Annotated in this window: 54 protein-coding genes and 1 tRNA gene (1 of these 55 only partly in view); 33 read left to right on the forward strand and 22 right to left on the reverse strand. The window is 70.9% G+C overall.

The genetic code is table 11. The annotated features are described in order from the left end of the window. Positions 1-690, reverse strand: a 690-nt coding sequence (locus JSX79_RS09915; protein ID WP_229086002.1) for a LacI family DNA-binding transcriptional regulator, incomplete at its 3' end; no start/stop codon positions are given. A gap of 165 nt (positions 691-855) precedes the next feature. On the opposite strand from JSX79_RS09915, the gene JSX79_RS09920 reads away from it, so the two are divergent. Genes JSX79_RS09920 through JSX79_RS09935 form a run of 4 tightly spaced genes read left to right on the forward strand, consistent with a single transcriptional unit; the run spans position 856 to position 6095 of the window. Next, entirely contained in the window at positions 856-2832 is a 1977-nt protein-coding gene (locus JSX79_RS09920) for a glycoside hydrolase family 127 protein (RefSeq protein WP_229086003.1), read from the forward strand. 4 nt (positions 2833-2836) lie between these two features. Further along, entirely contained in the window at positions 2837-4144 is a 1308-nt protein-coding gene (locus JSX79_RS09925; protein WP_229086004.1) for a sugar ABC transporter substrate-binding protein, read from the forward strand. Positions 4145-4187: 43 nt separating this feature from the next. After that, positions 4188-5138, forward strand: a complete 951-nt coding sequence (locus JSX79_RS09930) for a carbohydrate ABC transporter permease (protein ID WP_229086005.1) — start codon at positions 4188-4190, stop codon at positions 5136-5138. 3 nt (positions 5139-5141) lie between these two features. After that, positions 5142-6095, forward strand: a complete 954-nt coding sequence (locus tag JSX79_RS09935; RefSeq protein ID WP_229086007.1) for a carbohydrate ABC transporter permease — start codon at positions 5142-5144, stop codon at positions 6093-6095. A gap of 192 nt (positions 6096-6287) precedes the next feature. Here JSX79_RS09935 and JSX79_RS09940 read toward each other — a convergent pair whose 3' ends face one another. Continuing rightward, positions 6288-7337 (reverse strand): substrate-binding domain-containing protein, encoded by a 1050-nt coding sequence (locus tag JSX79_RS09940; protein WP_070418196.1) that lies wholly within the window; start codon positions 7335-7337, stop codon positions 6288-6290. Between the two features lie 179 nt (positions 7338-7516). Here JSX79_RS09940 and chvE point away from each other — a divergent pair, with 179 nt between their 5' ends. From chvE to mmsB, 3 genes are all read left to right on the forward strand, one after another. Continuing rightward, positions 7517-8647 carry a multiple monosaccharide ABC transporter substrate-binding protein gene (gene chvE, locus JSX79_RS09945; RefSeq protein WP_083295236.1) on the forward strand — a complete coding sequence of 377 codons (1131 nt, stop codon included), beginning with the start codon at positions 7517-7519 and terminating at the stop codon, positions 8645-8647. Positions 8648-8753: 106 nt separating this feature from the next. Continuing rightward, the gene (gene mmsA, locus JSX79_RS09950; protein WP_070418195.1) at positions 8754-10307 is read left to right on the forward strand and encodes a multiple monosaccharide ABC transporter ATP-binding protein; all 1554 of its coding nucleotides are present in this window, start codon (positions 8754-8756) and stop codon (positions 10305-10307) included. Next, positions 10294-11475 carry a multiple monosaccharide ABC transporter permease gene (mmsB, locus tag JSX79_RS09955; RefSeq protein ID WP_229086009.1) on the forward strand — a complete coding sequence of 394 codons (1182 nt, stop codon included), beginning with the start codon at positions 10294-10296 and terminating at the stop codon, positions 11473-11475. Before mmsA ends, mmsB begins: the two co-directional genes overlap by 14 nt. Positions 11476-11554: 79 nt before the next feature. On the opposite strand, the gene JSX79_RS09960 is transcribed toward mmsB, so the two are convergent. After that, positions 11555-12895, reverse strand: coding sequence for an alpha-amylase family glycosyl hydrolase (locus JSX79_RS09960; RefSeq protein WP_229086011.1), 1341 nt, complete (start codon positions 12893-12895; stop codon positions 11555-11557). Between the two features lie 66 nt (positions 12896-12961). On the opposite strand from JSX79_RS09960, the gene JSX79_RS09965 reads away from it, so the two are divergent. The 3 genes from JSX79_RS09965 to JSX79_RS09975 all read left to right on the forward strand — a co-directional run bounded on the left by JSX79_RS09965 (position 12962) and on the right by JSX79_RS09975 (position 14806). Continuing rightward, the gene (locus JSX79_RS09965; protein ID WP_229086013.1) at positions 12962-13360 is read left to right on the forward strand and encodes a DUF3253 domain-containing protein; all 399 of its coding nucleotides are present in this window, start codon (positions 12962-12964) and stop codon (positions 13358-13360) included. A 37-nt stretch (positions 13361-13397) separates the two neighbouring features. Then, positions 13398-14498 carry an SDR family oxidoreductase gene (locus JSX79_RS09970; protein WP_229086015.1) on the forward strand — a complete coding sequence of 367 codons (1101 nt, stop codon included), beginning with the start codon at positions 13398-13400 and terminating at the stop codon, positions 14496-14498. A 131-nt stretch (positions 14499-14629) separates the two neighbouring features. Then, on the forward strand, positions 14630-14806 hold the full coding sequence (locus JSX79_RS09975) for a CsbD family protein (RefSeq protein WP_229086017.1): 177 nt from the start codon (positions 14630-14632) through the stop codon (positions 14804-14806). A 51-nt stretch (positions 14807-14857) separates the two neighbouring features. On the opposite strand, the gene JSX79_RS09980 is transcribed toward JSX79_RS09975, so the two are convergent. Then, positions 14858-15925 (reverse strand): spore photoproduct lyase family protein, encoded by a 1068-nt coding sequence (locus tag JSX79_RS09980; RefSeq protein WP_229086018.1) that lies wholly within the window; start codon positions 15923-15925, stop codon positions 14858-14860. 140 nt (positions 15926-16065) lie between these two features. Here JSX79_RS09980 and JSX79_RS09985 point away from each other — a divergent pair, with 140 nt between their 5' ends. Continuing rightward, on the forward strand, positions 16066-16401 hold the full coding sequence (locus JSX79_RS09985) for a biopolymer transporter Tol (RefSeq protein WP_071302763.1): 336 nt from the start codon (positions 16066-16068) through the stop codon (positions 16399-16401). Further along, positions 16398-16850, forward strand: coding sequence for a hypothetical protein (locus JSX79_RS09990; protein ID WP_071302764.1), 453 nt, complete (start codon positions 16398-16400; stop codon positions 16848-16850). The genes JSX79_RS09985 and JSX79_RS09990 overlap by 4 nt, the downstream gene beginning before the upstream one ends. Before the next feature lie 12 nt (positions 16851-16862). Here JSX79_RS09990 and JSX79_RS09995 read toward each other — a convergent pair whose 3' ends face one another. From JSX79_RS09995 to JSX79_RS10015, 5 genes are all read right to left on the reverse strand, one after another. Beyond that, on the reverse strand, positions 16863-17015 hold the full coding sequence (locus JSX79_RS09995) for a hypothetical protein (RefSeq protein ID WP_229086020.1): 153 nt from the start codon (positions 17013-17015) through the stop codon (positions 16863-16865). A 44-nt stretch (positions 17016-17059) separates the two neighbouring features. Further along, positions 17060-18913: a beta-galactosidase family protein gene (locus tag JSX79_RS10000; RefSeq protein WP_229086022.1), complete on the reverse strand. Its 1854-nt coding sequence runs from the start codon at positions 18911-18913 to the stop codon at positions 17060-17062. A 71-nt stretch (positions 18914-18984) separates the two neighbouring features. Then, a complete protein-coding gene (locus JSX79_RS10005; protein ID WP_175496037.1) occupies positions 18985-20319 on the reverse strand; it encodes a sugar ABC transporter substrate-binding protein in 1335 nt (444 codons plus the stop codon). 99 nt (positions 20320-20418) lie between these two features. Continuing rightward, entirely contained in the window at positions 20419-21408 is a 990-nt protein-coding gene (locus JSX79_RS10010) for a carbohydrate ABC transporter permease (protein ID WP_175473685.1), read from the reverse strand. After that, positions 21405-22340 carry a carbohydrate ABC transporter permease gene (locus tag JSX79_RS10015; protein ID WP_070418185.1) on the reverse strand — a complete coding sequence of 312 codons (936 nt, stop codon included), beginning with the start codon at positions 22338-22340 and terminating at the stop codon, positions 21405-21407. Before JSX79_RS10015 ends, JSX79_RS10010 begins: the two co-directional genes overlap by 4 nt. A gap of 185 nt (positions 22341-22525) precedes the next feature. On the opposite strand from JSX79_RS10015, the gene JSX79_RS10020 reads away from it, so the two are divergent. Further along, positions 22526-23512 (forward strand): LacI family DNA-binding transcriptional regulator, encoded by a 987-nt coding sequence (locus JSX79_RS10020; RefSeq protein ID WP_267484295.1) that lies wholly within the window; start codon positions 22526-22528, stop codon positions 23510-23512. A 163-nt stretch (positions 23513-23675) separates the two neighbouring features. Continuing rightward, positions 23676-23969 (forward strand): hypothetical protein, encoded by a 294-nt coding sequence (locus JSX79_RS10025; protein WP_070418183.1) that lies wholly within the window; start codon positions 23676-23678, stop codon positions 23967-23969. Positions 23970-24395: 426 nt separating this feature from the next. Here JSX79_RS10025 and JSX79_RS10030 read toward each other — a convergent pair whose 3' ends face one another. After that, entirely contained in the window at positions 24396-25898 is a 1503-nt protein-coding gene (locus tag JSX79_RS10030; RefSeq protein ID WP_070418182.1) for an alpha-N-arabinofuranosidase, read from the reverse strand. 226 nt (positions 25899-26124) lie between these two features. Here JSX79_RS10030 and JSX79_RS10035 point away from each other — a divergent pair, with 226 nt between their 5' ends. The 4 genes from JSX79_RS10035 to JSX79_RS10050 all read left to right on the forward strand — a co-directional run bounded on the left by JSX79_RS10035 (position 26125) and on the right by JSX79_RS10050 (position 30034). Then, a complete protein-coding gene (locus JSX79_RS10035; protein WP_070418181.1) occupies positions 26125-27492 on the forward strand; it encodes an extracellular solute-binding protein in 1368 nt (455 codons plus the stop codon). 23 nt (positions 27493-27515) lie between these two features. Beyond that, positions 27516-28487, forward strand: coding sequence for a carbohydrate ABC transporter permease (locus JSX79_RS10040; RefSeq protein ID WP_070418180.1), 972 nt, complete (start codon positions 27516-27518; stop codon positions 28485-28487). A 1-nt stretch (position 28488) separates the two neighbouring features. Further along, positions 28489-29403 (forward strand): carbohydrate ABC transporter permease, encoded by a 915-nt coding sequence (locus JSX79_RS10045; RefSeq protein WP_083413944.1) that lies wholly within the window; start codon positions 28489-28491, stop codon positions 29401-29403. Between the two features lie 118 nt (positions 29404-29521). Beyond that, on the forward strand, positions 29522-30034 hold the full coding sequence (locus JSX79_RS10050) for a hypothetical protein (RefSeq protein ID WP_229086026.1): 513 nt from the start codon (positions 29522-29524) through the stop codon (positions 30032-30034). 16 nt (positions 30035-30050) lie between these two features. Here JSX79_RS10050 and JSX79_RS10055 read toward each other — a convergent pair whose 3' ends face one another. Continuing rightward, a complete protein-coding gene (locus JSX79_RS10055; protein ID WP_229086027.1) occupies positions 30051-30890 on the reverse strand; it encodes a siderophore-interacting protein in 840 nt (279 codons plus the stop codon). A 28-nt stretch (positions 30891-30918) separates the two neighbouring features. Between JSX79_RS10055 and JSX79_RS10060 the strand changes: the two genes are divergently transcribed. Genes JSX79_RS10060 through JSX79_RS10075 form a run of 4 tightly spaced genes read left to right on the forward strand, consistent with a single transcriptional unit; the run spans position 30919 to position 35010 of the window. Continuing rightward, on the forward strand, positions 30919-31998 hold the full coding sequence (locus JSX79_RS10060; RefSeq protein WP_229086028.1) for an iron ABC transporter permease: 1080 nt from the start codon (positions 30919-30921) through the stop codon (positions 31996-31998). Beyond that, the gene (locus JSX79_RS10065; protein ID WP_229086029.1) at positions 31995-33113 is read left to right on the forward strand and encodes an iron chelate uptake ABC transporter family permease subunit; all 1119 of its coding nucleotides are present in this window, start codon (positions 31995-31997) and stop codon (positions 33111-33113) included. Before JSX79_RS10060 ends, JSX79_RS10065 begins: the two co-directional genes overlap by 4 nt. Then, a complete protein-coding gene (locus JSX79_RS10070) occupies positions 33110-33976 on the forward strand; it encodes an ABC transporter ATP-binding protein (RefSeq protein ID WP_070418178.1) in 867 nt (288 codons plus the stop codon). Before JSX79_RS10065 ends, JSX79_RS10070 begins: the two co-directional genes overlap by 4 nt. Positions 33977-33987: 11 nt before the next feature. Then, positions 33988-35010, forward strand: a complete 1023-nt coding sequence (locus JSX79_RS10075; RefSeq protein ID WP_071296003.1) for an ABC transporter substrate-binding protein — start codon at positions 33988-33990, stop codon at positions 35008-35010. 72 nt (positions 35011-35082) lie between these two features. Here the strand turns inward: JSX79_RS10075 and JSX79_RS10080 are convergent, their stop codons facing one another. From JSX79_RS10080 to JSX79_RS10100, 5 genes are all read right to left on the reverse strand, one after another. After that, positions 35083-37134 (reverse strand): transglycosylase domain-containing protein, encoded by a 2052-nt coding sequence (locus JSX79_RS10080; RefSeq protein ID WP_229086031.1) that lies wholly within the window; start codon positions 37132-37134, stop codon positions 35083-35085. A gap of 136 nt (positions 37135-37270) precedes the next feature. After that, positions 37271-37918, reverse strand: coding sequence for a response regulator transcription factor (locus tag JSX79_RS10085; RefSeq protein WP_070418175.1), 648 nt, complete (start codon positions 37916-37918; stop codon positions 37271-37273). Then, positions 37919-39178, reverse strand: a complete 1260-nt coding sequence (locus JSX79_RS10090) for a sensor histidine kinase (protein WP_229086089.1) — start codon at positions 39176-39178, stop codon at positions 37919-37921. A 2-nt stretch (positions 39179-39180) separates the two neighbouring features. Further along, a complete protein-coding gene (locus tag JSX79_RS10095) occupies positions 39181-40044 on the reverse strand; it encodes an ABC transporter permease subunit (protein ID WP_229086034.1) in 864 nt (287 codons plus the stop codon). Beyond that, on the reverse strand, positions 40041-40952 hold the full coding sequence (locus tag JSX79_RS10100) for an ABC transporter ATP-binding protein (RefSeq protein ID WP_229086035.1): 912 nt from the start codon (positions 40950-40952) through the stop codon (positions 40041-40043). Before JSX79_RS10100 ends, JSX79_RS10095 begins: the two co-directional genes overlap by 4 nt. Positions 40953-41065: 113 nt before the next feature. Between JSX79_RS10100 and JSX79_RS10105 the strand changes: the two genes are divergently transcribed. Then, complete coding sequence (locus JSX79_RS10105) at positions 41066-42058, forward strand: alpha/beta hydrolase (RefSeq protein ID WP_229086037.1); 993 nt, start codon at positions 41066-41068, stop codon at positions 42056-42058. A 39-nt stretch (positions 42059-42097) separates the two neighbouring features. Beyond that, the gene (locus JSX79_RS10110; protein WP_229086039.1) at positions 42098-42649 is read left to right on the forward strand and encodes a GNAT family N-acetyltransferase; all 552 of its coding nucleotides are present in this window, start codon (positions 42098-42100) and stop codon (positions 42647-42649) included. A gap of 42 nt (positions 42650-42691) precedes the next feature. Here the strand turns inward: JSX79_RS10110 and JSX79_RS10115 are convergent, their stop codons facing one another. From JSX79_RS10115 to JSX79_RS10125, 3 genes are all read right to left on the reverse strand, one after another. Further along, the gene (locus JSX79_RS10115) at positions 42692-43063 is read right to left on the reverse strand and encodes a VOC family protein (protein WP_229086041.1); all 372 of its coding nucleotides are present in this window, start codon (positions 43061-43063) and stop codon (positions 42692-42694) included. Positions 43064-43158: 95 nt separating this feature from the next. After that, a complete protein-coding gene (locus JSX79_RS10120; RefSeq protein ID WP_229086042.1) occupies positions 43159-43854 on the reverse strand; it encodes a YafY family protein in 696 nt (231 codons plus the stop codon). Between the two features lie 94 nt (positions 43855-43948). After that, complete coding sequence (locus JSX79_RS10125; protein ID WP_229086044.1) at positions 43949-45430, reverse strand: mannitol dehydrogenase family protein; 1482 nt, start codon at positions 45428-45430, stop codon at positions 43949-43951. Between the two features lie 145 nt (positions 45431-45575). Between JSX79_RS10125 and JSX79_RS10130 the strand changes: the two genes are divergently transcribed. The 7 genes from JSX79_RS10130 to JSX79_RS10160 all read left to right on the forward strand — a co-directional run bounded on the left by JSX79_RS10130 (position 45576) and on the right by JSX79_RS10160 (position 52581). Beyond that, positions 45576-46214 (forward strand): TetR/AcrR family transcriptional regulator, encoded by a 639-nt coding sequence (locus tag JSX79_RS10130; RefSeq protein WP_229086045.1) that lies wholly within the window; start codon positions 45576-45578, stop codon positions 46212-46214. A gap of 73 nt (positions 46215-46287) precedes the next feature. Further along, complete coding sequence (locus JSX79_RS10135) at positions 46288-48924, forward strand: MMPL family transporter (RefSeq protein ID WP_229086046.1); 2637 nt, start codon at positions 46288-46290, stop codon at positions 48922-48924. 272 nt (positions 48925-49196) lie between these two features. Then, the gene (locus tag JSX79_RS10140) at positions 49197-49640 is read left to right on the forward strand and encodes a MarR family winged helix-turn-helix transcriptional regulator (RefSeq protein WP_070418166.1); all 444 of its coding nucleotides are present in this window, start codon (positions 49197-49199) and stop codon (positions 49638-49640) included. A gap of 63 nt (positions 49641-49703) precedes the next feature. Then, entirely contained in the window at positions 49704-49916 is a 213-nt protein-coding gene (locus tag JSX79_RS10145; RefSeq protein ID WP_229086047.1) for a hypothetical protein, read from the forward strand. Between the two features lie 52 nt (positions 49917-49968). Next, a complete protein-coding gene (locus JSX79_RS10150; protein WP_092386067.1) occupies positions 49969-51063 on the forward strand; it encodes an alkene reductase in 1095 nt (364 codons plus the stop codon). A gap of 106 nt (positions 51064-51169) precedes the next feature. Further along, positions 51170-52264 (forward strand): hypothetical protein, encoded by a 1095-nt coding sequence (locus JSX79_RS10155; protein ID WP_229086048.1) that lies wholly within the window; start codon positions 51170-51172, stop codon positions 52262-52264. A 56-nt stretch (positions 52265-52320) separates the two neighbouring features. Then, on the forward strand, positions 52321-52581 hold the full coding sequence (locus tag JSX79_RS10160) for a hypothetical protein (protein ID WP_092386063.1): 261 nt from the start codon (positions 52321-52323) through the stop codon (positions 52579-52581). Between the two features lie 99 nt (positions 52582-52680). Here JSX79_RS10160 and JSX79_RS10165 read toward each other — a convergent pair. The 3 genes from JSX79_RS10165 to JSX79_RS10175 form a co-directional block, all read right to left on the reverse strand. Next, positions 52681-52753 (reverse strand) — tRNA-Arg (locus tag JSX79_RS10165). Positions 52754-52843: 90 nt separating this feature from the next. After that, positions 52844-53629: a dienelactone hydrolase family protein gene (locus tag JSX79_RS10170; protein WP_229086050.1), complete on the reverse strand. Its 786-nt coding sequence runs from the start codon at positions 53627-53629 to the stop codon at positions 52844-52846. Positions 53630-53656: 27 nt separating this feature from the next. Beyond that, positions 53657-55099, reverse strand: a complete 1443-nt coding sequence (locus JSX79_RS10175; RefSeq protein WP_229086052.1) for a glucose-6-phosphate dehydrogenase — start codon at positions 55097-55099, stop codon at positions 53657-53659. Positions 55100-55163: 64 nt separating this feature from the next. On the opposite strand from JSX79_RS10175, the gene JSX79_RS10180 reads away from it, so the two are divergent. Next, entirely contained in the window at positions 55164-56333 is a 1170-nt protein-coding gene (locus tag JSX79_RS10180) for a Gfo/Idh/MocA family protein (RefSeq protein WP_071302785.1), read from the forward strand. Continuing rightward, positions 56330-56718: the 5' portion of a sugar phosphate isomerase/epimerase gene (locus JSX79_RS10185; protein ID WP_229086055.1), read on the forward strand. The gene runs 535 nt beyond the window's last position; only the first 389 of its 924 coding nucleotides appear in the window; it begins with the start codon at positions 56330-56332; the stop codon falls past the right edge of the window. The genes JSX79_RS10180 and JSX79_RS10185 overlap by 4 nt, the downstream gene beginning before the upstream one ends.

The raw sequence follows: 56718 nt of genomic DNA on the forward strand, positions 1-56718 counted from the left end.
GGCGTGTGTCCGCCGCCCCAACCGCTCCGACCACTCGCCGTACAGCGGTTCGGCCACGAGGCTCGCGCCGAGCACCTCGGTGGCGCCGGACACACGCCGGACCGCCGACCGGTGCCGCTCGGGCCCCGTGACGATCGCCACCCGCCGTCGCCCGGTCGACAGCACGTGCGCGGCGACGGCCGCCGACCCGGCGGCGTCGTCGAGCGTGACCGACACGTCGTCCGGGTCGGTCGAGGGCGTGAACGCGTACACGACCGGGATCGGCACGTCGATCGGCGGCCGGGCGTCGGCGGAACGACCGGTCACGATGATGCCGTCGACCCCGCGGGCGGCGAGCGAGCGGAGGTAGTGGGCCTCGCGCACGTGGTCGTCGCGGGTGTCGCACAGCAGCACGGCCATCTGCCCGGCGGAGAGGGCGTCCTCAGCGCCGAGGAGCACCGGGATCGAGAACCGGCCGAACGAGTCCGTCGTGATCATGCCCACCGTGTAGGTCCGACCCGAGGAGAGCGCGCGGGCCCGGGCATCGCCGACGAACCCGAGCTTCTCGGCGGCGTCCTTCACCCGCGCGCGCGTCGACTCCCGAAGCTGCCCGGTGCCGTTCAGTGCCTTCGAGGCGGTGCCGATCGACACGCCGGCGAGCGCCGCGACGTCGGTGATCCGGACGGTCCGCCCAGCGCGCTCCAGTGTCACGGCAAACCCCTTTCCGGATGCGGGAAACTGACCATGACTATACGCACGATGTGAGAAGACGCCCTTGCGCGCCTCCAGGTCGTGTCGTAACGTCCTCCGCAGAAACCGTTTTCCGGAACCACCACGGAACCGGACCCGGCCTGAGTCACATCGCAAGGAGGCGACATGACCACCACGCTCGCGACCGACAGCCGCGCGCACACCGCGACCCCGGTCCTCCCGACCGCGGACGCGCACCTGACGCTCCGTCCGCTGCCCACGGGCGACGCCCGGATCACCGGAGGCTTCTGGGCCCTCCGACAGGAGCGGAACGGCCGCGACGCGGTCCGTGGCGGGTACGCCCTGCTCGAGGCGGCCGGGAACTTCCGGAACCTCCGCATCGCCGCCGGCCTCGAGGAGGGCGACGCGACCGGCCCGATCTTCATGGACTCCGACGTCACGAAGTGGCTCGAGGCGGTGGCGTGGGAGTACGGACGAGCCCCCGCCGAGGACCTGCTGGAACTCCAGCGCGAGGTCACCGCCCTGTACGCCCAGGCGCAGGCCGACGACGGCTACCTCGACTCCGTGCAGCAGATCCGGGGGAAGGGCGAGCGGTACACAGACCTCAAGTGGAGCCACGAGATGTACTGCGCCGGGCACCTGTACCAGGCAGCCGTCGCACAGCACCGGGCGACGGGCGACACCGGGCTGCTCGACGTCGCGGTCAAGAGCGCGGACCACCTCGTCCGCACGTTCGGCGACGGCCCCGGCAAGGTCCGCGACGTCGACGGCCACCCGGTGGTCGAGATGGGGCTCGTCGAGCTCTACCGCGAGACCGGCAACCGCGACTACCTCGACCTCGCGCACTGGTTCGTCGACGCCCGGGGCACCGGCATCATCGAGCGCGCCGGCGGCGAGCCGACGTACTTCTCCGACCGGGTCCCGAGCCGACAGGCGACGACCGTCGAGGGCCACGCGGTCCGCGCCGTGTACCTCGCGGCCGGCGCCGTGGACGTCGCGATCGAGACCGGCGACACCGAGCTCCTGACCGCGAGCGAGACGCAGTTCGCGGACATGATGGCCACGAAGGCGTTCATCACCGGCGGCCTCGGTGCGCGCTGGGACTGGGAGGCGTTCGGCGACCCGTACGAACTCCCGACCGACCGCGGGTACGCCGAGACCTGCGCGGCCATCGGCGGGATCCAGTGGGCCTGGCGCCTGCTCCTCGCGACCGGGAAGCCCGTGTACGCCGACGCGATCGAGCGCCTGCTGTACAACGCGTTCCTCGCGGGCGTGAGCCTCGCCGGCACCGAGTACTTCTACGTCAACCCGCTGCAGCAGCGTGACCACGCCCACCAGGACGAGAACCGCTCCCCCGCGCACGGCCGCCGCGGCTGGTTCGACTGCGCCTGCTGCCCGCCGAACATCATGCGGACGTTCGCGAGCCTCGACGGCTACCTCGCCACCGCGACCGACGGCGGCCTCCAGCTGCACCAGTACGCCACGGCCTCGCTCGGCCCGGTCGACGTCGAGACCGGGTACCCGCACGACGGCCGCGTGGTCGTCACCGTCACCGAGGACGGCCCGCTCGTCCTCGGCCTGCGGATCCCGTCCTGGTCGGACACCACGACGGTGCAGGGTCCGGACGGCACGGCCAGCCCCGCCGCGGGCACGCTGCACGTCATCGACCGCGAGTGGGCGGCCGGCGACACCGTCGAGCTCGTCTTCGACACGACGCCGCACCGGTACGTCGCCGACGCCCGGATCGACGCCGCACGCGGGCAGGTCGCCATCGAGCGCGGACCGCTCGTGTACGCGGTCGAACAGGCGGACCAGCAGGGCTTCACGGTCGACGACCTGACGGTCGACGCCGACGCGCCGATCACCGAGGAGCGCCAGGACGGGCTCCTCGACGGCGTCGTCACGCTGCGCGTCGCCGGACACGCCCCGGCCGAGCACGCGCAGGCAGCGTGGCCGTACCGCCGACTGGACGGTCCAGGAGGAACGGATCACGCAGGTGCGGCGACCAGCGTCGACGACGCGGCCGGGTCCACGGCGGCCACCACGCGCCTCCAGGACGTCACCGCCACCGCGGTCCCGTACTACGCCTGGGCGAACCGCGGAGCCGCGCCGATGCGCGTCTGGCTCCCGCTGGCGCGGTGACACGATGGACCGCAGAGCGTTCCTCGCCGGCGGTCTCGCCGGCGGGGCGGCCCTCGCCCTGGCGGGGTGCTCCGGCACCCTGCCGAAGGTCGACGCGCGCGTCGCGAGCTTCGGCCGGAACGCGACCGGCACCGTGCACGTCTGGTGCCGCTCGGCGACGCAGGCCGGACTGACGGCGGCGGTCGCCGGGTTCAACAAGGCGAACCCGAAGCTGCAGGTCGAGCTGACGCCCGTGCCGGACGGACAGTACGTGACGAAGCTCGCGACCGCGATCCGTGGTGGTGAGCCGCCGGACGTCGTGGACATCGACGACATCAACTCGCAGCTGTTCATCTTCCGCGAAGCGTTCGCCGACCTCACCGACGTCGTGAAGGGGCTCGACTACTTCGACGCGATCTCACCCGGCCACCTCCGGCTGCTCGAGTACCGCGACCGGTACTACGGGCTGCCGTACCTGGCGGACAACTCGCAGTTGTTCGTCAACACCGAGCTGTTCGACCGGGCCGGCCTCGACGTCGAGGACGCGACGAAGGACCTCGACTCACTGCTCGCCGCCGCGAAGGCGATCCGGAGGACCGGCGACGACGTGTACGGGTGGTCGATCTCGGGCAACGCCGCCGGCATCATCGGATTCGTCACGCAGCCGCACGTCTGGGCCACCGGCGTCGACATGATGTCCGGCGAGGTCGGCAAGCAGACGGCGAACATCACCGGCAACGAGGCGCTCGAACGCATGCTCGAGTTCTACCGGCAGCTGTGGAAGGACGGCGTGCTGTCGAAGGCGACCTACGCGGACGCCGGGACCACGTGGGGCGCCGACTTCCGGGCCGGCAAGGTCGGCATCTTCCCGACCTCGTACGGTGCGACCGTGCCCGCCGCGACGAAGGCGATGCGGGCGAAGATGCAGACGGTGCTCATCCCGTCGTGGGACGGCAAGCGGTCGTTCTTCGACGGGGGCGACAACATGTGCATCCCGAACGGGGCGGCGAACCCGTCCGGGGCCTGGGCGTTCATGCAGTACGCGAACGGTCTGCAGCAACAGCAGGCACTGCCGGACGGCGGGTACTTCCCGACCCGGTCCGACGCCGCGACACCCGCCTACCGGAAGAAGTACCCGCTCGCGTTCGGCCCGCTCGACGCGATCGAGAAGGGGTACGCGCCGCAGACGCTCGCGTACAACCTGCTCGTCAACCAGCCCTCGTCGCCGTACTTCGCGATGTTCCGCGAGGCGGTGTTCGGCTCGGGGGCCGCTGCGGCCATGAAGACGGCGCAGTCGGACTACACCCGCATCCTCGACCAGGTCCAGGCCTGAGCGACCGCTCGCCCGTTCGCTCGTTGCACAGAGAGGTGCAGACATGACCACCGTCTCCAACCGACGGACCGGCGCCGGCCGTCCGACCGTCGGCCGTGGCGTCAGCCGCCCGGGTCCGTCCCGGAACTCGCTCACGCACCCGCCGCGCACCGGCGCCGTGCTCGTCACCCCGGCGATCGTGTTCGTCGCGGTGTTCGTCCTCGCGCCACTGGTGTTCGCGCTCTACATCTCGTTCACGAACTGGCCCCTGATCGGCCCGTACCGGTTCATCGGACTGCAGAACTACCTGACGTTGTTCCAGGACCCGACGTTCGTGCACGCCATCGGGTACACGCTGCTCTACACGGCGATCGTGACGGTGCCGATCCTGGCGCTCGGGTACTTCCTCGCCGTGCTCATCCGGGCCCGACGGCGCGGGTCGACGTTCCTGCGCACGGTGTTCTTCCTGCCGTACGTCGTCGGGCTGACCACGCTGTCGTTCATGCTCGTGCTCGAGGCGCAGCCGAACTCCGGCGCGGTGAACATGGTGCTGCGCTGGCTCGGGATCACCGACGGCAGCACGGCGTGGCTCGTGAACGGTCCGCTCGCGACGCTGCTCATCTGCGTGCTCGTCGTCTGGGCGGTGTCCGGGCTGACGATGGTGCTCGTGATGTCCGCCATGCAGGGCATCCCCGACGAGGTGTACGAGTCCGCGCAGCTCGAAGGGGCCTCGTGGTGGCAGACCGAACGCCTCATCACGATGCCGATGATCCGCTCCACGCTCGCCCTCAGCGCGATCATCTCGGTCATCGGGTCACTGCTCGCGTTCAACCAGTTCTACATCCTGACCCAGGGCGGGCCGGGCACGGAGACCACGACGATCGTCAACGCGATCTACAACCGCGGCTTCGTGAACCTGCAGCTCGGCGCGGCGACCGCCGAGTCGATCGCCCTCGTCGTCGTCATCGCTTCCGTCACCGTGTTCCAGTTCTGGGCACTGCGAGAGAAGGACTGAGCCATGAGCACCACCGCTTCCCGTGCGGGCCTCGCGGCCCCGGACCTGTCCACCCGCACGCTGACCACCTCGGGCGACGGAGGCCACCGTCGCCGCCACCAGGGCAGCGTGCGCCACCCGCGCGACACCGCCGTGAAGCGCACGCTGTACGTCATCGCCGGGGTCGGTGCGACGCTCGTGTTCGGCGTCCCGCTCATCTGGTCGATCCTGCGGGCCTTCCAGTCCGAGGCCGTCATCACGCAGGCGGCCGACCCGGCGACGTTCTTCCAGCTCGGGTGGCAGAACTTCGCCGCGGTCTTCAGCCCCTCGTCACACCTGCTCACCGGCGTGGTGAACTCGCTCGTCGTGTCGATCGCCACGGCCGTCCTGACCGCCGTGATCGCGACGATGGCCGGGTACGGGTTCGCCCGGTTCCGGTTCCGCGGGTCCGGCGTCGTCTTCGGGCTGGTGCTGCTGACGATGATGGTGCCGTTCCAGGCGATCCTCACGCCGCTGTACCTCGAGATGAACGCGATGAAGCTCACGAACTCGCTGCTCGGGCTCGTGCTCTTCTACACGACGGTGAACCTGCCGTTCGGGGTGTTCGTGATGCGGAACGCGTTCGAGTCGATCCCGACGGAGCTCGAGGACTCGGCGTTCGTCGACGGCGCCTCGCGCTTCCGGGTCGTCGTGTCGGTGCTGCGGCCGCTGCTGCTGCCCGGTGCCGCGACGGCCGCGCTCTACGCGTTCCTGGCGTCGTGGACGGAGTTCCTCGGGGCGCTGACCTTCCTCACGAAGGACTCGCTCTACACGCTGCCCGTCGCGCTGCTCAACCTGCAGACCGGGGCGTACGGGCAGGTGTCGTACGGGAACCTCGTGGCCGGGTCGGTCGTGGCGATGATCCCGTGCATCGCGCTGTACGTCGGGCTGCAGCGGTTCTACGTCGCCGGGCTGTCGTCCGGCGCGCTGAAGGGCTGACGGTCGGGTCAGCCGGGCGGCGCCGTCCTCGCACCGTGCGGGGGCGGCGCTGCGCCCTGCTGTGTGCGAGGTTCCGCGCTCCGTGGGACGGCGCGAGCCTCGCACCGCGCGCGGAACCTCGCACACTGCGGCCCGCACGCGCCACGCCGCGGCGCGCCGCCCCCGCGCCCCGTGCCCCGCGCGCCCCGCGCCCTACGCGCTCCGGCGCACCACGAGCTCGGGCACGAGCAACGTCTCGTCCCGCGGCTCCCCCTCGACGAGGGCCCGCACGGTGTCGAGCACCCGCTCCCCCATCGCCCGGAAGTCCTGCCGCACGGTGGTGAGCGGCGGCGTGAAGTGCGCTGCCTCGGGAACGTCGTCGAAGCCCACCACGGCGATGTCGTCCGGCACCCGCAGTCCCTCGTCGGCGAAGGCGTGCAGGACCCCGAGCGCCATCTGGTCGTTCCCGGCGAAGACCGCGTCGACCGTGTGCACGTCGATCGTCCGGGCCGCCGCGAACCCACTCGCCGGGGTCCAGTCGCCGTCGAGCACCACGGGTTCGAGTCCGGCGTCGCGCATGATCCGCTCGTAGGTCACCCGGCGGACCTCGGACTCCTGCGAGACCGCGGGGCCGGCGATGTGCACGATCCGGCGGTGCCCGCGGGCGAACAGGTGCTCCATCACGAGCGAGGTCCCCGCCGCCTGGTCGATCGCGACCGCCGCGACGCTCGGTGCCACCGGGGCCCTGGCCGCGTCCCGCTGCACGGCGTTCGCGACGACGACGGGCACCGAGACCGGGACGGTCAGCGAGGCGAGGGCGTCGAGCACCCGGTTGTCGGCGGCGACGAGCACGATGGCGGCGACGTCCTGGGCGAGCAGCGTCACGAGGGCGTTCGACAGGTCGACGGGGCGCGGGTCGTCGGGCAGCGTGGAGAGCAGGACGTGGTAGCCGGCGGACCGGGCTGCCCGCTCGAACCCGATGGCGGTGCTCGACGGTCCGTACAGCGCGTCCCCGGCGGTGATGATGCCGAGCGCCCGACTGCGCCCCCCGGCGAGCGCCCGGGCCGCGGCACGGGGCCGGTACCCGAGCTCGGTGACCGCATCGGACACCTGGGCGCGGAACTGCTCGCGGACCGTCGGGTCGCCGTTGATCACCCGCGAGACGGTCTGGTGGGAGACGCCCGCGCGCTCGGCGACGTCGAAGATCGTGGGTGCCTTGCGACGTTTGCCGCCGGCGTCCCCGAGCGCGGTCGTGGTCGTCACGTCGCCAACCGTACCGCGCAGTCCGGCCGACGCGACAAGATCGCGAAACGGTCACGGTGAGTTGACACCCCGTCACGGAACCCCCAGTATGTGAGCGCTCACACGAGCAAATCCCTCGGGGCACAGCAGCCCCGGCACCGAGCGCGTCGACGTGGACGCGCAGGAACAGAGGTACTTCGATGATGAAGCGCAAGATCGTCGCGGGCGTCGCCGCCCTCGGCATCGCCATCGCACTCGCCGGCTGCTCCGCCGGCGGACGCGCGTCCACCGACGGTGGGAGCAGCAGCGGCGACAACAAGGGCGCCCTGGTGGGCGTCGCGATGCCGACCAAGGTCTCCGAACGCTGGATCAAGGACGGCAACGCCGTCAAGAGCGACCTCGAGAAGGCCGGCTACAAGGTCGACCTCGAGTACGGCGACAACAAGGTCCAGCAGCAGGCGCAGCAGGTCAGCAACATGATCACGAAGGGCGCGAAGGTCCTCATCATCGCGTCGATCGACGGCGGAGCGCTCTCCGACCAGCTCGACGCCGCCGCCAAGGCCGGCATCAAGGTGATCTCCTACGACCGCCTGCTCACGGGCAACAAGAACGTCGACTACTACGTGTCGTTCGACAACGAGAAGGTCGGCGTCGACCAGGCGACGAGCCTGCTCACCGGCCTCGGCGTGCTCGACGCGGACGGCAAGAAGACCGGCGAGAAGGGCCCCTTCAACATCGAGGTCTTCGCCGGCTCGCTCGACGACAACAACGCGGGCTTCTTCTTCGACGGTGCGATGAAGACCCTCAAGCCGTACCTCGAGGACGGCACCCTGAAGATCCAGTCCGGCCAGGACCAGCTCTCCCAGGCCGCGACGCAGCAGTGGGACCCGGCGACCGCCAAGGCCCGCATGCAGAACCTCATCGCGAAGTCGTACTCCGGCGGCACCACGCTGAACGGCGTGCTCTCGCCGTACGACGGCATGTCGATCGGCATCATCTCGGCGCTCCAGGGCGCCGGGTACGGCTCGAGTGACCGCCCGCTCCCGACCATCACGGGGCAGGACGCCGAGCAGGCCAGCGTGAAGTCGATCATCGCCGGGCAGCAGTACTCGACCATCTACAAGGACACGCGCAAGCTCGCCAAGCAGTCGGTCACCATGGCCGAGGACCTGCTCACCGGCAAGAAGCCCGAGGTCAACGACACGAAGAGCTACGACAACAAGGTCAAGGTCGTCCCGACCTACCTGTTCCAGCCGACCGTCGTGACGAAGGACAACTACAAGGAAGTCCTCGTCGACTCGGGCTACTACACCGAGGCCGACCTCAAGTAGGACGCAACCCATCTGTCGGACTGGAGGCGCGGGTCGACCCCGCCCCGCGCCTCCAGTCCGTCACCACCCGCGCGCCCACGCGCGGACGACGAAAAGGCGGTCCCACATGGCGGACACCATCCTCGAGATGCGTGACATCACCAAGACGTTCCCCGGGGTCAAGGCGCTGCAGGGGGTCTCGATCGAGGTCGAGCGCGGCCAGGTCCACGCGATCTGCGGCGAGAACGGCGCCGGCAAGTCCACCCTGATGAAGGTGCTGTCCGGGGTCTACCCGCACGGCTCCTTCGACGGCGAGATCCTCATCGACGGATCCCCCGTCGAGTTCGGCGACATCAACGGCTCGGAAGCGGCCGGGGTCGTGATCATCCACCAGGAGCTCGCGCTCAGCCCGTTCCTGTCGATCGCCGAGAACATCTTCCTCGGCAACGAACAGTCGAAGGCCGGGTTCATCGACTGGAACAAGACGAACCTCGCGGCCGCCGAGCTCCTGCAGCGCGTCGGCCTCAAGGACAACCCGGTCACGAAGATCGTCGACATCGGCGTCGGCAAGCAGCAGCTCGTCGAGATCGCGAAGGCCCTGTCGAAGCGGGTGAAGCTCCTCATCCTCGACGAGCCGACGGCGGCGCTGAACGACGACGACTCGGCGCACCTGCTCGACCTCATCCGGTCGCTGCAGGCCGAGGGGATGACGGCGATCATCATCAGCCACAAGCTCAACGAGATCAAGGCGATCGCGGACAAGGTCACGATCATCCGCGACGGCAAGACCATCGAGACGCTCGACATGCACGCCGACGACGTCTCCGAGGACCGGATCATCCGCGGCATGGTCGGTCGCGACCTGTCGAACCGGTACCCCGAGCGCGAGGACCCGCAGATCGGCGAGGAACTCCTCCGCATCGAGGACTGGACCGTCCACCACCAGCTCGACGCCTCGCGCGAGATCATCCACCAGGCGAACCTCTCCGTCCGGGCGGGCGAGGTCGTCGGCATCGCCGGGCTCATGGGCGCCGGTCGGACCGAGCTCGCGATGAGCGTGTTCGGCCAGTCCTACGGCACCGGGATCAGCGGCACCGTGTACAAGCGCGGCGTCCCGATCAAGACCCACACGGTGTCGCAGGCGATCGACAACGGCATCGCCTACGTCACCGAGGACCGGAAGCGCTACGGGCTCAACCTCATCGACGACATCAAGCGGAACATCTCCGGGTCGGCGCTCGGGAAGCTCGCGAACTGGGGCTTCGTCAACGCGTCCGAGGAGACCACCGTCGCCGGGCAGTTCCTCCGCAGCCTCAACATCAAGGCACCGAACGTCGACGTCGTCACCGGGAAGCTCTCCGGCGGCAACCAGCAGAAGGTCGTCCTGTCGAAGTGGATGTACGCCGACCCCGACGTGCTCATCCTCGACGAGCCCACACGCGGCATCGACGTCGGCGCGAAGTACGAGATCTACACGATCATCAACCAGCTCGCGGACCAGGGGAAGGGGATCATCGTGATCTCCTCCGAACTCCCCGAGCTCCTCGGCATCTGCGACCGCATCTACACGCTCTCCGAGGGCACGATCACCGCCGACGTGCCCCGCTCCGAGGCCACGCCCGAGGCCCTCATGCAGTACATGACCCAGGAACGGGAGACCCCTGTCAATGAACGCGCTTAAGTCCGCCGCCGGCTACCTCACCGGGCAGCTCCGACAGATCGGCCTGTTCATCGCGCTGATCGTCATCGTCATCTTCTTCCAGGTGACGACGAACGGCATCACCCTCGCCCCGATCAACGTCTCGAACCTGATCGTCCAGAACAGCTACATCCTCATCCTCGCCATCGGCATGGTGATGGTCATCATCGCCGGGCACATCGACCTCTCGGTCGGCTCGGTCGTGGCCTTCACCGGCGCCATGGCCGGTGTCATGATCACGCAGTGGGGCCTGCCCTGGCCGATCGCGGTCGTGCTCTGCCTGGTGGTCGGCGCCCTCGTCGGTGCCTGGCAGGGGTTCTGGATCGCCTACTTCGGGATCCCGGCGTTCATCGTCACGCTCGCGGGCATGCTCGCGTTCCGCGGCGCCGCGCAGATCGTCCTGCACAACCAGCAGATCTCGCCGTTCCCGGAGGGCTTCCGCTCCCTCGGCTCCGGCTTCCTGCCGTCGTTCGGCACCACCGGGTACGAGCCCCTCACGATGATCCTCGGCTTCGCGGCCGCGATCGTCCTCGTGATCACGGCGTTCCGCGGTCGTGCCACCCGGCGCAAGTACCAGCTCGAGAGCGAGCCGTTCGCCTGGTTCATCACGAAGCTCGCCTTCACGGTGGCGCTCGTCATCTACGTGGCGCTCCTGCTCGCGAGCTACAACGGCACCCCGATCGTGCTCGTCGTGCTGGGTGCCCTCGTGGTGATCTACTCGGTCGTCATGCGGAGCGCGGTGTTCGGCCGCCACATCTACGCGATCGGCGGGAACGCCCTCGCCGCCCAGCTCTCCGGTGTGAAGACGAAGCGGGTCACGTTCCTGCTCTTCGTCAACATGGGCGTCATCTCGGCCCTGGCCGGCGTGGTGTTCACCGGGCAGCTCAACCTCGCGGCTCCGGGTGCCGGCAACGGCTTCGAGCTCGACGCCATCGCCGCGGTGTTCATCGGCGGCGCGGCCGTCACCGGTGGCATCGGGACGGTGCCGGGAGCGATCGTCGGTGGTCTCATCATCGGCATCCTGAACAACGGCATGTCGATCCTCGGCATCGGGACCGAGTACCAGTCGCTCATCAAGGGCCTGGTGCTGCTCGCCGCCGTCGCGTTCGACGTGTTCAACAAGCGCCGGGCGGCGTCCGCGCGCAAGTAGCGCGGGCGCGCGGGCGCGCGGGCGTTCGCTTCGTGTGCAGAAATGGTCGGGTCCTGTCCGGGGACCCGACCATTTCTGCTCACGATCCGGAGAGCACTGCCCAGGCGGCGGCCTGGAGGCGCAGGGTCCCGTCCCCGACGTCGGCTCCGCCCGCCTCGACGCGCGTCGCACCCGCTGTGGGCAGGTCGACGGGATCGGGCGACAGGTTCAGGGCGGTCACCACCGCCCGCTCCGCGGTCGCGGTCCGCAGCACGATCGCGGTGTTCGTGAGGTGGACGACGTCGGTGTGGGCGCGGTGCAGCCAGGGCTCGCGGCGGCGGAGGGCGATGAGCGCCTCGTACGCGTGCGTGAGCGCCACGGACTCAGGCGGAGCGGCCGGGAACTCCGGGCGGACGGCATCGTCCCCGCCGACGCGCTCCTCCTTCACCCCGGTCCAGCCGTACTCGTCACCGGCCCAGACGCTCGGGGTCCCGGCGACGGTGAAGAGGACGGCGCCGGCGTGCCCGGCGAACCGCTCCCCCACGGCGCTCGCGATGCGCGTCACGTCGTGGTTGCCGACGAACGTGCTCGGTGCCTGTGCGGCCAGCAGTTCGTCGTGCCGTTCGACGGCGTGGGCGAGCTCGAAGCAGTTCCGGTCGGCGATGCCGTGCCAGATGCCCTGCCAGAGCTCGTACTGCGTGGTGGAGTCGACCGTCGAGGCGCGGACGAACGCAGCCGTGTCGCCGTGGATGACCTCGCCCGTGAACCAGGCGTCCGGGAAGCGCTCCCGGACGCGCGGCAGCACCCGTGCCCAGAACGCCGTCGGTACCGCGTAGGCCGCGTCGAGTCGCCAGCCGTCGACGCCCCGTGCGAGCCAGTGCGTCATCACCTCGACGACGAGGTCCTCGGTGGCCCGGCTGCCGTGGTCGAGCGCGACCAGGATGTCGTGCCCTTCGAACAGTCCCACCGGCACGTCGTCGCCGGGCGACCAGCCTGCCCAGTCGATCGCGAACAGATCCGCCGTCGGCGCGTCCGGCCCCTGCTCCTCGACGGCGCGGAAGGCCGGGTGCTCCCGTCCGACGTGGTTGAACACCCCGTCGAGCAGGACCCGGATCCCCCGGTCGTGCGCGGCCGTGACGAGCCGGTCGAAGTCGTCGTCGTCACCGAGCCGCGGGTCGATCCGGAAGTGGTCGACCGTGTCGTAGCCGTGCGTCGAGCTCGTGAAGACGGGGCCCAGCAGCAGCCCGTTCAGCCCGAGGTCCACGACGTGGTCGAGCCAGGGCTCGATGCGGCCGAGCCGGTGGTCGACGGGGCGTCCGTCCACGGGGGTGTCCGGCCGGACGTCGGCACCGACGAACCCGAGCGGGTAGACGTGCCACCACATGACGTGCTCGACCCAGGCGGGCTCAGCGGGACGCTCGGGTGCGGTGTCGGTGTTCACCGACCCGATGCTGCCAGCCGTGCCTGGGCTGGGCGCGAGACCGGACAGCGGGGACAGGATGGTCGCATGGGACGAGCGATCAGGACCGAGGCGGACGCCGCCGCGAACGAGGCGGAGCACGCCGATCGGACGTGTGCCTCGTGCGGCCGCCGGATGCCCGGTTCCGCCGCCCCGGATGCGAAGTACTGCTCGGCCGCGTGCCGGAAGCACGGCGTGGACGCGACGGACCGAGCACTCGAGCAACGGATCGACGAATTGCTCGCGGCACGCGCTCGAACGTCGAGCATCTGCCCGTCCGACGCCGCCCGGGCCCTCGACCCCGACGGCTGGCGTGACCTCATGGAGCCGGCACGGCGGGCCGCACGGCGCATGGTGGCCCGCGGTGAGGTCGAGATCACGCAGCACGGCAGCGTCGTCGACCCGTCCACCGCCAAGGGCCCGATCCGTATCCGCCGACCGCGCTGAGGGAACACCTGTCGCACAGCTGCGTTGCACGGAGGTGATGACCTCGATCGACACCGCCGCACAGTCCCCCGACCGTCTCCGAGCCCTCGTGGTGGGTGCCAGCGGCATCACCGGATCGGCGCTCGTCTCGCACCTGCTCGACCTCGGGTGGGAGGTGACCGCGCTCTCCCGCCGGCCCCTCGCCCGCGACGGTGTCCGCACCGTGGCCGCGGACCTGCGCGACCCGGAGTCGCTGGGCACCGCCCTCGCCGACGAGCGCCCGACCCACGTCTTCTTCACGGCCTGGCAGCGGCAAGACACCGAGGCCGAGAACATCCGCGTGAACGGCGGCATGGTGCGCGACCTCCTCGCAGCCCTCGCCCACGCGCCGCTCGAGCACGTCGCCCTCGTCACGGGGCTGAAGCACTACCTCGGCCCGTTCGAGGCGTACGCCGCCGGCGAGATGCCCGACACCCCGTTCCACGAGGAGGAACCGCGCCTCGACACCCCGAACTTCTACTACGCCCAGGAGGACGAGCTCTTCGCCGCCGCCGACCGCCAGGGCTTCACCTGGTCGGTGCACCGCTCGCACACGGTGATCGGCCACGCCGTCGGCAACGCGATGAACATGGGGCTGACCATCGCGGTGCAGGCGACCCTGGCGAAGGAGCTCGGTCTGGACTTCGTGTTCCCGGGCAGCGAGGCGCAGTGGAACGGCCTCACCGACATGACGGACGCCGGCATCCTGGCCGAGCACATGGTCTGGGCGTCGACCACGCCCGAGGGTGCCGACGAGGCGTTCAACATCGTGAACGGCGACGTGTTCCGCTGGCGCTGGATGTGGCCCCGGCTCGCCGCCCACCTCGGTGTCGACCCGGCGCGGGTCGTGGGGTACGAGGATGCGCCGCGTCCGCTCGAGGAGCAGATGGCCCCGCACGAGGCTGCGTGGGCCGACATCGCGGAGCGCCACGGCCTCGTCGAACCCGACATCACCCGGCTCGCCTCGTGGTGGCACACCGACGCCGACCTCGGTCGTGCGATGGAGGTCGTCACCGACATGGGCAAGAGCCGCGACGCCGGTTTCACCGCCTTCCGTCGCACCGAACGTGCCTTCGCCGAGCTCTTCGACCGCTACCGCGCCGACCGGCTGATCCCCTGATCCGTACCCCGGTGGAAGTAATCGGGGGACACGAACCTGCGGCCCGGCCGCGAGCCGCGCTGCTGCCCCTGGTTGTGTTCGTGGCACAGGCCCCGAGGACCCTCGGCGGTCCCCGGAGGAAGGAAGACACCATGTCGCTCGGAGACAAGGCGAAGGACGTCACCCAGAAGGTCGTCGGCAAGGTCGAGGAAGCGGTCGGCAAGCACACCGACGACGACGAGCTCAAGCACCAGGGCCAGAAGGACCAGGTCATGGGCGAGGGCCGTCTCGAGACCGAGAAGGCGAAGGACAACCTCGACGGTCACTGAGCCCGTCGCACCACGCAACGCCCGCGCCCGACGGCGCGGGCGTTCGTCGTCTCAGAAGGCGTAGCGGATGCGGCAGCTCGGCAGCTGCTCCGCGACGAGTTCCCGGAACCGCTCGACCAGCTGCCCCTTCATCCCGGAGCGGTAGCGGACGTTGACCGCACCGTTCTGCGACACTTTCTGCTCCTGCAGGTCCGGGCGCCACAGCAGGTCCTCGGCCTTCGGGTGCCAGCCGAGGTTGACCTCGTGCAGGGGCTCGTTGTGGGTGAGGAAGATGACCTCGGCCGCGAGCTGCGCCTTCGCGGCCGGGGACAGGACGTCGTCCACCTGACGCAGGAGGTCGGCCCAGTCGGACTCCCACGTCGGGGTCAGGATGACGGGCGAGAAGTTGAGGTGGACCTCGTACCCGGCGTCGACGAAGTCGTTCACTGCGGCGATCCGCTCGGCGATCGGGCTGGTGCGGATGTCGGTGACCTTCGCGGTCTCGTGCGGCATGAGCGAGAACCGGATGCGCGTGCGGCCCATCGGGTCCCAGTCGAGCAGGTCGCGGTTGACGTACTTCGTCGCGAAGGAGGCCTTGGCGGTCGGTGACATCCGGAACAGGTCGCAGAGGTCCCGCACGTTGTCGCTGAGCATCGCGTCCACCGAGCAGTCGCTGTTCTCGCCGATGTCGTAGACCCACGCGTGCGGGTCGCACTGGTTCGGCTCGGTCTTCGGTCCCTGCTTCGCGATGTTGCGGGCGACGTGCTTCGTGATCTGGTCGATGTTCGCGAAGACCGTCACGGGGTTGCTGTAACCCTTGCGCCGTGGGACGTAGCAGTAGGCGCACGCCATGGCACAGCCGTTCGCCGTCGACGGGGCGATGAAGTCCGCGGAGCGTCCGTTCGGCCGGGTCACGAGCGACTTCTTCACGCCGAGGACGAGCGCCTCGGTCTTGATACGCACCCACCGCTGGACGTTCCGTTCGTCGCCGTGCACCTCGGGGATGTTCCAGTGCAACTCGACGGGGACGATCTCGGCGTCGGGCCACTGCCCGACGACCTCCTGCCCGCGCTGGAGCTCGAGGGCTGCCGGCTCGGCGTAGATCCGGCGGACGTCGAGCAGGGCGCGGGGTTCGGGCATCACCGCCGTTCTACCGCCCACCCCTGACACCGTGCACCGGATCCGCGCGGTGACCGTTCTGGTTCGCGATCCCCGGACTCCACGAACCAGAACGGTCATCCCTCCGGACGAACCCGGCGTCCGCTGCAAGACTCGGGTGCATGACCGCGACGCCCGACGACCACTTCTTCGTGGTCGACGGTCGGCGGTGGCGACGGACCGACCCGGCGCTCCCCGAGGACGTCGCCGCAGCCCTCCGGTCGCACCTCGGTCGGGGCCGCAACGCCGTCAAGCAGGCCAAGCGCTCCGGCGACGAGGACGCCCTCGCCGCAGCACGGCACCGCAACGGCCTGGCGAAGCACGGGCTCGGCGAACGCGGGCCCGAGTGGTGGACCCGCCCCGAGGCCGACCGGATCGCCGACGCCCGGCGAGCACTGCACGACCTCGACGCCCTCGACACCGATTCGCCCGACGCCTCGAGCCGGCCGCTGCCGTGAAGACCATCCGGCCGCCGCGACTCGACCGCGTGCTCAACATCATCGTCTTCGGTCCCGTCGGCATCGGGACGGGTGTCGCGGTTGCTTCGGTCGCCTTCTCACCGGGCGCGTCAGCCCGGGTCTTCGTCTTCGTCCTGGGTGTCGTGTTCGCTGCGATCGCTACCTGGGTGTTGGTCCGGCTCCCGCGGCTCGGCGTCCAACTGTGCGGAGACACGCTGCGGTACCACGGCTTCCTCGTCAGCTGGTCGGCGCCGCGCGACGGCATCACCACGGTGCTCGACGATGCGTTCGTCGAGTGGCGTGATGACAGCGGCACGGAACACCGGCGGCAGATCTGGATGCTCACGCAGGCGAGGGAGGACGACGGCACCAAGTTCGCCCCACTGTGGCGGTGGCGACGTGCGGCGCTGCTCGAGGTGCGGGCGTGGGCCGGAGCTCGAGCAGTCTGACTCCCGGAACGGTCAGGGGCGGTAGTCGTCGGGCTTGTTCGGGGTCGGGGCCGGCGGCGCTCCCGCACCGACGATCCCGCCGGAACCGAACGAGGTGAGCACCCCCGCCAGGACGTGGAGCACGGAGACGACCACGCGCCACACCCACTGCAACACCCGCACCATCGCATCCCCCTCGGCTGCTCGGACTCCAGCGAAGCCTAACCCGGTCAGCCCTCCGTGTGCCCGAGGTCCGGCTCGACCCGCAGGCACACCGACCGGGACGCGGCGGCGTGCAGTTCGAGGACGACGACGTCGTTCCTCCCGGCGCGGAGCACCGGTCCGGGGACGGCCAGGGTGCGCTGCGGCCCGCGGGACCAGTACCGGCCGAGGCAGAACCCGTTCACCCAGGCGACACCCTTCCGGAACCCGTCGAGGGCGAGGTAGCGGTCCCCCGCCTCGGCGAGGTCGAACGACCCCGTGGCGAACACCGGTCCGGCCAGCACGTCGCCGTCGGTGGGCAGTGGGTCGGCGAGGATCGTCAGCGCAGCCTCGGGCATCGGGTCGAGGGCCAGGGGCGACGCCGTCCACCGGGCGAGCGGGACCCCGTCGACGGCGATACCGCCGATCAGGCCCTTCGGCTCGCCGATGCGTGGGCCGTAGTCGACGCGGCCCTGGTCCTCGACGAGGAGCTCGAGCGTGCCGGTGACCGGGGGCAGGGCGATGGCGCGGTCGTGGTGCTCCCGTTCGAGCACACCGACGACGATCCCGTCCACGGAGACGACGGCGCGGTCGCGGACCTCCTCGCCGACGGTGAGCACGCCGCCCGACGGCAGGTCCACCTCGGTCCGGTACAGCACGAAGCCGCTCGCAGCGCCGAGGGCGTCGAACGTCGGCGGGGTGTCGTGCGCGGACCACGACGTGAGGGACGGCAGCAGGGCGCGCAGGGGTGTGACGCGGTCGAGGCGGACGGCGACGTCCGAGGCGGGGGCGAGCCGCGCCTCCTGGGCCGGAGCCGACCCGACGGGACCGACGGGTCCGACGGGACCGACGGACCCGACCCGACCCGACCCACCGGGCTGCATCGCAGCGGGCAGCGGCGGCACGGGCGCGTAGCGCTCGATGACCGAGCGGAACGCGTGGAACTTCTCCGTCGGACGCCCGGCCTCGTCGAGCGGGGCGTCGTAGTCGTACGACGTCGCGATCGGGCGGTACACACCCTTGTCGTTCGCGCCGTTCGTGAAGCCGAAGTTCGTGCCCCCGTGGAACATGTAGATGTTGACCGAGCCGCCCGCGGCCAGCAGGTCGTCGAGGTCCGATGCCGACGCAGCGGCCGGCGTGGTGTGGTGGTGCTCGCCCCAGCTGTCGAACCAGCCGTCCCAGAACTCGGAGCACATCAGGGGGCCGGTCGGCTGGGCCTGTCGGAGTCGCGCGAGCCGTTCGACGGAACGCGAGCCGAACGACCCGGTCTTGTGCAGCGAGGGCAGCGAACCGTCCTCGAGCATCGTGCCCATCGGCTGGTCGACGCTCGTGAAGGGGACGGTGAGCCCGATCGCCCGGTGCATCGCCTCGAGCTTCGACAGGTAGACGGGGTCGGAGCCGTAGGCGCCGTACTCGTTCTCGACCTGCACGAGCACGATCGGTCCGCCGTGGTCGATCTGCCTCGGGACCAGCACCGGCGCGAGATGCTCCAAGTACCCCTGCACGGCGGCGAGGAACCCCGGCTCGTCGCGGCGGACCCCGACGGTGCCGTCGGCGAAGAGCCAGTACGGCAGGCCGCCGTTCGTCCACTCCGCGCAGATGTAGGGGCCGGGACGGACGATGGCGTGCATGCCCTCGGCGGCGACGAGGTCCAGGAAGCGGCCGAGGTCGAGACCGTCCTCGAAACTGAACGAAGAAGGCGACGGCGCGTGCGCGTTCCAGGCGACGTACGTCTCGATGGTGTTGAGCCCCATCAGCTTCGCCTTGCGGATCCGGTCCGCCCACAGGTCGGGGTGGACACGGAAGTAGTGGATCGCGCCGGACAGGATCCGGTGCGGCTCGCCGTCGAGCAGGAAGTCGGTGTCGCCGATGGCGAAGCGCATGGGGGAACTCTTTCAGGAGACGGGGCCGTGCGGAAGGTTCCGCACGGCCCCGGGTCGAACTGGTGTGGTGACTACTTGGACGAGACCGTGAAGCCCTGGTCCTTGCCGTACTTCGCGAGGGCCTTCTGCCAGGCGGCGAGACCGCTCTCGAGCGAGGTGCCGTTCTCGTACGACTGGCCGACGGTGTCCGCGTAGACGCTGTTCGCGTACACCTGGTAGGGCAGGTAGGTGAAGTCGTTGTCGGACGACTTCGACGCGTCGACGAGCACCTTGTTGATCTGCTGGCCGCCGAAGTACTCCGGCTTCTCGTCGAGGAATGCCGAGGACTCGAGGTCGGCGGTGGTCGACGGGAACCCACCGGACTTCATGAAGATGCCGGTCGACTCCTTCGAGGAGTTCAGCCACTTGAGGAAGCCCGCCGCGAGGGCCGGGTTCTTCGACTGCTTCATGACCGCCTCGGCGCTGCCGCCGTTGTTCGCGGTCTGCGCGGTGCCGCCGTCGTAAGTCGGCATCGGCGCGACGCGCCAGTCACCGCTGGCGTCGGCGACGCTCGCCTCGAGGTTGCCGGGCATCCAGGCGCCGGTGATGAGCGTGGCGATCTGGCCGTTGCCGAGCTGCTTGTACCAGTCGTCGCTCCAGCCGACGGTCTTCGACAGCAGACCCTGCTCGACGAGCTGGTCCCAGGTCTTGGTCCACTTCTTCGTGCCGGCGTCCTCGAGGTTGATCGTGACCTTGTCGCCCTTCGTGGTGAAGGGCGTGCCGCCGGCCTGGGCGATCATGCTCGTGGTGAAGCCCGCGTCGCCGGAGTCGGCCGCGATGTACGCGTCCGGGTCGGCCTCGTGCAGCTTCTTGGCCGCTGCGACGTACTCGTCCCACGTCTTCGGCACGGCGATGCCGTACTTGTCGAAGACCTTCTTGTTGTAGAACAGCGCCATGGGGCCGGAGTCCTGGGGCAGACCGTAGATCTTGCCGTCCATGTCGACCGAGTTCCACGTGCTCGTCGCGAACTTGTCCTTGAGGTCGCCGAACCCGTACGAGGACAGGTCGAGCAGCGAGTCGGACAGCGCGAACTGCGGGAGTGCGTAGTACTCGACCTGGGCGACATCGGGGGCACCCGAGCCGGCCTTGATCGTGTTCTGGAGCTTCGTGTACTGGTCGGCGCCGGTGCCGGCGTTGACGAGCTTGACCTTCACCTTGGGGTAGGCCTTCTCGAACGCGGCGACCTGGTCCTTCGCGGACGGGGTCCACGACCAGTAGGTCAGCGTGCCGCCGTCCTTCAGGGCCTTCGAGATGTCGTCGGACGAACCGCCGGACGAGGAGCCGCCGGAGGCGCAGGCGGCGAGGGCGACGGCTGCGGTGACGCCGATGGCGACGGCGCTGAGGCCGCGCCGGAGACGCTTGTTCATGGAGGTGCCTTTCACTTCTTCGTGGAGAGGGGGGTGGAGCTGCTGTGTGTCGGGCAGGAGGCGCGTGGCGGGGCCGCTGCGTGCCTCCCGTCCGACGGATCAGGCCTTGACGGAACCGGCCGCGAGGCCGGACTGCCAGAAGCGCTGGAGGAAGAGGAACGCGACCACGATCGGGATGATCGTGAGGAGCGATCCCGTGACGACGAGGTTGTAGATCGGCTCGGCACCGGACCCGGTGGCCTGCGCGTTCCACTGGTTGAGGCCGACCGTCAGCGGGTACCACTTCGGGTCGCTCAGCATGATGAGCGGCAGGAAGTAGTTGTTCCAGGTGGCCACGACCGCGAAGAGCAGGACCGTGACGACGCCGGGCGCGAGCAGGCGGAGCGCGATCGTGAAGAAGATCCGGAACTCGCCGGCGCCGTCCATGCGGGCGGCCTCGAGGAGCTCGGCGGGGATCGCGTCCACCGCGTAGGTCCAGATCAGGTACATGCCGAAGGGGCTGATGAGCGACGGCAGGATGATCGCCCACGGGGTGTTCGTCAGGCCGAACTGCGAGAAGAGCAGGAAGGTCGGGACGGCGAGCGCGGTGCCGGGGACGGCGATCGCTCCGAGGACGACGGCGAAGACCGCACGGCGGCCGGGGAACTGGAACTTCGCCATGCCGTAGCCGGCGATCGTGGCGAGGAGGGTCGCGCCACCGGCGCCGACGACCACGTAGAGCAGCGTGTTGCCGAGCCACTGCACGAAGATGCCGTCGTTGTACGTCAGCGTGTCGACGATGTTCTGCCAGAGGTTGAACTTCCCGCCGAACCACAGGCCGAAGGTCGAGAGGAGCGAGGCCTGCGTCTTCGTGCTGTTCACGAGCAGGTAGAACAGCGGCGCGAACGAGTAGACGACGAAGACGATCATCACGGCCGTGAGGAGGCCGGAACGCTTCGGCTTGCGTCCGTCGACGTGCTGCTCGGCCTTCCGCTCGGCACGCCTGGAGGCGCGGCTCGACCGGGCCTGCGGGTCGCGCAGCGTCGTGGTCGCCTCGGTGACGGTGGCCGGGCCGGACGCGCCGGTCGCCGGGTGCTGCAGGGTGCTCATCGGTTCTCCTCGCGGGTGCCGCGGACCTGGACGACGTAGGCGATCACCGCGGTGATCACGCCCATGACGATCGCGACGGTGGCGGAGTAGTTGAACTGCTGGCCGCTGAAGGACAGCGAGTAGGCGTACATGTTCGGCGTGAAGGCACTGCCGATGACGTTCGGGGCGAGCGTCTTGAGCAGGTTCGGCTCGTTGAAGAGCTGGAAGCTGCCGATGATCGAGAAGATCGTGGCGATGACCATCGGGCCGCGCAGGGCCGGGAGCTTGATCGAGAAGACCGTGCGCATCGGGCCGGCGCCGTCGAGCTCGGCCGCCTCGTACAGCTCGCCGGGCACGGTGCGGAGCGCGGCGTAGAAGATCAGCATGTTGTAGCCGAGGAACTCCCACGTGACCACGTTGCCGATCGACGTGAGCACCCAGTCCGGGCTGAACGGCTGCAGCAGGTCGATGCCGAGCGCGTGGTTCGCGGTGCCGGTGAGGCCGAACTGGTTGCCGTAGATGAACCCCCAGATCAGCGCGGCGACGACACCGGGGACCGCGTAGGGCAGGAACACCGCGATGCGGAAGAAGCTCGTTCCCCAGAGCCGGGCACTGTCGAGCGCGAGGGCGGCGACGAGCGCGAGGCCGAGCATGATCGGGACCTGCACGACGAGGAACACCGCGACCCGGCCGAGACCCGACCAGAACTTCGCGTCCTGGAAGAGCTGCACGTAGTTGGCGAACCAGACGAACTGGTTGCCGCCGATGAGCTGGTCGCGGAAGAGGCTGAGCCAGAGCGCGTAGCCGATCGGGACGATGAGCATGGCGACGAGGACGACGACGAACGGGCCGACGAAGAGCCATCCCGTGTACCGGCCGCGCGGTCTGGCGCGGCGCCGCGGTGGCACGGCCGGGGCGGTGGCTCCGGCTGCGCGCGCTTCCAGCGTGCTCATGTGACTCCCTTGTCGTGCTGTGTTCGGGTCCGTCGATGTTGACGTCAACATCGAACGGCGCGACGATAGCATGGCAACGTCAACATGCGCTAGCGTCCGGTGCAGGCCGTCGCGCTCGACGTCCACTCGCACCGATGGGAGACCCCGTGACGACCGACATGTCCGCCACGCGCCGGTCCCCCTCGATGGCCGCCGTGGCCGAGGCCGCCGGGGTCTCGATGCAGACCGTGTCCCGCGTCGCCCGCGGCTTCGACAACGTCTCGCCGGACACCCGCGACCGGGTCCAGCGCGTCATGGACGACCTCGGCTACCGCCCGAACCGCGCTGCCCGGGCCCTCCGCTCCGGGCGCTTCCGGACGATCGGCGTGATCATGTTCACCCTCGCGTCGTACGGCAACATGCGCACGCTCGAGGCGATCGCCGACGCGGCCGGTGTCGCCGACTTCACGATCACGCTGCTGCCGATGGCCTCCCGCACCGAGGAAGGCGTCCGCTCGGCCTTCTCCCGCCTGCACGAACAGGCCGTCGACGGGGTCGTCATCATCATCGAGTCGCACATCATCGACACGGCCGAGGTCGTCCTGCCCGACGGCGTCCCGATGGTCGTCGTCGACTCGACCGGCACCACGCAGCACCCGGCGATCGACACCGACCAGGCCGACGGCGCCCGCCGGGCCACGCAGCACCTGCTCGACCTCGGGCACGACACCGTCTGGCACGTCGCCGGCCCCGAGTCGTCGTACTCGGCCGCCCGACGCCTCGCCGCCTGGCAGGCCACGCTCGAGGCCGCCGGGCGCACCGTCCCGCCGGTGTTCCGCGGCGGCTGGGGCGCCGAGTCCGGGTACCGCGCCGGGCAGGAGATCGCCCGCCGCCCCGAGATCACGGCCGTGTTCGCCGCGAACGACCAGACGGCCCTCGGGGTGCTCCGCGCCGCCCACGAACTCGGGCGGCCCGTGCCGGAGACCCTCAGCGTGGTGGGCTTCGACGACTCCCCCGAGTCCGACTCCTTCTGGCCGCCGCTGACCACCGTGCACCAGTCCTTCGACGAGGTCGGGCGCCGGGCGGTCCGGAACCTCCTCGCCCAGATCGACGGGCAGCCGGTCCGCGCCGAGGCCGACCTCGTGCCGGTCCGCCTGGTGGTCCGGGCGAGCACGGCGCCGCCGCCGGCCTGACGCACCCCGCGGCCACGGCGTCCGTCACACGGTCAGCGCGCGGGGCGTACCGTGCACACGGAGCCGGTCTGCTGTCCCGGCCCCGGGTGTGCGCCACTTCCGTGTGTCCGGAGGACGAGCCACCGCTGCGGTCCTCATCTCCCCACCTCGGCGCGTTCGGATCATGAAGAACATCGTGTACGGCCTGACCGCCGTCCTGACCTCCGACGAGGCCGCGGACGCCGTGCTGGACTACGCCGCAGCACTCGCGCACGCCGGACTGGCGGACACCGTCGCCGTCCCCACCGTCGACGCGTTCGGGAGCACCACGACGACGTCGTTCCTGCTCGCCCCGGCGCTCGGGCTCCTCGTCGAGGACGCCGCCGACGATCCGCTCGGCCCCGACACGGCCGCCTTCGTCGAGGAGATCTCGTGGCGGGCCCGCGCCGTCCGCTGCACGCCGCCGCCGCACGCCTGACGAGCCCGCCGGACGGGAGGCGCGGTGCCGGCCCGCACCGCGCCTCCCGTCCGCCGTCGCGAAAGCGACACGTCACAGCGAACCTCCGGCGCACATCTGTCGCCCTGGCGACACGGACGCGCGCCGCACGCGGCACGCTGTCGGTTCCGCAGCACGGACTGCGCCGCACCGCCGCCGGACGGGAGCCGCGGCGCCAGCCCGCACCGCGCCTCCCGTCCGCCGTCGCGCACCTCACGCGCCCACCGACACCTCACGCGCCAGCCGCCCCGTGGAGTGTCGCCCACCCCGTGAAGTCGCGACCGCCCCGTGAAGTCGCGACCGCCCCGCCCCGGGCCGCGGCCGCACGGCAGAAGGCGCCGGCACCGCGAAGCGGTCCGACGCCCTCTGTGCTCACTCGACGCCCGCCGCAGCGTGCGCCGAGGCGTCTCAGCCGATCGACACGGCGGTCCAGGAGACCGGCGGGAGCTCGATCGTGATGGTGTCACCCTCGCGGCGGACGGACTCGTTCGTGCGGAGCCCGACGCGCTCGGTGTTCGCCAGGTCGTTCACGGCGTGCAGGTCGTCGTCCCAGACGCCCTCGGCACGGACGTCACCGTCGACGGACAGGCCGGCGAGGTCGATCGTGACCGTGGTCGACTCCGACGGGTGCCGGTTCACGAGGAACACCGCGGCGCCGTCGTCCGAGACCGTGGCGGCCGAGTCGACGACCGGGACCTCGCCGTACTTGCCGCCGTCGACCGTGTCACCCGAGGCCTTGACCTGCAGCGACGTGCCGTTGGCGAGCTTCGACGTCAGCGAGAACGGGAAGAACGTCGTCTGGCGCCAGGCCGGACCACCGGGCTCGGTCATGATCGGGCCGATGACGTTGACGAGCTGCGCGAGCGAGGCCGAGGCGACGCGGTCGGCGTGCCGCAGCAGCGAGATGAGCAGGCCACCGACGACGACGGCGTCGGCGACCGTGTAGACGTCCTCGAGCAGGCGCGGGGCGACCGGCCAGTCCTGCAGCTCGAAGGTCTTCTGCTGCTCGTTCCACTTCGAGATGGACCAGACGTTCCACTCGTCGAAGGAGATGTCGATCCGCTTGTCGGACTTCTTCTGCGCCTGGACGTGGTCGGCGGCGGTCGTGACGGTCTTGATGAAGTGGTCCATGTTCACGCCGGAGGCGAGGAAGGAGGCGAGGTCGTCGCCCTCCTCGTAGTAGGCGTGGGCGGAGATGTAGTCGACGTCGTCGTAGGTGTGCTCGAGGACGGTGCGCTCCCACTCACCGAACGTCGGCATCGACGCCCCGGAGGAACCGCAGGCCACGAGCTCGAGGTCGGGCTGGATCTGCCGCATGGCCTTGGCGGTCATGGCGGCGAGCTTGCCGTAGTCCTCGGCGTTCTTGTGACCGAGCTGCCACGGGCCGTCCATCTCGTTGCCGAGGCACCACATCTTGATGGCGAAGGGCTCCTGGCGACCGTTCGACTTGCGGTACTCGCTGAGGGCGGTGCCGGCGTCGATGTTCGCGTACTCGAGGAGCTCGATGGCCTCCTGCGTGCCGCGCGTGCCGAGGTTGACGGCGAGCATGAGCTCCGAGCCGACCTGGTCGAGCCAGTGCTGGAACTCGTGCAGGCCGACCTCGTTCGTCTCGGTCGAGTGCCAGGCGAGGTCGAGTCGGCGGGGGCGCTGCTCGACCGGGCCGACGCCGTCCTCCCACTTGTAGCCGGAGACGAAGTTGCCGCCGGGGTAGCGGATCGCGGACACGTTGAGTTCCTTGACGAGCTCGACGACGTCCTTGCGGAAGCCGTGCTCGTCGGCGGTCTCGTGCGACGGCTCGTGGATGCCGTCGTAGACGTGGCGTCCGAGGTGTTCGACGAACCCGCCGAACAGGCGACGTCGCACCGGCCCCACGGTGAACGCGGCGTCGAGGACGAGGTGTGTGCGGGGCATGGATCTCCTTCGATCGTGGGGCTGCCTGCGCTCGGCGAAAGTGAGCGCTCACGTTCCCGAAACGCTAGCGGCTTTCCGCGCGACACGAAAGGGGGTGGCCACGAACATCACGGATCGGTCGTCACCCGCGCCGAAAGGGTGGCGGCACGCCGGGACGCGCGCTAATGTGAGCGCTCACGGAGCACCGACCCTGCTCCGACTCGGCCCGTCCCGATGGAGTGATGCCATGCCGAACCGAATCCCCGTACCCACCCCGCACCCACGAGGCGGCGCCTTCACACGGCGGAGCCTCCTCGCCGCGGGCGCAGCCGCCGCGACGGTCCTGCCGCTCGCCGCCTGCTCCAGCCCCCTCGCCGCCGGCATCGCCGGTGCACCGCTCAACCCGGAGACGCTCGTCTTCTGGAACCTGTTCGGTGGCGGTGACGGCCTCCGCATGCAGGAGATGGAGGCCGGCTACGCCAAGCAGCACGGCGGCTCGTCCTCGCTGCAGGCGACCACGTTCGCGTGGGGCAACCCGTACTACTCCAAGGTCACACTGGCCACCGTCGGGAACAAGCCGCCGGACGTCGCGATCGCCCACCTCACCCGCGCCAAGCCGCTCTGGGACGGCGACCTGCTCGACCCGATCACGAACGACGACCTGGCGAGCGTCGGCCTGAGTGCCAGCGACTTCAACCAGAAGGCGTGGACGGCGCAGAAGACCGACGGCAAGAACATCTGCATCCCGCTCGACACCCACCCGTTCGTGCTCTTCTACAACGTTGATGTCTGCCAGAAGGCCGGCCTCATCGACAGCGACGGCAACCTCAAGGACCTGACCGGGATCGACGCCTTCGAGAGCGCCCTCGCCGCGGTCGCGAAGGTCACCGGCGGCACGGCCCTCAACGTCGCGAACGTCAGCGAGATCGCGACCCCGTGGCGGTTCTTCTGGACGATGTACAACCAGATCGACGGTGCGACGCCGTTCATCAGCGACGGTGGCGCGAAGCTCACCGTCAACGAAGACGCGTACACGAAGGTCACCGACATGACCCAGAAGTGGGTGAAGAACGGCTGGCTCAACAAGGGCCTCGACTACGCCACCGCGCAGACGCTGATGTTCACCGGCAAGGCGGGCTTCTTCATGCAGGGCGAGTGGGAGATCAGCACGGCGCAGTCCATCAAGGGCCTGAAGTTCGGCATGGCGCCGATCCCGCAGCTCTTCGACAAGCCGGCGACGCAGGCCGACTCGCACACCTTCATCCTCCCGAGGAAGGACCGCACGCCCGAGCAGCGCAAGGCGCACATGCTCTTCATCAAGCAGATGCTCGAGCAGAGCCTCACGTGGGCGCAGGGCGGTCACGTCCCGGCCTACATGCCGACCTACGACAGCACCGCGTACAAGAAGCTCACGCCGCAGTCGAACTACGCCTCGGCCGCCGAGAGCGCCGTGTTCGACGACCCGGCCTGGTACGGCGGATCGGGGTCGACCTTCGAGAACACGGTCGGTGCCCAGCTCGCCCTCGTCCAGCAGGGCAGCAGCTCCCCCGCGCAGGCCATGTCCGCGATCAAGTCCCAGCTGTCCACCTACCTCAACACCCCGAGCCCGCTGTAAGCCCGCGCGAAAGGCACGATGACGTGACCACAGCACCTGTCCTCGACCGGCCCACCGACGCCACCACGGCGCCGCGTGCACGCCGGGCCGGCTCCTTCCGGACCAGCCTCACGCGCGGCCAGGGCCGCACGGGGTGGCTCTTCCTCGCCCCCTTCGGCCTGTTCTACCTGGCCTTCCTGCTCGGCCCCACGGTGTGGATGATCGTGTCGAGCTTCTTCAACACCTCGACGGTCCGCACCGGGCTCGGCAGCTTCGCCGGGTTCGCGAACTACGCCGAGATGCTCGGCCGTGACGACTTCTGGTCGTCGCTCTGGCACACCCTGCAGTTCACGCTCTACACGACACCGCCGCTCGTCATCCTGGCGTTCCTCTTCGCCGTGCTGACGAACCGGATGAACCGCGGCCAGTGGTTCTTCCGACTGGCGTTCTTCCTGCCGTTCATCCTGCCGTCGGCGACGATCTCGCTGATCTGGGTGTTCATCTTCACCCCTGCGACCGGTCTGTTCGCGTCGATCCAGTCGGCGCTCGGGCTGACCCCCGGCGCCGGCGTCCTGGCGAGCCCGAACACCGCGATGATCGGTGTCGCGATCGCCACGGTCTGGTGGACCCTCGGCTTCAACTTCGTGCTCTACCTGGCCGGCCTGCAGGAGATCCCGCGCGAACTGTACGAGGCGGCGGCCGTCGACGGCGCGTCGAACTGGCAGCAGATCAAGTCGATCACGCTCCCGCTGCTCGGCCGCACCACGACGCTGGTCATCCTGCTGCAGATCATCGCCAGCCTGAAGATCTTCGACCAGGTGTACCTGATGACGAACGGCGGACCGGGCATCTCGACCCAGGTCTCGCTGCAGCTCATCACCGGCGTCGGCTTCACCGACAACCGACTCGGCGCAGCATCGGCCGCGTCGGTGCTCCTGTTCATCGTGATCGTCGCGATCGCGATCATCCGGCAGATCGTCGAGCGCGCTGCCGCCAAGCGAGAGATGGGTGCCTGACGTGACCACCACCGAGAGCATCACGACCGACCGCCCGAAGCTCCGCACCGGGGTCTCCGCCGCGGCACCGGCGAACGCCGCGAAGATCGGCGTCTCCGGCAAGGGCTTCAACCTCGTCGCCGGCATCATCCTCGGCGTCTTCGCGGTGATCTGGCTCATCCCGAGCCTGTTCGCCCTGAAGACGTCCCTGTCCGACAACGGCGTCGCGGCCCTCGGCGCCAACTCGATCCTGTCGAACTGGAACCCGACGCTGCACTCCTACGCGGCACTGTTCCAGGCCGGCGACATCTGGAACTGGTACCTGGCGAGCGGCATCACGAGCCTCGTGACGACCGCCCTGACGGTGCTGTTCGCGTCGATGGCGGCGTTCGCGCTGTCCCGGCTCGCCTTCCGCGGGCGGAACGTCGCGTTCCTGCTCATCATCCTGGGCATCATGATCCCGACGCAGGTCCTGATCATCCCGATCTTCCAGGAGCTCAACTCGGTCGGCCTGCTGAACACCTACTGGTCGGTCATCTTCCCGCAGGTGCCCGCCGTGATCGCGGTGTTCATCTTCAAGCAGTTCTTCGACGGCATCCCCCGGGAGCTCGAGGAGGCGGCGCGCATCGACGGCGCCGGCATGTGGAAGATCTACTGGTCGGTGATCCTGCCGCTCTCGCGTCCGGTCATCGCGGCGGTGGCGATCCTGACGTTCGTCGGGGTCTGGAACAACCTGCTGCTGCCGCTGTTCGTGCTGTCGAACCCGGACCTCATGACGATCCCGGTCGGGCTCGCCACGGTCCAGGGCAGCTTCGGTCAACGCTACGCGGACATCCAGGCCGGGGCGATCCTGGCGGCGCTACCGCTGATCATCCTGTACCTGATCTTCCAGCGGCAGATCGTCGAGGGTGTGACGGGTTCCGGCCTCAAGGGCTGACGCGACCACAGGACGGACGGGAGGGACGGTGCCAGCTGGCGCCGTTCCTCCCGTCCCGCATGTGGGGACCCCGGACGCGGGGTGGCCGGCCCGCCGCGTCGTCCGGCATGATCGCGGGGTGCCGAAGACCCACCGGCGGCTGCTCGCCGCCATCGCCGCCACGGGCGTCCTCCTGTCCCTGACGGGGTGCGCGCACCACGACGCGTTCCCGAAGGACTACGGGCAGGCGTGGCTCGACCGCATGACGACCCTCCTCGGCGGCGGCGAGGACGGGCAGGGCGGAGCGGGTGGGCAGCTCCTCGCGGACGACGACGACCACGGACCGGTCACCGGGTCAGCCGCGCTCCAGTACGAGCTCTCGGGCCCGTACGACGTCCTCGCGGTGTGCCGTTCGACGGCGACCGTGCACCTGACGATCCGCGACTTCACCGCGCAGAAGGAGCACGACGGCGAGTCGACGGATCCCCGCACGGTCCTCGACGAGGGCGAAATCGTCTGCGGCGCGACCACCCGCCTGTCCATCACGGTGCCCGCCGACGCCGACGGCATCATGCTCGACGTCAGCACCGCCGATCGGTCGGGGCGGGCGCTGTGGGACGCGGCCATCGTGCCGCGGGGCTGGACGCCCTGACGCGACGGGGTGCGGATCAGGCGGAGACGGACTCGCGGGCCTGGTGCTTCCAGAAGCCGGAGAACGTGATCCGGGACTTCGGCAGCCCGGCACGGTGCAGGTGTCGACGCCCCTCCGTCGCGAGCGTCGACTCGCCCACCACGAAGGCGTACCCGCGGTCGTCGGCCGGGACATGCCGCTGGAGCTCGGCGAGCGCCGCCCGACCCGGGACCGCGTGCGGGGCGACCTCGTCGCGGACGATCCAGGTGACGGAGACACCCGCGGGTGCGTCGAGGGGGCGGACGTCGCCTCTGGACGGGACCTCCTGGATGATGCGGCCGACCGCGTCGCGCGGGAGCGAGGCGGCGATGCCGACGACCCCGGGGAGGCCGGTCTCCTCGGCGGCGACCAGCACCTCGCTCGTGTCGGGCGGGCAGTCGAAGATGCAGCCCTGGTCGAGCATCGCGAGTTCGTCACCGGGGCGGGCGTCGCAGGCCCAGATGGCTGCGCGCCCCTCTGGGGTGCCGTCCGCGTCGGTGTGCACGACGAAGTCGACGTCGAGTTCGGGTGTGCCGTCGGCGAGCCGGCGGAAGGCCGCGACGGTGTAGTTCGCGCAGTGCGGGCGGACGTCCTCGGGGATGGCGAGGTAGGTCGGCCACCACTTCGTGCCGTCGAGGTCGGGCATCCGGAAGGCGTCCTGGTCCGGGCGCTGCACGAACAGGCGGAACCAGTGGTCGAACCCGAGGTACCGGAACTCGTGCAGGTCGTCACCGGTGACCGTGACGCGGTGCATCGACGGGCTGACCCGTTCGGTGCGGACGACCCGCGCGCGGAAGAGCCGGGGGTTCTCGGGCAGGAGCCGCGGGATCTTCGCCATGAGGCAAGGCTAACCTAAGATGATCTCCGTGCCAGCCCCCATCCCCACCCTGGCTCCCGTCCGGGAGGCCCCCGCCACGCGTCCGACCGACGCGCTCGGCGTGCACCGAACCGCCGTCCGACGCCGGGCCCTGGTGATCGTCGCCCTCGTCGTGGTGCTCGCCCTGGTGGCGGTCGCTAGCCTGCTCCTCGGCAGCAACCGGATCGGCGCAGACCGCGTCCTCGACGGGCTCATGCGCACCGGCAGCAGCACGGACGAGGCGATCGTCTGGGGCTCCCGCATCCCTCGCACCCTCATCGGTGCCGCGGTCGGAGCGGCGCTCGGGATCGCGGGCCTGCTCATGCAGGGGCACACCCGGAACCCCCTCGCCGACCCGGGCCTGTTCGGCGTCTCGTCCGGTGCCGGCCTCGCGGTCGTGATCGGCGTCTACGTGTTCGGCATCACGAGCACGGGCGCCACGGTGTGGTTCGCGCTCGTCGGGGCCCTCGTGGCGAGCGTGGTCGTGTTCTCGGTGACGATCGCGGGCAGCGGGACCGCGAGCCCGGTGCCCCTCGCCCTCGCCGGCGCCGCGGTCTCGGCGCTGCTCGGTGCCCTGACGTCGTTCGTGGTGCTCACCGACCAGGACTCGCTCGACGCGTACCGCCTGTGGGTCGTCGGGTCGCTCGCGGCACGGCAGCTCGACGTCCTCGGAGCGGTCTGGCCGTTCCTCGTCGTCGGACTCGTGCTCGCCGTACTGAACGTGCGGGCGCTCGACGCGCTCGGGCTCGGGACGGACCTGGCGAAGGGCCTCGGCGAGAACGTGCTCGTCGCGCGGCTCGTCGGACTCGGCGGCATCACGCTCCTCGCCGCCGGGGCGACCGCCGCCGCGGGCCCGATCGGGTTCGTCGGCCTCACGGTGCCGCACGTCGCCCGGGCACTCGTCGGCACGGGGCACCGCTGGACCCTGCCGGTGTCCGCGCTGGTGGGTGCGGCGCTCGTCGTGCTCGCGGACGTGGTCGGTCGCCTGATCGGGGGCTTCGCCGAGGTGGAGGTCGGCATCGTCCTGGCCGTCATCGGCGGGCCCGTGTTCGTCGCCGTCGCACGTCGCCGATCGCTGGTGTCGCTGTGAGCGCGGCGGAGCAGGCGCGAACGCGCACGGGCACGGGAGCACACCCCCGCGCGCAGGCCGCTGCCGGTCGTCGCGGCGTCGTGGTCGGTCCCGTCGGGCTCGCCTGGCGCCCCCGCGTCTTCTGGTACACGGTCGCAGCGCTCGGTGCCGTCGGCGTCCTGATCGTCCTCGGTGTCGCGATCGGCTCGACCTGGATCGCCCCGGCCACGGTCCTCCGCTCGCTGTTCGGTCTCGAGACGGGGCCGGACGCCTTCATCGTCTCCACCCTGCGCCTCCCCCGCGTCCTCACCGGCGCACTCGTCGGCCTGACCCTCGGTGTCGCCGGCGCCCTCACCCAGACCTTCACGCGGAACCCCCTCGGGACGCCCGACATCATCGGGGTGACCTCCGGCGCGAGCGTCGGAGCGGTGGCCGCGATCGTGCTCGGCGGCGGGTCGTACTCGGTCTCGGCGATCGTCCTCGGCGGGGGCATCCCGGTGGCCGCGACGATCGGTGCGCTCCTCGCGGCCGCGGCGGTGTACGGGTTCGGGTGGCGCGGCGGCGTGCAGAGCTACCGGCTGATCCTCGTCGGCATCGGCGTGAGCGCCACGCTCGACGCCGTCACGAGCTACCTGCTCGTCCGCGCGAAGATCACGGCGGCAGCGGCGGCCTCGCAGTGGCTCGTCGGCAGCCTGTCGAGCACCTCGTGGTCGAGCGTCTGGCCGCTGCTCGTGATCGCCGCGATCGCCGTCCCCCTGGCCCTGGCCACGAGCGCCGCACTCGGCATCGGGCAGCTCGGCGACGAGGTCGCGACCGGGGTGGGCCTGGCCGTGCAGCGACACCGACTCGTCGTGATCGCGCTCGCGGTCGTCCTGACCGCCGCCGCCGTCGCCGCGGCCGGCCCGGTCGGCTTCGTCGCGTTCGTCGTCCCGCAGGTCGGGCTCCGGCTCGCCGGCACGAACCGTCCACCCCTGCTGCTCGCCGGAGCGCTCGGTGCCGCCCTCGTCCTCGCCGCGGACCTGCTCGCCCGGTCGGCGTTCCCGTGGCAGGTGCCGGTCGGCATCATCACGACCGTGATCGGCGCCCCGTACCTGATCTGGCTCCTCATCCGTCACCGCAAGGAGATGTCCCGATGACCCCCACCCCGGACACCACGACCGACGCCACCGTCCCCGTGCTCGAGGCCCGCGGGCTCGCGGTCGGCTACGACCGGCACCCCGTCCTCTCCGACCTCGACCTGCGGATCGAGCGGGGCACCGTCACGACGTTCCTCGGCGCGAACGGCTGCGGGAAGTCCACGCTCCTCAAGGCCTTCGGCCGGGTGCTCAAGCCCCAGGCCGGCGAGGTCCACCTCGACGGGACCCCGATCCGCCGGGAGTCGAACCGAGCGGTCGCGAAGAAGCTCGCGATCCTGCCGCAGTCCCCCGTGGCCCCGGCCGGCACGAGCGTCCTCGACCTGGTGATGCGCGGCCGGAACCCGCACCAGTCGTGGGCGAAGCCGTGGACCGCCGACGACGCCGACGTCGCCGAGCAGGCCATCGCGGCGACCGGTCTGACCGAGGTCGCCCACCGGGACGTCGCGAGCCTGTCGGGCGGGCAGCGGCAGCGCGCGTGGATCGCGCTCGTGGTCGCGCAGCAGGCCGAGACGCTCCTGCTGGACGAACCGACAACCTACCTCGACCTGGCGCACCAGCTCGAGGTCCTCCGGCTCGTCCGGCGCCTCAACCGCGAACAGGGATCGACCGTCGTCATGGTCCTGCACGACCTGACGCTGGCGGCCCGGTACTCGGACCGGCTCGTGGTCCTGCACGAGGGCGGTGTCGCAGCGGACGGCACCCCGGCGGACGTCCTCACGCCGGAGCTGCTGGAACGCGCGTTCGGGTTGCACGCCCGCGTCGTCGCCGACCCGGTGACCGGGGCCCCGATGATCGTCCCCGAGGCCGACGAGCACGACGTGGTCCGCCACGACGAACTGGCGGGCGCGCTCAACTTAGGTTAGCCTCTCCTAACGTGAAGACCTTCCGCCGCGGCTCCTTCCGCGCCGCCCTCGTGACCTCCGTGGCCGTCTCGGCCCTCCTCCTCGCCGGCTGCTCCAGCACGAACAGCTCCGACGACAGCGCCGGCAGCGGCAGCAGCGCCGCGGCCGACGGCGCCTGGTCGTACAAGGACGCAACCGGCACGACCGTCAAGGTCGACCACACCCCGAAGCGCATCGTCGTGCTCAACGACATCGCGATCTCGTTCATCGAGTACGGGCTCAAGCCGGTCGGCACCTTCGGGCAGCTCACCATGGCGAAGGACGCCCGCTTCGACGACCTCGACACCGACGGCATCACGCAGCTCGGCGAGGCCTACGGCGACATCGACCTCGAGCAGCTCGCCGCGCTGAAGCCCGACCTCGTCGTCACCTCGGTCTACCCGACGGACGAGAAGGGCACGCTCGACACCACCCAGCCGGGCTACGGCTTCAAGGACAAGGAACAGCAGAAGCAGGTCCAGGCGATCGCTCCGGTCGCCCAGGTCAAGTGGGGCGGCAAGGGCGAGGACGTCATCAAGACCATCGCCGACCTCGCCGAGTCGCTCGGTGCGAAGGAATCCACGGTCGACGCGGCCGAGGACCGCTTCGAGACCGCAGCGGACGACCTCGAGAAGGCCGCGAAGGAGTCCGACCTCTCGGTCGTCTCGATGTACGCCGACGGCGACGGCGCCTACGTCACCCGCCCGAGCGACGAGCCGACGCTGCAGATGTACACGTCCTTCGGCGTCGACTTCGTGAACCCGAAGCCCAAGGGCTTCTACTGGGGCATCTACTCGTGGGAGAACGCCGGGCAGATCTCCGGGGACGTGATCCTGCTGTCGCAGCAGGGCTACCAGGTCGCCGACCTCGAGAAGCAGCCGACGTTCGCCGACAACGCGGCGCTCGAGGCCGGCCAGGTGCACAGCTGGACCTTCCCGGCGCTCGACTACGCGTCGCAGGCCGGCTACATGCAGCAGCTCGCGGGCTGGCTCGAGGACAGCAAGAAGCTGTCGTAGTCGCCACCGGACGACGGACGGGAGGCGCGGTGCCGGCTGGCACCGCGCCTCCCGTCGTTCGTCCGGTGCAGCTCACCCCACGGACACCGCCGCGTTGACCGCCGTCTGCGCCTGCCGCCACACGGCGGCACGGGTGCTCGCGTACGTCCCCTCGACGTTGTCGAAGTGGCGCAGGTTCGCCTTCCCGCCGTCGGTGTTCCCCTGCCAGTAGGCCGTCACCGCGCGGGTCGTCCCGCCGATGAGCCAGATCTGGTCGGCGTCGTCGGTCGTGCCGGTCTTGCCGAACACCGTCGCACCGTCCGGGGTCTGCCCGCCGTTCGCGGTACCGCCGCGGAACGCGCCCTGCATGACCTCGAACGCGGTGGTCGCGACGGCGGTGGGGACGGCCTGCCGGCACGAGCGCTGCTGGCCGCCGAGCTGCTCGCCGTCCCGTGAGGTCACCTGGTCGATGACGACCGGCGCGCAGTACACGCCGCCGTTCGCGACGCCGGCGTACGCGGCCGCCATGGTGAGCGGCGCGATGCTCGTCGTGCCGAGCACGGCCGCGGGGTTCGCCGGCAGGGCTCCCCCGGTCGCCGGGTGCACGCCGAGCGCCGCCGCGGTGTCGCGGATGTCGCACAGGTCGAGCTGCTCGGCCATCGACGCGTAGGCGGCGTTCACCGACTGCGCCGTCGCCGCGCGGACCGTGAAGCGGCCGGTCTGCCCCGGCGAGTCGTTCTTCGGGTTCCAGTACGAGTCGATCGTCTGCCCGCACTGCGTCCACGAGCTCCGACCGTGCCGGGTGCCGTCGACGACCGCGTCGGGGCTCTTGCCGGCGGCGAGCCACTGCAGGAGCGTGAACATCTTGTAGGTCGAGCCGACCTGGAACCCGGTCGAGTCGCCGTTCGCCTCGTCGGTCGCGTAGTTCAGCGAGGTCGCGCTCGCGGGGGCGTTCGACGAGCGGTCGTAGTCCTTGTTCTGCGCCATCGTCAGGACCCGACCGGTCCCGGCCTCGACCGTGTCCAGCGTGGCGCCGAGTGCGAACCGGGACTCGGTGGCCGGGTCGTAGCGGTCGAGCAGCGCCTTCTGCTGCCCGTTCAGGTCGAGGTCGAGGGTCGTCTGCACGCGGTAGCCGCCCTTCCGCCAGGCGTCGTCGCGGCGGTCCTGCGTCGGGCCGAGCTGCGGCAGTTCCCGAGCGGCCTCGACCGCGTACTGGCAGAAGAACTCCGCGCCGCGGGCGACGGCCTCGCACCCCTGCTGCGGGGGCGTCAGGCGGACGTACTCGGCCGGCTTCGACGCCAGTGCCTCGGTGAGCTCGGCACGGCTCAGGTGCCCCTGGTCGTGCATCGACCGGAGGATGACGTCGCGGCGGGCGACGTTGTCGGCGTAGTGGCTCGGGCGCGACAGGTCCCGCCGCTCCGGCCACTGCACGATCGCGATGAGCGACGCGGCCTCGGCCGGGGACAGGTCGGTGGCGTCCTTGCCGTAGTAGCGCTGCGCGGCGGCCTGCACCCCGTACGTCTGGTCGCCGAAGTACGCGATGTTGAGGTACGCCGACAGGATCTCCTGCTTCGAGTACTCCTTCGCGAGGCCGATCGCCAGCTTCATCTCGGCGAGCTTGCGCTGCGCGGAACGCTTCGTCGCCTCCTTGTACGCGGCGTCCCGCTCCTCGGCCGTCGGGAGCTCGCTCGCCTGCTGGATCTTGATGTTCCGCACCAGCTGCATCGTGATGGTCGACCCGCCGGAGCTGCCCTTGCCGCCCGCGGCGACCACGCTCACGAGGGAGCGGACCATGCTCGTCGCGTCGACGCCGCCGGTCTCGTAGAAGCGCTTGTCCTCGCCGTCGACGGCCGCGTGCTCGAGGGTGTCGCTGATCTGGTCGAGGCTGAGCTCCTGCCGGTTCTGCGCCCAGACGTTCGCCAGGTGCACCGGCTTCCCGCCGCGGTACGCCCAGACCTCGTTGCGCTGCGGCAGCTCATCGATCTCGATGTACTCCGGCATCGAGTCGAAGACCCCGATCGCCGAGGTCGTCCCCACCCCGGCCACCGCCAGCACCGGCGTCACGCCGACCCCGACCAGCAACCCGGCGAGCACACTCCCGCCGACGAAGCCGAGCGCGGCTCCTCCTGCACGTCTGAACGTCATCCCCTGGGCCTCCCCCTCGTGTGGATCACCGCTGCTGCGGTTCCCGGAGCGTCCCAGCCGAGGTCGGACGACAGCCGGGACTTCCCCGGGGAAGTCCGTCACGGCGGCTGGGAAGGTCCCGAGGCGGTACGGATCGTTACAGGAGGCCGTGCTCGTACGCGAAGATGACCGCGTGCACGCGGTCCCGCAGGCCGAGCTTCGCGAGGACCCGGCCGACGTGCGTCTTCACCGTCGACTCGCTCGTGTGCAGCGACGACGCGATCTCCTGGTTCGACAGTCCCCGCGCCATCGCGAGCAGCACGTCCCGTTCCCGGGGTGTGAGCGCGGCCGCGGGGTCCGGGCCGCCGTCCCCCGGATCCGGCAGCCGGGTGCCGAACAGGTCGAGCATCCGCTGGGTGACGCGGGGTGAGACGACCGCCTCACCCGAGGCCACGGCACGGATCGCGTCGAGCAGCTGCGCGGAGCTGATGTCCTTGAGGAGGAACCCGCTCGCCCCCGCTCGCAACCCGCCGAACGCGTACTCGTCGAGGTCGAACGTCGTGAGCACGAGCACGCGGGTGTCGGGGAGCTGCTCGACGATCGCGGCGGTCGCGGTGACCCCGTCGACGCGGGGCATGCGGACGTCCATGAGCACGACGTCCGGGTGGTGGGCGCGAGCCAGCTGGACGCCGGCAGCACCGTCCTCGGCCTCTCCCACCACCTCGATGTCGGGCTGGGCGTCGAGCAGGAGCCGGAACCCCGTGCGGATGAGCTGCTGGTCGTCGACGATCGCGACGCGGATCACTCAGGCCTCCTTCCGGACCGGGATCGTCGCCCGGACCTCCCAGCCGTCCGCGGGGCGCGGACCGGCGTGGACGCTGCCGCCGAGGGCGTGCACGCGCTCGCGGATGCCCACGAGCCCACGCCCGGCACCGATCTGCGGTGCGGGGGCGGTCCGTCGAGCGTCGTCCGTCACGGTGACGACGACCTCGTCGGACGAGGTGGTCACGGTGGCGGTCACCGCGCGGGCACGGGGGGCGTACCGCACGACGTTCGTGAGGGCCTCCTGGACGATGCGGTAGACCGCCAGCTGCAGGGCGTCGTCGTCCGGCGGACCACCGGCGACCTCGAGCGTGACGGGGGTGCCGAGCGCGCGGAAGCCGTCGACGAGTTGCGGGAGGTCACGGACGGCCGGCTGCGGGGCGAGGGAGTCCGCAGCGTCGGCGCCACCGCTGCCGGCACCCGGCTCGGACAGCACACCGAGCATGCGCCGCATGTCGGTCATCGCGCTCCGGCCGACGTCCGCGACGCCGCGCATCGCCGTCGCGGACGGGTCGTCGTCCGGCAGCCCCGCCGCGGCGCCCTCGGCCAGTCGGACCATGACCGTGACCGAGTGCGACACGATGTCGTGCATCTCGCGGGCGATCCGTGCGCGTTCGGCTGCCGCAGCGAGCCGGGCCTGCTGATCGCGCTCGCGGGCGAGCTGGCGTGCCCGGTCGATGAGCGCCTCGGTGTAGCGGCGGCGGTCCCCGGTCGTCGTGCCGATCAGCACCGCGATGACCAGGAAGGCCGGCAGCGCGGGTGCGAAGACCTCGCCGAGTCCACCCGATCCCGGGGCCACGACCCACACCCGGACCCCGGTGGCCGCCGCACCGAGCACGGATGCGACGGCGATGCTCCACCACCCCGCTGCCCGCGACCACCACACGCACGCGGCGAAGGCGGCGAACAGCATCGGCGAGTACCCCGCCTCGGTCCACGCCATCGCGACGACGGACACGAGCCCGGCCACGACCGTGACCTGCGGCCGGGTCCGACGGAACGGGATGCCCGCGACCGCGATGCCGACGAGGACCAGCACCACGACCGTGTTCGTGACCGAGGAGTCCGCGCGCCAGACGCCGCCGATCGCGAAGGCGACCTCGGGGCCGCCCCAGAACAGGACGAGCAGGACGTCCGCCGCACGCGGGTGTCCGGCCCACCAGCGCCGGATCCGTCCGGGCGCGACGGGCAGCGTGAGGTCCCCGGCGCCGTCGTGCACGGCGCCGGGGACGGGTTCGGTCATCGTCACGCGTCCCGCTTCTGCGCCAGGACGAGTGCCGTCGCCGACGCCGCGACCACCCAGGCCGCCAGCACCGCGAATCCGCTCCACCCTCCCAAGGCTAGGACGCCGTCGTGCCAGCCCGAGGTGTCCTCGGTGCCGAACTGCATGAGCGGCTGCCCGGCGTTCTGCGGGAGCAGGTTGTTCAGCGTGCCGAGCCACGTCGCGTTCGTGAACCCCTGCACGAGCTGGACCACCACCGGGGCCACGAGCATGAGCCCGAGCACGGTGGCGATCGCCCCCGCGGTGGAGCGCAGCACGATGCCCACGGCGAAGGCGAGCAGCGCGATGAGGGTCAGGTACACCGACGCACCGAGCAGCGGCATCGCGACGCTGGTGTCGAGCGAGGCCTCGACCCCGTTCGCGTCGGCGATCGGCAGCGTCGTGAACGCCGTCGCCCACACGCTGACGGCGCTCGTGACGAACACGGTCGCGGCGAGCACGATGCCCTTCGCGGCGAGCGCCTCCCACCGCCGGGGCACCGCCGAGAACGTCGACCGGATCATGCCCGTGCCGTACTCGCCGGTCACGACGAGGGCGCCGATGACGGCCACGACCAGGACGGCGATCGTCGCACCGCTGGTGCTGTACTGCACGAGCGCGTTCCGGGCGGCGTCCCCGGTGACGGTCCGGCCCCCGTCGTCCGCCAGCGAGGCGAGCAGGACGCCGATGCCGATCGGCACGAGGACGAGGACGAGCAGGCTCCAGATCGTGGAGCGGAGGGACCGCAGCTTGATCCACTCGGAGTGCAGCACACCCGAGAACCGGACGCGTGCGGCGTCGTGCTGGTGCAGCGTGCGGGGCCGGTCGATCGTCGTCGTGGCGCTCATCGTGCGACCTCCGACCGGTACTCGACCTCGTCGTGCGTGAGTTCGAGGTACGCCTGCTCGAGGCTCGCCTCGGTGGAGGCCAGCCGGTGCAGGACGATCCCGGACGCAGCGGCCGCCTCGCCGATCTGTTCCGCGCCGAGTCCGCGCACGTGCAGTGCGCCGTCGTCCTCGTACGTGACCGCGACGTCCGGACCGGCGATGGCGGTCATGAGCCGGTCGGGCTCCGGCGTCCGGACGGAGACGGAGCGCTCGGTCGAGGACGCGACGAGGTCGGCGAGGTCCGTGTCGGCGAGGACCCGGCCGCGGCCCATCACGACGATGCGGTCCGCGGTCAGCGCCATCTCGCTCATCAGGTGGCTCGAGATGAAGACCGCACGGCCCTCCGCGGCGAGGCTCCGGGCGAGCTGCCGCACCCACACGACGCCCTCGGGGTCGAGGCCGTTGACCGGCTCGTCGAGGATGAGCGTCTGCGGGTCGCCGAGGAGCGCCGCGGCGATGCCGAGCCGCTGCCCCATGCCGAGGGAGAACCCACCGACGCGCTGCTTCGCGACCCGCTCGAGACCGGTCATGCCGATGACCTCCTCGACCCGGGCCTTCGGGATCCGGTGCGTCGCGGCGAGGGCGCGCAGGTGGTCGTACGCGCTGCGGCCCTTGTGCACGGCCTTCGCCTCGAGCAGCGCCCCGACGCGGCGGAGCGGGTCGCGGAGCTCGCGGTACGGGCGCCCGTCGACCACGGCGCTGCCCGAGGTCGGGCTGTCGAGGCCCATCACGGCCCGCATGGTCGTGGACTTGCCGGCGCCGTTCGGGCCGAGGAAGCCGGTGACCACCCCGGGGCAGACGGTGAACGACACGTCGTCGACGGCGACCTTCTCGCCGTAGCGCTTCGTCAGGTTCTGGATCTCGATCATGCGGCAACCGTACGGAGACCGCACCCGCCCGCACATCGGCACCGGAACCGATCTCCGGGCGCGCTGCGTGGTACCCCGGTACCACGCGGAGGGGCTCCGGATACGCTCGACGGATGGCGGACCACGGGTGGCGCGAGGACGTCCTCGGAGCGCCGTTCGAGCGCCTCGAGCTCCCGCTCGGCGAGGACCACGAGGGACCGGTGGTGGCCACGCTCGTCCGACGACGCCGATCCGCCGCGGACCTCCTGCTGCACGCACGCGGTCCGCTGCTCGGCGTCGACGTGCTGTACGTGCACGGCTGGTCGGACTACTTCTTCCAGGTCGAGCTCGCGGAACGCGTCGAGCGGCTCGGCGCCCGGTTCCACGCCCTCGACCTGCGCAAGTACGGGCGGAGCCTGCGACCGCGGCAGACCCCGGGGAACGTCGACGACCTCGCCACCTACGACGAGGACATCGCCGCCGCGCTCGACGCCATCGCCGCGGAGCACCACGGCGAGACCGGTCGTCGGCTCGTGCCGATGGGCCACTCGACCGGCGGTCTGACCCTGTCGCTGTGGGCGGCCCGGCACGCCGACCGGGTCGACGGTCTCATCCTGAACAGCCCGTGGCTCGAGTTCCAGGCGAGCGCGGTCGGCCGTGCGATCGTGGCGCCGGTCATCAAGCTCGGCGCCCGTCGGAACCCGCTCGCGCCGATGCCCGCCGTCGACCCCGGCTTCTACACCCGCACGGTGTCCGCCGCGGGCGAGGGCTCGTGGACGTACGACCAGCAGTGGCGACCCGACCGGGGCTTCCCCCTGCACCCGAACTGGCTCGCCGCGGTGTTCGACGGCCAGGCCACGGTCGAGGCCGGACTCGACCTCGAGGTGCCCGTGCTCGTCCTCCTCAGCGACAAGAGCATGCTGCAACCCCGGTGGGACGACGGGATGGCGCGGGCGGACGTCGCGCTCAACGTGGACGTCGTCGCGCAGCGTGCCCTGTCCCTCGGCAGCGAGGTCACGGTCCGACGCCTGCACGGCGCCGTGCACGACGTCGTGCTCTCCGCCCCCGAGGTCCGCGAGCGCGCCTACGACGCCGTCGGCCGCTGGGCCGCGTCGCTCCCCCGCTAACACGACGCCGCTGAACACGACGCCGCTACCCTGATCGCCATGTCCTCCGTCTCGCTCGTCCGGCTCGACCCGACCGGCGCCGACCGCGCCGACCTGATCGCGTTCCTCACCGGCGAGGAGTTCCCGTTCCACGTCCGGCGCACCATCCCCCGCGCCGACGCCGAGGCCGCCGTCGACGCCGGTGCGTACCGCGACGACGAGCACGACACCTCCTGGTTGGAGCACGACGAGCTCGGCCGCGTCGGGATCGTCCGGCTCGAGGACCTGGCCGACCCCGTCCCGCTCTTCGACCTCCGGATCGCCGGTCGGTTCCGCGGGCAGGGCCTCGGCGTCCCGGCACTCCGCGCGACGACCGACCACGTGTTCCGCACCCTGCCCGAGGTCACGCGCTTCGAGGGGCAGACCCGCGAGGACAACGTCGCGATGCGCCGCGTGTTCGTCCGCGCCGGTTGGGTGAAGGAGGCGCACTACCGCGAGGGATGGCCCGTCGAGGGCGGACGCCCCGTCGCCTCGGTCGGCTACGGCGTGCTCCGCCGCGACTGGGAGACGGGCACGACCACGCCGGTGCCGTGGGACGACGACGAGCGCTGACCGTCGCGGTTCGCGATCCCCGGGATCGACGAACCGGAACGGTCACGCGGGACGGCTGAACAGGTTCACCAGCGTGCCGTCCGGGTCCCGGAGGATCGCGGACCGGTTGCCCCACGGCATCGTCGTCGGAGGCAGCACCACGTCGGCGGGACCGTCCTGCAGGCGGTCGAACGTCGCGTCCACGTCCGCCACGAGGAACTCGACGATCGCGCTGCCCGCCGCACCCGCCCGGGGCGCGTCGACGCCGAGCACCGCGACCGTCGACGGCGTCCCGAGCGCGAGCACGAGGCCGCCGGTCACGATCTCCGCGAAGACCGGAGCCGGACGTCGGGCGGTGGTGCCGGTGACGCGCTCGTAGAACGCCACCATCCCGTCCAGGTCGTCGGTGATGATGCGGATCGATGCGAACTCCACGGTGTGCCTTCCCGGGTGACCACCGTGGCCACCCGGGGTCGAGCATCCTCGCCGTCCGCGACACCGTCCTGTCGGGGTTTCCGCGGATCGGACCGTCAGTCCCCGAGGACGGGTCGGAGCACCCCGTGCGGGATGTCGAGCTCCTCGGTCCGGACGACCCGCGGCGGCGCGACCTCGTCCGTCTCCTCGACGGCCAGCACCCGGTCGCCGCGGAACGCCCGGACCCCGTCGCGCAGTCGGCACCAGGCGACGAGGTACCAGTCCTCCCCCTTGCCGACGTACCCGAGCGGCTCGACCGTGCGGTCGGTCTCGGTGCCGGTCGCGTCCCGGTACCGCATCCGCACCACGCGTCCGCCCGTGAGCGCCCCCGCGAGTGCGACGGGTGCCGGGGCCCGGTCCCCCGTCTCGAGCAGGAGCACCCGTGCCGCGAGTCGGGCCGTCCGTCGGGCGTCGTCCTCGGCGAGCACCGCGGTGACCTTGCGCGCTGCGCTCCTGGCGGCGTCGCGGAAGGGGCTCGCACCGAGGGTCCCGAGGCCGATCGCCACGGCGAGCGCCTCGTCCACCGTGAGCCCGAGGGGCGGGAGCGTCGCGCGGGCGTCGATGGTGTACCCGCCGGTGCGTCCGGGCTCGGACCAGATCGGGAGGCCGGCCTCCTGCAACGCGCGCAGGTCCCGTTCGACGGTGCGGACGCTCACCCCGAAGTGCTCGGCCAGGCGACGAGCGCTCCGTCGGCCGGGTGCCGCCGCGCGCAGCTCCTCGACGAGCGCGTACAGGCGGTCGGTCCGGTTCACGACGCGACCCTAGCGCCCTGGACGCACCACGGGACGGGCCAGGAGGCGCGGTGCGGGCCGGCACCGCGCCTCCTGGCCCGTGGACGGTCGCGTCTCAGGAACGCGACAGGCGCGTCACCGTCGCGTGGGCACCGTCCGCGATCAGCCCGTCGAGGGCGTCGCGGTAGGCCGTGACGAACCGGTCGTCGTCCACGAGGTCACCGAAGACCTGGCGGTTCCGGATGAAGGCGAGCCGGTCGTCCCGCTGCGTGAGCGCGATGCGGTGCAACGGCTCGGCCAGCCGGTCGACGATCTGGATCGGCTCGCCGGACTCGTCGGTGCCCTCGTCGTAGCGCGCCCACGAGGCCACGATGCCCGCGGACAGGGTGACGGGTCGGTCGGCGGCGAGGTTCTCGCGCACCACCGGCAGCAGCCACTTCGGGATGCGGTCGCTCGACTCGGCGCAGAGCCGGGCGAGGGTGTCGCGGACCTCGGGGTTCTGGAAGCGCTCGATGAGGGTGGACTTGTAGTCCTCGAGGTCGATGCCGGGCACCGGGTGCAGGGTCGGCGTGCCCTCCTCGTCCATGTACCGGCGCAGGAAGGTCGCGATCGCCGGGTCCTGCGTGGCCTCGTGCGCGTAGCGGTACCCGGACAGGTACCCGAAGTAGCACAGGCCCTGGTGGCTCGCGTTCAACAGCCGCAACTTCATCAGCTCGTACGGCTCGACGTCGTCGACGATCTGGACGTCGGCCTGCTCGTACGGCGGACGGCCCGCGGGGTGGTCGTCCTCGAGCACCCACTGGAAGAACGGTTCGGCGACGACGGGCCAGGCATCCTCGATGCCGAGCTCGTCACCGACCCAGGCGCGGTCCTCGTCGGCGGTGACCGGGGTGATCCGGTCGACCATCGAGTTCGGGAACGAGACGTGCTCGTCCATCCAGTCGGCGAACGCCGGGTCCTGCAGCCGGGCGTAGGCGGTGAACATCTGGCGGGCGACGTGCCCGTTCCCCTGGATGTTGTCGCAGGACATCACGGTGAAGGGCTCCAGCCCGCGGTCCCGCCGGCGCCGCAGGGCCTCGACGACGAGTCCGAACACGGTGTGCGGCGGGCCGTCGCCGCGCAGGTCGGCCGCGACGCCCGGCTCGTCGGCGACGAACTCGCCGGTGACGTGGTCGAAGTTGTAGCCACCCTCGGTGATGGTCAGGCTGACGATCCGGGTGTCCGGGTGCGCCATCTTCTCGACGACGGCGTCGGGGTCGTCGACGGCGAGCAGGTAGTCGACGATGCTGCCGATCACGCGGGACTCGCGGGTGCCGTCGGGGTGCTTGAGGACGAGCGTGTACAGCCCGCCCTGCTCGGCCATCGCCGTGGCCATCCGACGGTCCTGCTCGAGCACGCCGACGCCGCAGATGCCGTACTCGCGGGCCTCGCCCTGCTGGAGCAGCCGGTCGATCACCATCGCCTGGTGCGCCCGGTGGAAGCCGCCGACGCCGAAGTGCACGATGCCGGCGGTGATCCCGTCGCGGTCGTAGGTCGGGACGGCGACACCGCTCGCGGCGATCTCGTCGAGGTGCTGCGGGGACAGACGGACGGGCATCGGGTACTCCTTCGTACGGCGGACGTGCTCGCCCAGTCAACCACGTGCACATCTGTTCAGAACCACGGTTCCCGCCGGGGTACGTACCTGAAGATGCTCTCCACGTCGTTGCACCGAGTGCATCGATGCACCTAGTGTCGTGGCCGTGACCCTGTCGATCGACCGCCGTGCTGCCCTCAAGGCGAAGCACCGTGCGGCGATCCTGCAGGCCGCCCGCGACCTCGTCGAGGAGCGCGGGGGCCGCGGGTTCAGCGTCGAGGACCTCGCCTCACGGGCCGACATCGCCCGCCGGACCGTGTTCAACCACTTCGGGTCCCTCGACGAGGTCCTGCTCGCCGTCTGCGAGCAGGAGCTCTCGGTCATCATCGACCGCTTCCTCGCCGACATGGCGAAGACCCCGGTCGGCGACGGCAGCCGGTCGTCGATGTTCGACGAGCTCGAGTCCGCCGCCCGCAGTGCCGACCTGGCGCCCGCGATCGCCGGGATGTACCGGATCCTCGGCGACCCCGGCAAGGACGACCCCAAGGCCGCGGTGCTCACCCAGACCGCCTTCGCACGGGTCACCGAACGCCTCCGCGACGAGGTCGCCCGACGCCACCCGGCCGCCGACGCCCTCGACGCCGCACTCCTCGTCGAGTCCCTGATGAGCGGGATCGTCGTGATCGCCGAGCACTGGCTCACGACGACCGGACCCCGCCTCGACCAGGACGCGCTCGACGACTGGGACGCCCTGCTCGCACGACTCGTGCACAGCGTCCGCAGCGGCTACATGGCCGACGACTGACACTTCCCTCCCAGGGGTCCACCGGCGCACCCCGCTCCACAGCAGCTGACAACGAAAGGATCGGGGCAACCGCATGGCCGGTCTCCTCTACCGTCTCGGACGGTTCTCCGCACGACGCCACTGGCTCGTGATCATCGCGTGGGTGGTGATCATGGGCATCGCGGGTGTCACGTACTCGCTCTTCGCCGGCACCATCTCGTCGTCGATCACGATCCCGAACACCAAGACGAGCCAGGTGCAGGACGAGCTCGCCGACAAGTTCCCGTCCGCGAACGGCGGCACCGGAACGATCGTCTTCGAGACGACGAACGGCAAGGCCTTCAGCGACGCCCAGAAGTCCGACGTCGCCGACTTCCTGCAGAAGGTCGAGAAGCTCGACGGCGTCAAGGGCGCCACGAGCGGGTTCGACACCCAGCAGCAGCTCGACGACCAGCGGCAGAAGATCGTCGACGGCCGCGAGCAGATCACCGACGGCCGTGCGCAGATCGAGAGCGGTCAGGAGGAGCTCGACGCGCAGAAGTCGCAGTTGGCGTCCGGCAAGGAGCAGATCGCCAGCGCGCAGGCCCAGCTGAACGCGCAGAAGGCCCAGGCCGAGGCAGCGGGAGGTGCCGCGGCGGCGGCCGCCCAGGCCCAGCTCGCCCAGGCACAGGCACAGATCGACGCGCAGCAGCAGCAGATCACCTCGGGCGAGCAGCAGATCGAGGCCGCACAGCAGAAGATCGACGACAACACGAAGAAGCTCGACGACAGCGAAAAGGAGCTCGAGCAGGGCTCCAAGCTCCTCGACCTGTCGAAGGACATCCGCTTCGTGTCGTCGAACGGCAGCGCCGTCATCGGCACCGTGCAGTTCACGAAGTCGACCTACGAGGTCCCGGCCGACACGAAGACCCAGATCGCGGACGACGCCGAGGCGGCCGACATCAGCGGCGTCGACGTGTACGTCTCGAACGACATCGCCCAGGGCGTCCCGTCGATCCTCGGCCCCGGTGAGATCGGCGGCGTGATCATCGCCGCGATCGTGCTGTTCCTCATGCTCCGCACGATCATCGGCGCCGCCGTCCCGCTCGTCTCCGCCGTGCTCGGCGTCGGCGTGGCGTCCCTCGCGGCCCTGTCGTTCTCGAGCCTCGTCGAGTTCATCTCGGTCACGCCGGTGCTGGGGGTGATGCTGGGCCTGGCGGTCGGCATCGACTACTCGCTCTTCATCCTCAACCGACACCGGACCCAGCTGAAGCAGGGCATGGGCGTGCACGAGTCCATCGGGCTCGCGAACGGCACCTCCGGCAACGCCGTGGTCTTCGCCGGCGCGACCGTCATCGTCGCGCTGCTCGCCCTGAACATCACGGGCATCCCGTTCCTCGGCCTGATGGGCACGGTCGGTGCCGTCGCCGTGTTCTTCGCGATCCTCATCGCGACGTCCTTCACCCCGGCGCTGCTGTCGCTCATCGGCATGCGGATCCTCCGGAAGAAGGAGCGCGCGAAGATCGGCAACACCGACTCGACGCGCGTCCCGAACAAGCCGATGTCGACCTGGCGCGCGGTCATCACGCTCGTCGCCGGCGTCGCGGTGCTCGGCACCATCGCCCTCCCCGCCACGCAGATGCGCCTCGGCCTGCCGACGGGTGCGTCCGAGTCCGTGGAGTCCAGCCAGTACAAGGCGTACAAGGCCCTCGACGACGAGTTCGGTGCCGGCCAGAACGGGCCACTCCTCGTCGTCGCCACCCTGCCGGACTCGGTCAGCGAGGACGACGTCACCGCGACCGAGGTCACCATCGGTGAAGCGATCGCGAAGAACGACGACGTGAAGGCCGTCCTGCCGATCGGCGCCTCGAAGGACCGCGACATCATCGCGTTCCAGGTGAAGCCCGCCGGTGGCCCGGACAGCGTCTCGACCGAGACCCTCGTGAAGGACCTCCGCGAGCAGACCGTCTCCACCGACGACGGCAAGGTCACGCTCGGGGTCGCCGGCAACGCGTCCGCCAACATCGACGTGTCCGAGAAGCTCTCGAACGTGCTGCCGCTCTACCTCGTGGTGGTCGTCGGCCTGTCGCTGATCATCCTCATCATCGTGTTCCGGTCGTTCCTCGTGCCGATCACCGCGACGGCCGGCTTCATCCTGTCCGTCCTCGCGTCGTTCGGTGGCCTGACCGCGATCTACCAGTGGGGCTGGCTCGGCAGCGTCTTCGGGGTGCACGACCCCGCACCGATCCTGAGCTTCCTGCCCATCATCGAGATCGGCATCCTGTTCGGGCTCGCGATGGACTACCAGCTCTTCCTGGTGTCGGGCATGCGCGAGGCGTACGCCCACGGAGCCTCGGCGAAGGTCGCGGTCCAGCGAGGCCTGCACGCCGGTCGCGCGGTGGTCACGGCGGCCGCGATCATCATGATCTCGGTGTTCGCGGGCTTCATCTTCTCGGACTCCTCCACCATCAAGCCGATCGGCTTCGGCCTGGCGTTCGGTGTGCTGGTCGACGCGTTCGTCGTCCGGATGCTGCTCATCCCGGCCGCGATGCACCTGCTCGGCGAGAGCGCGTGGTGGTTCCCGAAGTGGCTCGACCGGATCGTGCCGGACGTCGACGTCGAGGGCGCCAAGCTCGAGCGGTCGCACCCGGCCGGTGGGCACGAGAACACCCACACCGGGTCGCACGCGCTCCCCGTGGAGCCGGACGCGAACGCGCACGAGTCGGGGCACCCGCCGGCGCACCGCGCGTAGGCACGACGCGACCACCCAGGAGGCGCGGGTCGACCCACACGGGTCGGCCCGCGCCTCCCGTGCGTGCGTCTCGCACCGTGGATTCGACACTCCGCCGGTCGATCGACACGCGTGTTGTCGCATTGTGCCCGCGCATCCTCTGCGTGCGCATGTTCCGACACTCCGCCGGTCGATCGACTCGCGGGTTGTCGCAACCCCGCGCCCGCAACCACTCGACCGAGCACCGCGCGCGCAGACCCCGCTCGTTCGTACACGAACGGTAGGGTGGGCGGATGACCGAGACCGACGTCGACCCGCTCGCCCTCGACCGACAGCTCTGCTTCGCGCTCGCGGCGACGAGCCGCAGCGTCATCGGGCTCTACCGCGACCTGCTCGAACCCATGGGCCTGACGCACCCGCAGTACCTCGTCATGCTCGCCCTCTGGGAGCAGGACCCTCGCTCCGTCCGCGAGATCGCCCGCGAACTCCGGCTCGACTCGGCCACCCTCAGCCCGCTGCTCAAGCGTCTCGAGGCCTCCGGCTACGTCCGCCGCACCCGGAGCACCACGGACGAACGCCAGCTCGAGGTCTCCCTCACCGTGGCCGGGCGCTCCCTGCGCGAACAGGCCCGGGCGGTCCCGCTCGCCGTCGCCGACCGCCTCGGCTGGCCGCTGGAACGCCTCGAAGCACTGAAGGACGAGCTCACCGAACTGCTCGAACGCGTCGACACCGTGTGATCGGCCGTGTGCTGCGAAGCCGTTCGTGGCACAATGGTTCGTGTGCGAACGAAAGGACGGACCGTGGGTCGCTTCGGACAGTGGTACGAACGGTGGAACAGCACGCTCATCGCCAAGATGGGCCCGTCGCAGATCGGCGCCGGCCATCCCGAGGGCATCGACGACCGCACGATCGACCGCAGCTGCCCGATCTGCGGCCAGCCCCTCTCCCAGCACCAGGTGATCCGCCCCGAGGGGCAGGTGCGCTCCTCGACGCTCGTGTGCCCCCGAGCCTGACGATCCGCCCCGACCGGGAATTGCACCCGGCAACACATCGTTCCACCCGGGCGTGAAGCTCTTCGAACCCGCCGACTTCGGCGCACTCCCCCTGTCGAACCGCATCGTGATGGCGCCCCTCACCCGCACGCGCGCCGGTGAGCACGGCATCCCGAACGATCTGCTCGTCGAGCACTACGCCCAGCGCGCCGGCCTGGGGCTCATCGTCACCGAGGGCACTTGGCCCGTACAGGAAGGCCGCTCGTACCCCGGGCAGCCCGGCATCGAGACCGACGAGCAGATCGCCGGGTGGCGCCGCGTCGCCGACGCCGTGCACGCCGAGGGCGGTCGCATCGTGATGCAGCTCATGCACGGTGGCCGGGTGTCCCACACCGCGATCTCCGGCACGCCGCGCATCGTCGCCCCGTCCGCGATCGCCGCGCCCGGGCAGACCCACCTCCCCGACGGCTCGAAGGCGGACATGCCCGTCCCCCACGCCCTGACCACCGACGAGGTGCGCGAGGCCGTCCAGGGCTTCGTCCGCGCCGCCCGCAACGCGATCGCCGCCGGACTCGACGGCGTCGAGGTGCACGGGGCGAACGGCTACCTCGTGCACGAGTTCATGTCGGCAGCGTCGAACACGCGCACCGACGAGTACGGCGGGTCGCCCGAGAACCGCGCCCGCTTCGCGATCGAGGTCACCACGGCCGTCGCCGAGGCCATCGGCGCCGACCGCACCGGCATCCGCCTCTCCCCCGAGCACGGCATCCAGGGCGTCCTCGAGAGCGACCCGGCGGACGTCCACGCGGTCTACACCGCCGTCGCCGAGGGCCTCGCGCCGCTGGGCCTCGCCTTCGTCGACATCCTGCACGCCGAGCCGACCGGCGACCTCGTGCAGCACATCCGCCGGACCGCGGGCGCCCCGTTCATCGCCAACTCCGGCTTCAGCGCGCTGACCACCCGTGACGAGGCCATCGCCCTCGTCACGCAGGGCCACGCGGACGCCGTGGGCGTCGGTCGCGCGGCGATCGCGAACCCGGACCTCGCGTACCGCTGGGAGCAGGACACCGAGCTGAACGAGCCGCGCCCGGAACTGTTCTACGGCAACGGCGCCGAGGGCTACACCGACTACCCGACGCTGGCCGAGGTGCGCGCGCAGGTCGCGTAGTCGACGCGATCGGGTCACGGACGGGAGGCGCGGTGCCAGCTGGCACCGCGCCTCCCGTCCGTCTGCCCACCCGGTAGGGTCGTGAGGTCACGAACCGGGGGGAACCGTGCAGGCACTGCGCACACCGATCGACACCACCGCCCTCACCGAGCCGGTCCGCCGCCGCGACGCGAGACGGACCTGGAAGGCCCTCGTCGCCGCGCACCCCGAGGCGCGCGACCTGGTCGGACTCGTCCGACGGATCGTCCTCGGCGCCGGAGCACTCTGCCTGCCGATCGGCCTGCTCGCGTTCGCCCTCGTCATCACCGCCACCGTCGCCGAGGGCGGCGAGGACGTGGCGACCGCCGTCCTCGTGCAGAGCGTGATCGGCGCCTTCCTCGGCCTGGCCGGGGTCCTCTGCACCTGGGCGTGGATCCGGGTGCGGCGCCGACGCCCGCGGAAGCGGGTCCACCACCACCTCGCCCGGTTCGCGGCGGCCAACGGCATGACCTACAGCCCGGGCCCGACCGGGACCCGTCGTGACGCCCCGCTCCGTCGACGCGGCGCGCTGAACTGCTACCGGGTGCTCCGGACCCCCGGGCCCCGAGGCCTGGAGTTCGCGAACCACGAGCTCGTCCGGTCGACCATGACGAACACCTCGCCGGCGTTCGGCGGGTACTGCGCGATGCGTCTGCCGGTGGCGTTGCCGAACATCCTGCTGCGGTCCGAGGAGGGCCCTCGACGCCCGCTGCACACCTCGTCGGTCGTTCGTGGCTCGCAGGTGCTGTCGTTGGAGGGCGACTTCGACCGCTACTTCCGTCTGTACTGCCCCACCGGGTACGAACGCGACGCGCTGTACCTGTTCACGCCGGACGTGATGGCGCGGCTCGTCGACCACGTGCGGGGGCTCGACGTCGAGATCGTGGACGACTGGATGTACCTGATCAGCGCCCGTGACCTGATCACGGACCGGCCCGAGCGGTGGGAGGCCCTCGCGGCGGCGGTCGACGCCCTCGACGACCGGGTCGAGCGCTGGGCGCGGTGGCGGGACGAACGCTCGGAGGCAGCAGTCTCCGCCGCCGACGGCCCGGTCGTGCGGGTGCGGGAGGTCGCGAGGCCCGGACGCCGGCTCCGGACGACCTGGGGTGCCGGGACGGTGCTCATCGTCGGGACGGTGACGCTCGGGTTCGTCGCGCTGATCGTGGCGATCAACCTGTCCTGATCGGGCTGCTCGGCGTCTGCGGCGTTCCTGTGCGGATGCTCCGGTACGGTGGTCCCGTGAACAACGGGTGGCGCGACGGTCTCTTGGTCGTGTGGATCATCTCCCTGCTGGCGGCGATCGGGCTCTGGGTCTCGGCGATCGTCATCTTCGGCAAGGGCCCGGACTCGGTCGAGCTCGTGCCGCTCGCGGCGTCGCTCGCCGGCGCCGCTGCCGTGGTGAGCTTCTGGTGGTTCGTGTCGCTGCTCCTGTGGCTCGCGGTGAGCGCGGTGGTGCGGGAGCACGAGAAGGACCGGCAGCAGGCGGCGCGCCTGCGCTGACGCGGCTCCGCCCCGGGCCGCTCGGTCGGTCGGTCGGTCCAGAAACGACGAAGGCCCCGTCGCGGTGCGACGGGGCCTCCGATCGGTTCGGTGGTGCAGTGCGCTCGAAGGGACTCGAACCCCCAACCTTCTGATCCGTAGTCAGATGCTCTATCCATTGAGCTACGAGCGCGTGGCCTTGCGGCCGTGGAAGACTCTACAACAGCTGCGGCCCCGAACGCCAATCGAGGCCACCGCGAGGCCGCCGTCGGCGTGTCGGCCCTCAGTGCGCGGCGAGCTCCTCGTCGAAGACCTCGGCGAGGAACACCTCGAGTGCCCGCCACGACCGACGGTCGGCGCGCTCCTGGTACTGCGCACCGTGGTCCGGTGCGTCTGTCCCGGGCACTGCGAAGGCGTGCATCGCGCCCGCGTAGGTCACGACCTGCCAGTCGACGGTCGGCACCGCCCGCATCTCGTCCTGCCACGCGTGGACCTTCTCGTCCGGCACGACCGGGTCCGCGGCGCCGGTCAGGACGAGGAGCTTCGCCCGGACGTCGGCCGCGTCGGAGGGGTCGTGCGTGAGCAGCCCGCCGTGGAACGAGACCGCGCCGACGAGGTCGGCCCCGGTGCGCGCGAGTTCGAGCGCGGCGGATCCGCCGAAGCAGTAGCCCATCACGACGACCCGGGAGGGGTCGACGTCGGGGTCCTCGAGCAGGCGGTCGAGGCCGGCGCGGACGCGGGCCCGCATGAGCGGGAGGTCTTGGTAGAACGACCCGGCGACCTGGGCGGCGGTGTCGTCGCCCGGCCGGACGCCCTCGCCGTAGACATCGGCGCCGAAGGCCACGTACCCGAGGCGGGCGAGCATCGTGACGCGCGCCTCGACGTGCTCGTTGACGCCGTGCCAGTCGTGGACGACGAGCACGGCCGGGCGACGACCGGCGATCGCCGCGTCCTTCGCCAGCACGCCGAGCAGCGGTGTGCCCTCGTGGTCGTAGCGGACGGGATCGACGCGCACGTCGGCTCCGGCGGGTTCGGGAACGGTCTGCAGGACGTCGTCGATCGTGGTCACGCGTCGGAACCTACGCCGCGCGGTCCGTCAGCAGTCGATGTTGTCCCAGGAACCGGGCCCCTCGGAGCCTGCCGGGTACTCGTCGAGCGGGGCCTTCCCGCTGCGCCAGGCCTGCAGGAACGGCTCGACGACCTTCCAGCCCTGCACGGCGCTGTCCCCGCGGACGGACAGGGTGGCGTCGCCCTCGAGCACCCCGGCGAGCACCTCGCCGTAGGCACTGAGGCGTCCGGGGTTGAACGTCACGTCGAGGCTCGTGTGGTCGATCGTGTACGGGTCGCCGGCGCCGTTGACGTTGAGCTCGAGCTGCATCTCGTCCGGTGCGATCCAGATCCGGAGCCGGTCGGGCAGTTCCGCACCGTGCAGGCCGACCGGCACGTGCGGCGAGTCCTTGAAGGTGATCACGATCTCGCGGCGCTGCTCGGCGAGGGCCTTGCCGGACCGCAGCGTGAAGGGCACCCCGGCCCAGCGCCAGTTCGCGATCTCGAGGGTGAGCTGCGCGAGCGTCTCGGTCCCGAGGGACGGGTCCACGCCCTCCTCGTCGGCGTACGACGGCAGCGAGCGGTCGCCGATCGTGCCCGCGGTGTACCGGGCGCGCTTGCCCGCCGCGACGACGTCGCCGCCCCACGGTCGGACGGCACGGAGCACGAGCTCCTTCTGGGTGCGCAGGTCGTCCGCGTCGATCGACGCCGGCGCCTCCATCGCGACCACGGCCATCACCTGGAGCAGGTGGCTCTGGATCATGTCGACGAGCGCACCCGCCTTGTCGTAGTAGCGCGCACGCCCCTCGAGTCCGAGCGTCTCGTCGTAGACGATGTCGACGCGGGCGACGTGCGCGGACGACAGCAGCGGCTCGATGATGCGGTTCGCGAAGCGGAGGCCGAGCAGGTTCAGCACGGTGGACCGGCCGAGGAAGTGGTCGACCCGGTGGATGCGCTCCTCGGGGAGGAACGAGTGCAGCACGTCGTTGAGGTGCTCGGCACTCTCGGCGTCGGTGCCGAACGGCTTCTCGAGCGCCAGGCGCGTCCCGGACGGCAGGTCCAGGTCCTTGAGCACCTCGCAGCTCTTCTCGGTGACGGCGGGCGGCAGGGCGAAGTAGATCGCGGGGTCGTACCGGCACTCGCCGAGCAGGGTCCGGAGGTCGTCGGCGTCGGTGACGTCGGCCTTGCGGTAGGTCGAGGCGTCGATGACGCCGAGGAGCCGCTCGCTGAGGCGCTCACCGCCGTCGGCAGCCCCCTCGTCCTCCTCGTTCTTCGACGCCTGCGCGTTCTCGAAGGACTCGCGGACCTGCGCCTTCCAGTCGGCGTCCGAGATGTCCTCCACGCCGGCTCCGACGAGCTGGACGTCCCAGTCGTCCTTCACCTCGAGGAGGGTGGCCAGCCCTGGGAGCAGGAGCCGCTTGGACAGGTCGCCGCTGGCACCGAGGATGAGCAGGGAGGTCTGGAGGCTCGACATGCCCCAGAACGTACTCATGCGTTCCGGCGTGTGGCCGGGAGACGTCGGTACGGTGGGGTCCAGTCCGGCGCGAGGGAGCACCATGAGCAGTGGGTACGGAGGGCGACGCCTGCGCGTCGCCGTGGTCGGGACCGGCATGATCGCCGGCGTGCACGCGCGGGCCGCCCGCGCGGCCGGCGCCGAGGTCCTCGGGGTGCTCGGCCGGAGTCCGTCCCGTTCCGAGCAGGTCGCCGCCCAGCTCGACCTCCCCCGCGGGTACGCCTCGCTCGACGAAGTGATCGCGGACGCTCCCGACGTCGTGCACGTCTGCACGCCGAACGACCAGCACCACCCGCAGGCCCTCGCGGTCATCCGCGCCGGGATCAACGTCGTGTGCGAGAAGCCGCTCGCCATCGACGCCACCGAGGCCGACGAACTGGTCGAGGCCGCGCGGCTGGCCGGCGTCGTGGCCACCGTGCCGTTCGTGTACCGGTACCACCCGATCATCCGGGAGATCCGCGGACGCATCGCCGACGGCGACCTGGGGCGCGTGCTCGCCGTCCACGGCCACTACCTGCAGGACTGGATGCTCGACGAGGACGCCTCGTCGTGGCGGGTCGACGCGGGCTCCGGCGGCCTCTCGCGGGCGTTCGCCGACATCGGCTCGCACTGGTGCGACCTGGTCGAGTTCGTCACGGGCGAGCGCTTCGCCTCGGTCTCGGCCGCGACCGACATCGTCTACCCGACGCGTCCGGCGGCGTCCGGCCCGTCGTTCTCCGGCTCCCCCGACCCCGACCCGGTGGCCGACGCCTCGCAGCGCGCCGAGGTCACCACCGAGGACACCGCGGTCGCGACCTTCCGGACCGGCACCGGTCGCATCGGCAACGTGGTCATCTCCCAGGTGGCCTCCGGGCGGAAGAACCGGCTGTGGTTCGAGGTCGACGGCACCCGCGGGTCCGCCGCCTTCGACCAGGAGCAGCCCGAGTCGGCGTGGTTCGGGAACGAACGCGGCGCGCAGATCGTCGTCCGCGACCCGTCGCTCGGCGTGCCGGACCAGCGGCGCCTGGCCGTGGTGCCGTCGGGGCACCCACAGGGCTACCTCGACGCGTTCGCCGCGTTCGTCGCCGACACCTACGAAGCGGTCCGGAGCGGACCCGACCCGGACGGGTGGCCCGAGGGACTCCCGACCTTCGCGGACGGCGCCCGGTCGGCCCACATCATCGACGCCGTCGTCGGCAGCGCAGCCGACGGCACGTGGGGGGAGATCCGGTGAAGCTCGGGATGCTGACGGCCTGCCTGCCCGGGTGGTCGCTCGACCGCATCGCCGCGTTCGCCCAGCAGCAGGGGTACGAGCGCCTCGAGGTCGGCGTCTGGCCCGGCACCGGCGGGCGTGACTTCGAGGCGGCGCACCTGCCCGTGGCCACCTTCACGGACGACGACGCCCAGGCCACGCGGGAGCTGCTGGACCGCACCGGGCTCGAGATCTCGGCCTTCGCCTACTACGAGAACAACCTGCACCAGGACCTCGACCGCCGGGCCGAGATCAAGGAGCACCTGTTCCACGCGATCGACGCCGCCCAGGTGCTCGGGGTGCCGTACGTCGGCACGTTCATCGGCCGCGACAACAGCAAGTCGGTGCGCGAGAACATGCGCCTGGG

The sequence above is a fragment of the Curtobacterium sp. GD1 genome, from assembly GCF_020882855.1.
Lineage (GTDB): Bacteria > Actinomycetota > Actinomycetes > Actinomycetales > Microbacteriaceae > Curtobacterium.

What these genes read in the sequence shown, in the direction of transcription:
- JSX79_RS09920 (WP_229086003.1), top strand. Translation starts at nt 856, where the DNA reads ATGACCACCACGCTCGCGACCGACAGCCGCGCGCACACCGCGACCCCG.
- JSX79_RS09925 (WP_229086004.1), top strand. Translation starts at nt 2,837, where the DNA reads ATGGACCGCAGAGCGTTCCTCGCCGGCGGTCTCGCCGGCGGGGCGGCC.
- JSX79_RS09930 (WP_229086005.1), top strand. Translation starts at nt 4,188, where the DNA reads ATGACCACCGTCTCCAACCGACGGACCGGCGCCGGCCGTCCGACCGTC.
- JSX79_RS09935 (WP_229086007.1), top strand. Translation starts at nt 5,142, where the DNA reads ATGAGCACCACCGCTTCCCGTGCGGGCCTCGCGGCCCCGGACCTGTCC.
- chvE (WP_083295236.1), top strand. Translation starts at nt 7,517, where the DNA reads ATGATGAAGCGCAAGATCGTCGCGGGCGTCGCCGCCCTCGGCATCGCC.
- mmsA (WP_070418195.1), top strand. Translation starts at nt 8,754, where the DNA reads ATGGCGGACACCATCCTCGAGATGCGTGACATCACCAAGACGTTCCCC.
- mmsB (WP_229086009.1), top strand. Translation starts at nt 10,294, where the DNA reads ATGAACGCGCTTAAGTCCGCCGCCGGCTACCTCACCGGGCAGCTCCGA.
- JSX79_RS09965 (WP_229086013.1), top strand. Translation starts at nt 12,962, where the DNA reads ATGGGACGAGCGATCAGGACCGAGGCGGACGCCGCCGCGAACGAGGCG.
- JSX79_RS09970 (WP_229086015.1), top strand. Translation starts at nt 13,398, where the DNA reads ATGACCTCGATCGACACCGCCGCACAGTCCCCCGACCGTCTCCGAGCC.
- JSX79_RS09975 (WP_229086017.1), top strand. Translation starts at nt 14,630, where the DNA reads ATGTCGCTCGGAGACAAGGCGAAGGACGTCACCCAGAAGGTCGTCGGC.
- JSX79_RS09980 (WP_229086018.1), bottom strand. Translation starts at nt 15,925, where the DNA reads ATGCCCGAACCCCGCGCCCTGCTCGACGTCCGCCGGATCTACGCCGAG.
- JSX79_RS09985 (WP_071302763.1), top strand. Translation starts at nt 16,066, where the DNA reads ATGACCGCGACGCCCGACGACCACTTCTTCGTGGTCGACGGTCGGCGG.
- JSX79_RS09995 (WP_229086020.1), bottom strand. Translation starts at nt 17,015, where the DNA reads ATGGTGCGGGTGTTGCAGTGGGTGTGGCGCGTGGTCGTCTCCGTGCTC.
- JSX79_RS10000 (WP_229086022.1), bottom strand. Translation starts at nt 18,913, where the DNA reads ATGCGCTTCGCCATCGGCGACACCGACTTCCTGCTCGACGGCGAGCCG.
- JSX79_RS10005 (WP_175496037.1), bottom strand. Translation starts at nt 20,319, where the DNA reads ATGAACAAGCGTCTCCGGCGCGGCCTCAGCGCCGTCGCCATCGGCGTC.
- JSX79_RS10010 (WP_175473685.1), bottom strand. Translation starts at nt 21,408, where the DNA reads ATGAGCACCCTGCAGCACCCGGCGACCGGCGCGTCCGGCCCGGCCACC.
- JSX79_RS10015 (WP_070418185.1), bottom strand. Translation starts at nt 22,340, where the DNA reads ATGAGCACGCTGGAAGCGCGCGCAGCCGGAGCCACCGCCCCGGCCGTG.
- JSX79_RS10020 (WP_267484295.1), top strand. Translation starts at nt 22,526, where the DNA reads ATGGCCGCCGTGGCCGAGGCCGCCGGGGTCTCGATGCAGACCGTGTCC.
- JSX79_RS10025 (WP_070418183.1), top strand. Translation starts at nt 23,676, where the DNA reads ATGAAGAACATCGTGTACGGCCTGACCGCCGTCCTGACCTCCGACGAG.
- JSX79_RS10030 (WP_070418182.1), bottom strand. Translation starts at nt 25,898, where the DNA reads ATGCCCCGCACACACCTCGTCCTCGACGCCGCGTTCACCGTGGGGCCG.
- JSX79_RS10035 (WP_070418181.1), top strand. Translation starts at nt 26,125, where the DNA reads ATGCCGAACCGAATCCCCGTACCCACCCCGCACCCACGAGGCGGCGCC.
- JSX79_RS10055 (WP_229086027.1), bottom strand. Translation starts at nt 30,890, where the DNA reads ATGGCGAAGATCCCGCGGCTCCTGCCCGAGAACCCCCGGCTCTTCCGC.
- JSX79_RS10070 (WP_070418178.1), top strand. Translation starts at nt 33,110, where the DNA reads ATGACCCCCACCCCGGACACCACGACCGACGCCACCGTCCCCGTGCTC.
- JSX79_RS10080 (WP_229086031.1), bottom strand. Translation starts at nt 37,134, where the DNA reads ATGACGTTCAGACGTGCAGGAGGAGCCGCGCTCGGCTTCGTCGGCGGG.
- JSX79_RS10090 (WP_229086089.1), bottom strand. Translation starts at nt 39,178, where the DNA reads ATGACCGAACCCGTCCCCGGCGCCGTGCACGACGGCGCCGGGGACCTC.
- JSX79_RS10095 (WP_229086034.1), bottom strand. Translation starts at nt 40,044, where the DNA reads ATGAGCGCCACGACGACGATCGACCGGCCCCGCACGCTGCACCAGCAC.
- JSX79_RS10100 (WP_229086035.1), bottom strand. Translation starts at nt 40,952, where the DNA reads ATGATCGAGATCCAGAACCTGACGAAGCGCTACGGCGAGAAGGTCGCC.
- JSX79_RS10105 (WP_229086037.1), top strand. Translation starts at nt 41,066, where the DNA reads ATGGCGGACCACGGGTGGCGCGAGGACGTCCTCGGAGCGCCGTTCGAG.
- JSX79_RS10110 (WP_229086039.1), top strand. Translation starts at nt 42,098, where the DNA reads ATGTCCTCCGTCTCGCTCGTCCGGCTCGACCCGACCGGCGCCGACCGC.
- JSX79_RS10125 (WP_229086044.1), bottom strand. Translation starts at nt 45,430, where the DNA reads ATGCCCGTCCGTCTGTCCCCGCAGCACCTCGACGAGATCGCCGCGAGC.
- JSX79_RS10135 (WP_229086046.1), top strand. Translation starts at nt 46,288, where the DNA reads ATGGCCGGTCTCCTCTACCGTCTCGGACGGTTCTCCGCACGACGCCAC.
- JSX79_RS10140 (WP_070418166.1), top strand. Translation starts at nt 49,197, where the DNA reads ATGACCGAGACCGACGTCGACCCGCTCGCCCTCGACCGACAGCTCTGC.
- JSX79_RS10175 (WP_229086052.1), bottom strand. Translation starts at nt 55,099, where the DNA reads ATGAGTACGTTCTGGGGCATGTCGAGCCTCCAGACCTCCCTGCTCATC.
- JSX79_RS10180 (WP_071302785.1), top strand. Translation starts at nt 55,164, where the DNA reads ATGAGCAGTGGGTACGGAGGGCGACGCCTGCGCGTCGCCGTGGTCGGG.